The organism is Neoluteolibacter marinus, from assembly GCF_014904755.1.
GTDB lineage: Bacteria > Verrucomicrobiota > Verrucomicrobiia > Verrucomicrobiales > Akkermansiaceae > Haloferula > Haloferula marina.
Genome location: NZ_JACZFQ010000052.1, coordinates 1 through 55,098 on the forward strand (window position 1 = coordinate 1; position 55,098 = coordinate 55,098).

55 protein-coding genes (1 of these 55 only partly in view) are annotated in these 55,098 nt (G+C 65.7%); 30 read left to right on the forward strand and 25 right to left on the reverse strand.

The window, feature by feature from the left end:
- Positions 1–167: 167 nt before the first annotated feature.
- The 7 genes from atpF (at position 168) to atpC (ending at position 6,211) form a co-directional block, all read left to right on the forward strand.
- Positions 168–728: a F0F1 ATP synthase subunit B gene (atpF, locus tag IG178_RS11645; protein WP_193212724.1), complete on the forward strand. Its 561-nt coding sequence runs from the start codon at positions 168–170 to the stop codon at positions 726–728.
- Between the two features lie 20 nt (positions 729–748).
- Positions 749–1,141 carry a F0F1 ATP synthase subunit delta gene (locus tag IG178_RS11650; protein ID WP_193212725.1) on the forward strand — a complete coding sequence of 131 codons (393 nt, stop codon included), beginning with the start codon at positions 749–751 and terminating at the stop codon, positions 1,139–1,141.
- Positions 1,142–1,190: 49 nt separating this feature from the next.
- The gene (gene atpA, locus IG178_RS11655; protein WP_193212726.1) at positions 1,191–2,732 is read left to right on the forward strand and encodes a F0F1 ATP synthase subunit alpha; all 1,542 of its coding nucleotides are present in this window, start codon (positions 1,191–1,193) and stop codon (positions 2,730–2,732) included.
- Positions 2,733–2,781: 49 nt separating this feature from the next.
- Positions 2,782–3,681 (forward strand): ATP synthase F1 subunit gamma, encoded by a 900-nt coding sequence (atpG, locus tag IG178_RS11660; protein ID WP_193212727.1) that lies wholly within the window; start codon positions 2,782–2,784, stop codon positions 3,679–3,681.
- A 38-nt stretch (positions 3,682–3,719) separates the two neighbouring features.
- Complete coding sequence (locus IG178_RS11665) at positions 3,720–4,214, forward strand: hypothetical protein (protein WP_193212728.1); 495 nt, start codon at positions 3,720–3,722, stop codon at positions 4,212–4,214.
- A gap of 39 nt (positions 4,215–4,253) precedes the next feature.
- Positions 4,254–5,717, forward strand: a complete 1,464-nt coding sequence (atpD, locus tag IG178_RS11670) for a F0F1 ATP synthase subunit beta (RefSeq protein ID WP_193212729.1) — start codon at positions 4,254–4,256, stop codon at positions 5,715–5,717.
- A gap of 80 nt (positions 5,718–5,797) precedes the next feature.
- Positions 5,798–6,211, forward strand: coding sequence for an ATP synthase F1 subunit epsilon (gene atpC, locus IG178_RS11675; RefSeq protein ID WP_193212730.1), 414 nt, complete (start codon positions 5,798–5,800; stop codon positions 6,209–6,211).
- A 299-nt stretch (positions 6,212–6,510) separates the two neighbouring features.
- On the opposite strand, the gene IG178_RS11680 is transcribed toward atpC, so the two are convergent.
- Entirely contained in the window at positions 6,511–6,849 is a 339-nt protein-coding gene (locus IG178_RS11680) for a hypothetical protein (RefSeq protein WP_193212731.1), read from the reverse strand.
- A 138-nt stretch (positions 6,850–6,987) separates the two neighbouring features.
- Here IG178_RS11680 and IG178_RS11685 point away from each other — a divergent pair, with 138 nt between their 5' ends.
- A complete protein-coding gene (locus IG178_RS11685; protein WP_193212732.1) occupies positions 6,988–7,311 on the forward strand; it encodes a hypothetical protein in 324 nt (107 codons plus the stop codon).
- Positions 7,312–7,434: 123 nt separating this feature from the next.
- Positions 7,435–8,451, forward strand: coding sequence for a CAP domain-containing protein (locus IG178_RS11690; RefSeq protein WP_193212733.1), 1,017 nt, complete (start codon positions 7,435–7,437; stop codon positions 8,449–8,451).
- Between the two features lie 3 nt (positions 8,452–8,454).
- Here IG178_RS11690 and IG178_RS11695 read toward each other — a convergent pair whose 3' ends face one another.
- Both IG178_RS11695 and ribD read right to left on the reverse strand, forming a co-directional pair.
- Positions 8,455–8,688, reverse strand: a complete 234-nt coding sequence (locus tag IG178_RS11695) for a hypothetical protein (protein WP_193212734.1) — start codon at positions 8,686–8,688, stop codon at positions 8,455–8,457.
- Between the two features lie 78 nt (positions 8,689–8,766).
- Positions 8,767–9,804 (reverse strand): bifunctional diaminohydroxyphosphoribosylaminopyrimidine deaminase/5-amino-6-(5-phosphoribosylamino)uracil reductase RibD, encoded by a 1,038-nt coding sequence (gene ribD, locus IG178_RS11700; protein WP_193212735.1) that lies wholly within the window; start codon positions 9,802–9,804, stop codon positions 8,767–8,769.
- A 134-nt stretch (positions 9,805–9,938) separates the two neighbouring features.
- On the opposite strand from ribD, the gene IG178_RS11705 reads away from it, so the two are divergent.
- From IG178_RS11705 to IG178_RS11715, 3 genes are read left to right on the forward strand one after another with little or no spacing between them, the layout of a single operon-like run.
- The gene (locus IG178_RS11705; RefSeq protein WP_193212736.1) at positions 9,939–10,460 is read left to right on the forward strand and encodes an STN domain-containing protein; all 522 of its coding nucleotides are present in this window, start codon (positions 9,939–9,941) and stop codon (positions 10,458–10,460) included.
- Between the two features lie 58 nt (positions 10,461–10,518).
- Positions 10,519–11,166, forward strand: a complete 648-nt coding sequence (locus IG178_RS11710) for an SDR family NAD(P)-dependent oxidoreductase (protein ID WP_343225966.1) — start codon at positions 10,519–10,521, stop codon at positions 11,164–11,166.
- 59 nt (positions 11,167–11,225) lie between these two features.
- Entirely contained in the window at positions 11,226–11,363 is a 138-nt protein-coding gene (locus tag IG178_RS11715) for a hypothetical protein (RefSeq protein WP_193212737.1), read from the forward strand.
- On the opposite strand, the gene tsaE is transcribed toward IG178_RS11715, so the two are convergent.
- A complete protein-coding gene (tsaE, locus tag IG178_RS11720) occupies positions 11,350–11,760 on the reverse strand; it encodes a tRNA (adenosine(37)-N6)-threonylcarbamoyltransferase complex ATPase subunit type 1 TsaE (protein ID WP_193212738.1) in 411 nt (136 codons plus the stop codon). The two genes, IG178_RS11715 and tsaE, sit on opposite strands and share 14 nt — an antisense overlap.
- Positions 11,761–11,882: 122 nt before the next feature.
- Between tsaE and rplU the strand changes: the two genes are divergently transcribed.
- The 3 genes from rplU to pyrE all read left to right on the forward strand — a co-directional run bounded on the left by rplU (position 11,883) and on the right by pyrE (position 13,167).
- Positions 11,883–12,194, forward strand: coding sequence for a 50S ribosomal protein L21 (gene rplU / locus IG178_RS11725; protein ID WP_193212739.1), 312 nt, complete (start codon positions 11,883–11,885; stop codon positions 12,192–12,194).
- Between the two features lie 19 nt (positions 12,195–12,213).
- Positions 12,214–12,471, forward strand: a complete 258-nt coding sequence (gene rpmA, locus IG178_RS11730; protein ID WP_193212740.1) for a 50S ribosomal protein L27 — start codon at positions 12,214–12,216, stop codon at positions 12,469–12,471.
- A 129-nt stretch (positions 12,472–12,600) separates the two neighbouring features.
- Complete coding sequence (gene pyrE, locus IG178_RS11735) at positions 12,601–13,167, forward strand: orotate phosphoribosyltransferase (RefSeq protein WP_193212741.1); 567 nt, start codon at positions 12,601–12,603, stop codon at positions 13,165–13,167.
- Positions 13,168–13,184: 17 nt separating this feature from the next.
- On the opposite strand, the gene IG178_RS11740 is transcribed toward pyrE, so the two are convergent.
- The 4 genes from IG178_RS11740 to IG178_RS11755 all read right to left on the reverse strand — a co-directional run bounded on the left by IG178_RS11740 (position 13,185) and on the right by IG178_RS11755 (position 18,309).
- Entirely contained in the window at positions 13,185–13,730 is a 546-nt protein-coding gene (locus tag IG178_RS11740) for a hypothetical protein (RefSeq protein WP_193212742.1), read from the reverse strand.
- A gap of 8 nt (positions 13,731–13,738) precedes the next feature.
- A complete protein-coding gene (alaS, locus tag IG178_RS11745; protein WP_193212743.1) occupies positions 13,739–16,558 on the reverse strand; it encodes an alanine--tRNA ligase in 2,820 nt (939 codons plus the stop codon).
- Between the two features lie 114 nt (positions 16,559–16,672).
- Positions 16,673–17,494, reverse strand: a complete 822-nt coding sequence (locus IG178_RS11750; protein ID WP_193212744.1) for a sialate O-acetylesterase — start codon at positions 17,492–17,494, stop codon at positions 16,673–16,675.
- 20 nt (positions 17,495–17,514) lie between these two features.
- On the reverse strand, positions 17,515–18,309 hold the full coding sequence (locus IG178_RS11755) for a DUF1287 domain-containing protein (RefSeq protein ID WP_193212745.1): 795 nt from the start codon (positions 18,307–18,309) through the stop codon (positions 17,515–17,517).
- A gap of 257 nt (positions 18,310–18,566) precedes the next feature.
- Here IG178_RS11755 and IG178_RS11760 point away from each other — a divergent pair, with 257 nt between their 5' ends.
- Positions 18,567–19,022: a DOMON domain-containing protein gene (locus tag IG178_RS11760; protein ID WP_193212746.1), complete on the forward strand. Its 456-nt coding sequence runs from the start codon at positions 18,567–18,569 to the stop codon at positions 19,020–19,022.
- A gap of 237 nt (positions 19,023–19,259) precedes the next feature.
- Positions 19,260–20,210, forward strand: a complete 951-nt coding sequence (locus IG178_RS26195; RefSeq protein WP_193212747.1) for a glycosyltransferase family 9 protein — start codon at positions 19,260–19,262, stop codon at positions 20,208–20,210.
- Here the strand turns inward: IG178_RS26195 and IG178_RS11770 are convergent.
- From IG178_RS11770 to IG178_RS11790, 5 genes are all read right to left on the reverse strand, one after another.
- Positions 20,207–20,665 (reverse strand): DUF2017 family protein, encoded by a 459-nt coding sequence (locus tag IG178_RS11770; protein ID WP_193212748.1) that lies wholly within the window; start codon positions 20,663–20,665, stop codon positions 20,207–20,209. The genes IG178_RS26195 and IG178_RS11770 overlap by 4 nt on opposite strands.
- Entirely contained in the window at positions 20,662–20,937 is a 276-nt protein-coding gene (gene clpS, locus IG178_RS11775) for an ATP-dependent Clp protease adapter ClpS (protein ID WP_193212749.1), read from the reverse strand. Before clpS ends, IG178_RS11770 begins: the two co-directional genes overlap by 4 nt.
- Positions 20,938–20,940: 3 nt before the next feature.
- Positions 20,941–22,728, reverse strand: a complete 1,788-nt coding sequence (ispG, locus tag IG178_RS11780; RefSeq protein ID WP_193212750.1) for a (E)-4-hydroxy-3-methylbut-2-enyl-diphosphate synthase — start codon at positions 22,726–22,728, stop codon at positions 20,941–20,943.
- Between the two features lie 98 nt (positions 22,729–22,826).
- The gene (locus tag IG178_RS11785; protein ID WP_193212751.1) at positions 22,827–23,768 is read right to left on the reverse strand and encodes a LysR family transcriptional regulator; all 942 of its coding nucleotides are present in this window, start codon (positions 23,766–23,768) and stop codon (positions 22,827–22,829) included.
- The gene (locus IG178_RS11790; protein WP_193212752.1) at positions 23,758–24,654 is read right to left on the reverse strand and encodes a LysR family transcriptional regulator; all 897 of its coding nucleotides are present in this window, start codon (positions 24,652–24,654) and stop codon (positions 23,758–23,760) included. The genes IG178_RS11785 and IG178_RS11790 overlap by 11 nt, the downstream gene beginning before the upstream one ends.
- Positions 24,655–24,888: 234 nt before the next feature.
- Between IG178_RS11790 and IG178_RS11795 the strand changes: the two genes are divergently transcribed.
- Entirely contained in the window at positions 24,889–25,779 is an 891-nt protein-coding gene (locus IG178_RS11795; protein ID WP_193212753.1) for a hypothetical protein, read from the forward strand.
- Positions 25,780–25,903: 124 nt separating this feature from the next.
- Here IG178_RS11795 and IG178_RS11800 read toward each other — a convergent pair whose 3' ends face one another.
- The gene (locus tag IG178_RS11800) at positions 25,904–27,133 is read right to left on the reverse strand and encodes a hypothetical protein (protein ID WP_193212754.1); all 1,230 of its coding nucleotides are present in this window, start codon (positions 27,131–27,133) and stop codon (positions 25,904–25,906) included.
- Between the two features lie 237 nt (positions 27,134–27,370).
- Between IG178_RS11800 and lpdA the strand changes: the two genes are divergently transcribed.
- Positions 27,371–28,753, forward strand: coding sequence for a dihydrolipoyl dehydrogenase (gene lpdA, locus IG178_RS11805; RefSeq protein WP_193212755.1), 1,383 nt, complete (start codon positions 27,371–27,373; stop codon positions 28,751–28,753).
- Positions 28,754–29,001: 248 nt separating this feature from the next.
- Here the strand turns inward: lpdA and IG178_RS26025 are convergent, their stop codons facing one another.
- Entirely contained in the window at positions 29,002–29,745 is a 744-nt protein-coding gene (locus IG178_RS26025; RefSeq protein WP_305067826.1) for a LuxR C-terminal-related transcriptional regulator, read from the reverse strand.
- 308 nt (positions 29,746–30,053) lie between these two features.
- Between IG178_RS26025 and IG178_RS11815 the strand changes: the two genes are divergently transcribed.
- Genes IG178_RS11815 through IG178_RS11825 form a run of 3 tightly spaced genes read left to right on the forward strand, consistent with a single transcriptional unit; the run spans position 30,054 to position 33,744 of the window.
- Positions 30,054–32,270, forward strand: a complete 2,217-nt coding sequence (locus IG178_RS11815; protein ID WP_226895345.1) for a TonB-dependent receptor — start codon at positions 30,054–30,056, stop codon at positions 32,268–32,270.
- Between the two features lie 7 nt (positions 32,271–32,277).
- Positions 32,278–33,357: a PepSY domain-containing protein gene (locus tag IG178_RS11820; RefSeq protein ID WP_193212756.1), complete on the forward strand. Its 1,080-nt coding sequence runs from the start codon at positions 32,278–32,280 to the stop codon at positions 33,355–33,357.
- Positions 33,358–33,399: 42 nt separating this feature from the next.
- Complete coding sequence (locus tag IG178_RS11825) at positions 33,400–33,744, forward strand: hypothetical protein (RefSeq protein ID WP_193212757.1); 345 nt, start codon at positions 33,400–33,402, stop codon at positions 33,742–33,744.
- A 69-nt stretch (positions 33,745–33,813) separates the two neighbouring features.
- Here the strand turns inward: IG178_RS11825 and IG178_RS11830 are convergent, their stop codons facing one another.
- The 4 genes from IG178_RS11830 to IG178_RS11845 form a co-directional block, all read right to left on the reverse strand.
- Positions 33,814–34,659, reverse strand: a complete 846-nt coding sequence (locus tag IG178_RS11830) for a S1 family peptidase (protein WP_193212758.1) — start codon at positions 34,657–34,659, stop codon at positions 33,814–33,816.
- A 32-nt stretch (positions 34,660–34,691) separates the two neighbouring features.
- A complete protein-coding gene (locus IG178_RS11835) occupies positions 34,692–36,731 on the reverse strand; it encodes a PDZ domain-containing protein (protein ID WP_193212759.1) in 2,040 nt (679 codons plus the stop codon).
- 48 nt (positions 36,732–36,779) lie between these two features.
- Positions 36,780–37,982: a hypothetical protein gene (locus IG178_RS11840; RefSeq protein ID WP_193212760.1), complete on the reverse strand. Its 1,203-nt coding sequence runs from the start codon at positions 37,980–37,982 to the stop codon at positions 36,780–36,782.
- A 129-nt stretch (positions 37,983–38,111) separates the two neighbouring features.
- Positions 38,112–39,194 (reverse strand): substrate-binding domain-containing protein, encoded by a 1,083-nt coding sequence (locus IG178_RS11845; RefSeq protein ID WP_193212761.1) that lies wholly within the window; start codon positions 39,192–39,194, stop codon positions 38,112–38,114.
- Between the two features lie 202 nt (positions 39,195–39,396).
- Here IG178_RS11845 and IG178_RS11850 point away from each other — a divergent pair, with 202 nt between their 5' ends.
- Genes IG178_RS11850 through IG178_RS11860 form a run of 3 tightly spaced genes read left to right on the forward strand, consistent with a single transcriptional unit; the run spans position 39,397 to position 45,158 of the window.
- The gene (locus IG178_RS11850) at positions 39,397–40,833 is read left to right on the forward strand and encodes a hypothetical protein (protein WP_193212762.1); all 1,437 of its coding nucleotides are present in this window, start codon (positions 39,397–39,399) and stop codon (positions 40,831–40,833) included.
- Positions 40,834–40,875: 42 nt separating this feature from the next.
- Positions 40,876–44,394 carry a pilus assembly PilX family protein gene (locus tag IG178_RS11855; RefSeq protein WP_193212763.1) on the forward strand — a complete coding sequence of 1,173 codons (3,519 nt, stop codon included), beginning with the start codon at positions 40,876–40,878 and terminating at the stop codon, positions 44,392–44,394.
- Positions 44,391–45,158, forward strand: a complete 768-nt coding sequence (locus IG178_RS11860) for a hypothetical protein (RefSeq protein ID WP_193212764.1) — start codon at positions 44,391–44,393, stop codon at positions 45,156–45,158. The genes IG178_RS11855 and IG178_RS11860 overlap by 4 nt, the downstream gene beginning before the upstream one ends.
- Positions 45,159–45,306: 148 nt before the next feature.
- Here IG178_RS11860 and IG178_RS11865 read toward each other — a convergent pair whose 3' ends face one another.
- Both IG178_RS11865 and IG178_RS11870 read right to left on the reverse strand, forming a co-directional pair.
- Positions 45,307–47,334, reverse strand: coding sequence for a right-handed parallel beta-helix repeat-containing protein (locus tag IG178_RS11865; protein ID WP_193212765.1), 2,028 nt, complete (start codon positions 47,332–47,334; stop codon positions 45,307–45,309).
- A gap of 467 nt (positions 47,335–47,801) precedes the next feature.
- On the reverse strand, positions 47,802–48,425 hold the full coding sequence (locus IG178_RS11870; RefSeq protein ID WP_193212766.1) for a superoxide dismutase: 624 nt from the start codon (positions 48,423–48,425) through the stop codon (positions 47,802–47,804).
- A gap of 113 nt (positions 48,426–48,538) precedes the next feature.
- Between IG178_RS11870 and IG178_RS11875 the strand changes: the two genes are divergently transcribed.
- Positions 48,539–50,014 (forward strand): DNA recombination protein RmuC, encoded by a 1,476-nt coding sequence (locus tag IG178_RS11875; protein ID WP_193212767.1) that lies wholly within the window; start codon positions 48,539–48,541, stop codon positions 50,012–50,014.
- Positions 50,015–50,051: 37 nt separating this feature from the next.
- Here IG178_RS11875 and IG178_RS11880 read toward each other — a convergent pair whose 3' ends face one another.
- The gene (locus IG178_RS11880) at positions 50,052–50,501 is read right to left on the reverse strand and encodes a type II secretion system protein (RefSeq protein WP_193212768.1); all 450 of its coding nucleotides are present in this window, start codon (positions 50,499–50,501) and stop codon (positions 50,052–50,054) included.
- 180 nt (positions 50,502–50,681) lie between these two features.
- On the opposite strand from IG178_RS11880, the gene IG178_RS11885 reads away from it, so the two are divergent.
- Positions 50,682–51,245, forward strand: a complete 564-nt coding sequence (locus IG178_RS11885) for a hypothetical protein (RefSeq protein ID WP_193212769.1) — start codon at positions 50,682–50,684, stop codon at positions 51,243–51,245.
- A 15-nt stretch (positions 51,246–51,260) separates the two neighbouring features.
- On the opposite strand, the gene IG178_RS11890 is transcribed toward IG178_RS11885, so the two are convergent.
- Entirely contained in the window at positions 51,261–52,142 is an 882-nt protein-coding gene (locus IG178_RS11890; RefSeq protein ID WP_226895347.1) for an alpha/beta hydrolase, read from the reverse strand.
- A 98-nt stretch (positions 52,143–52,240) separates the two neighbouring features.
- Positions 52,241–52,573 carry a hypothetical protein gene (locus IG178_RS11895; RefSeq protein WP_193212771.1) on the reverse strand — a complete coding sequence of 111 codons (333 nt, stop codon included), beginning with the start codon at positions 52,571–52,573 and terminating at the stop codon, positions 52,241–52,243.
- A gap of 186 nt (positions 52,574–52,759) precedes the next feature.
- Here IG178_RS11895 and IG178_RS11900 point away from each other — a divergent pair, with 186 nt between their 5' ends.
- The gene (locus tag IG178_RS11900; RefSeq protein ID WP_193212772.1) at positions 52,760–53,488 is read left to right on the forward strand and encodes a glucosamine-6-phosphate deaminase; all 729 of its coding nucleotides are present in this window, start codon (positions 52,760–52,762) and stop codon (positions 53,486–53,488) included.
- A gap of 77 nt (positions 53,489–53,565) precedes the next feature.
- On the forward strand, positions 53,566–54,192 hold the full coding sequence (locus IG178_RS11905; protein WP_193212773.1) for a YceH family protein: 627 nt from the start codon (positions 53,566–53,568) through the stop codon (positions 54,190–54,192).
- A 27-nt stretch (positions 54,193–54,219) separates the two neighbouring features.
- Here IG178_RS11905 and IG178_RS11910 read toward each other — a convergent pair whose 3' ends face one another.
- Entirely contained in the window at positions 54,220–54,597 is a 378-nt protein-coding gene (locus tag IG178_RS11910) for a MotA/TolQ/ExbB proton channel family protein (RefSeq protein ID WP_193212774.1), read from the reverse strand.
- A 207-nt stretch (positions 54,598–54,804) separates the two neighbouring features.
- On the opposite strand from IG178_RS11910, the gene IG178_RS11915 reads away from it, so the two are divergent.
- Positions 54,805–55,098 carry the beginning of an Aq_097 family APC-type transporter gene (locus IG178_RS11915; RefSeq protein ID WP_193212775.1) on the forward strand. It continues 918 nt past the right edge of the window, so only the first 294 of its 1,212 coding nucleotides appear in the window; its start codon is at positions 54,805–54,807; its stop codon lies off the right edge, out of view.

Below are 55,098 nucleotides of genomic sequence, written 5' to 3' on the forward strand. Positions count from 1 at the left end.
GTAACATCCTGACGCTGTCGATCATTCTCGCGGCGCTCATCGAAGGTATCGTGTTCTTCGCGATCTTCCTCGCCAAGTAAGCCTTCCCGGCGCGGCGGTCCCCGGTGGGCCGCCGCGCCACCCCATTTTCCTTTCCGATTTCACCTGTCTTCCCAGCATTTCGTCCAATGACTCCGATTTTCGATCTCCTGGCCGCCACTCCTCCCGTCGAAGGCGACGGCGGTGTCGCGGGTGAAATCTTCCGCACCTTCAAGATCGACTGGCCCTTCTTCATCAGCCAGTGCGTCTCCTTCCTGATCGTCGCGCTCCTGCTCAAGAAGTTCGCGTTCGGCCCGATCCAGAACATGCTCGAGCAGCGCCGCAGCCGCATCGCCGAGGGCGAGGCCAAGCTGAAGGAGATCGAACAGCAGCTCGCCGAGTCCGAGCGCACCACCGCCGCGGCGATCGCCAAGGCCAACGAGGAAGCCACCCGCCTGATCGCCGAGGCCAAGACGAGCGCCGCTTCCCTTTCCGAGCAGAAGACCCAGGAAGCCATCGCCAGCGCCCAGCAAATCCTGGCCAAGGCCGAAGCCGCCGCCCAAGCCGAGCGCGCCGCCATCAAGGCCGAGCTCAAGCAGGAATTCGGCCGCCTGGTCACCGCCACCACCTCGCAGGTCACCGGCAAGGTGCTCACCGCCGACGACCAGACCCGCATCAACCAGGAAGCGCTCGCCAGCGTCGAAGCCTGAGCCTCCTTTCCCGCCTCGTCATGAAAATCTCCAAGGTCGCCACAGCCGACGCCCGCCGCATCTTCCGGCTTTGCCAGTCCGGAGGCCGGCTCGACGAGGCCAAGCTTTCCAAGGCCATCAAGGCCCTTGCCGAACAGAAGCCGCGCGACTACCGCGGGATCCTGTCCGCCCTCAAGCGGCTGGTCCGCATGGAGCTCGAACGCCGCCACGTGGTGATCGAGAGCGCCACCGAGCTCGACGAGACCAACCGCAACCGCGTGGTCTCCGGCCTCGCCGTCAAATACGGCACCGGCCTGAGCTTCGAGTTCCGCACCAATCCCGACCTCCTCGGAGGTCTCAAGATCCGCGTCGGCAACGACGTCTTCGACGGCTCCGTGAAAGGCCGCCTCGACCGCCTTGCCCAAGCCTTCTGACCCTTCAAAGCCGATAACCGTCCACTGACCACCAGCAACCTCTCTCACCATGAGCAGCATCCTCCAGGAACTTGAAAAGGAGATCGCCAACGCCACGGCCTCCGTCGAAAAGTCGAACGTCGGCATCGTCCGTGAAGTCGGCGACGGCGTGGCAAAAGTCGAAGGCCTCTCCGACGTCGCGCTCAACGAGATGATCTCGTTCCCGGGCGGAGTCACCGGCCTCGCGATGAACCTCGAAGAAGGTGAAGTCGGCGTCGTGCTCCTCGGCAGCTACGACAAGATCACCGCCGGCACCGAGTGCTCCACCACCGGCAAGTTGCTCTCCATCCCGGTCGGCCGCAACATGCTCGGCCGCGTGGTCGACGCCCTCGGCGCCCCGGTCGACGGCAAGGGCGAGATCGTCGCCGATGCCCAGTACCCGATGGAGAAGATCGCCCCGGGGATCATCAAGCGGAAGTCGGTGTCCGTGCCGGTGCAGACCGGCATCATGGCCATCGACGCGATGATCCCGATCGGCCGCGGCCAGCGCGAGTTGATCATCGGTGACCGCGCGACCGGCAAGACCACCATCGCCGTCGACACCATCATTTCCCAGGCCAAGCAGAACAAGGCGGCCGAGCAGGGCAAGCTGCAGAACCACAAGCCGCTCTACTGCATCTACGTCGCCATCGGCCAGAAGCTCTCGAACGTCGCCCGCATCCAGAAGACCCTGGAAGAGTCCGGCGCGATGGAATACACCACCATCGTTTCCGCCTCCGCCTCTGATGCCGCCGCGATGCAGTTCCTCGCCCCGTACGCCGGCTGCGCCATCGCCGAGTACCTGATGGACCAGGGCGAAGAGTGCCTGATCGTCTTCGACGACCTTTCCAAGCACGCCGTCGCCTACCGTCAGGTGTCGCTGATCCTCAAGCGTCCCTCCGGTCGCGAGGCCTACCCTGGTGACGTGTTCTACCTCCACTCCCGCCTCCTCGAGCGCTCGGCGCGCCTTTCGGAGCAGGCCGGCGGCGGCTCGCTCACCGCGCTGCCGATCATCGAGACCCAGGCCGGCGACGTGTCCGCCTACATTCCGACCAACGTGATTTCGATCACCGACGGCCAGATCTACCTCGAAACCGACCTCTTCTACCAGGGCATCCGCCCCGCCATCTCGGTGGGTCTGTCGGTGTCCCGCGTGGGTTCCGCCGCCCAGACCAAGACCATCAAGTCGGTCGCCGGCACCACCAAGCTCGACCTCGCCCAGTTCCGCGAGCTGCAGGCCTTCGCCCAGTTCGGTTCCGACCTCGACGCCGGCACCAAGAAGAAACTCGATCGCGGCGCCCGCATCGTCGAGCTCTTCAAGCAGAACCAGTACTCGCCGATCTCGATGGAGCTCGAGTCGATCTACCTGTTCGCCATGCAGAACGGCTTCTTCGACGACGTGGCCATCGACCGCGTGCAGGAATGCCAGTCCGCCATGGGCGAGTTCTTCAACACCCGCAAGGCCGAGCTCCTCGACAAGATCCGCAACGAAAAGCCGGATCTCAAGAAGGACGCCACCGCCGTCGAGGCGGTCAAGCAGGCGCTCGCCGACTTCAAGGGCACCTGGAAATAATCCGCCCTTCTCCCTGCTCTCCGCCCACTGCCCTTAGCACTCCTCAACCATGGCCAATCTCCGCGACATCCGCCGGCGCATCAAGTCGGTCAAGAACACCGCCCAGATCACCCGGGCGATGCAGCTTGTCGCCGCCGCCAAGATGAAGAAGGCGCAGGACCAGGCGCTGGCAGGCCGCGACTACGCGGACCTGCTCAACCAGGTTCTCGTCAACCTCAAGGAAAACGTCGGTGAGGAAGCCCACGCCCTGCTCGAGCAGCGCGAGGGTGGCAAGGAGCTGATGCTCGTCATCTCCACGGACAAGGGCCTTTGCGGCGGTCTCAACACCAACCTCGGCAAGAAGGTCCGTGCCGAAGCCGCGGCCGACACCGAATTCGTCACCGTCGGCCGCAAGCTGCGCGGCCAGCTGTCCAAGGCCGGCCGCGAGCTGGTCGCCGACTTCGAGGTCAAGGACCCGGTTCCCTTCGCCGAGGCCCGCCCGATCGCCAAGTTCGTCACCAAGGCCTTCCTCGAGGGCGGCTACAGCAAGGTCAGCGTGGCCTTCTCGAACTACGTCACGGTCATGCGCCAGGAGCCGACCGTGGTCCAGCTGCTGCCGATCAGCACCGACAAGCTCGGCGAGAAGCGCAGCTACGAGGGCATGGGCAAGGACGTCGTCGTCGGCGAGACCGACCATGGCAAGGCGCTCGCCAAGGATTACCTCTTCGAGCCCTCCGGCAAGGACGTGCTCGACACCCTGCTGCCGCTCTACATCAACTTCCAGGTCTATCAGATGCTGGTCGAGAGCCGCGCCTCCGAGCACTCCGCCCGGATGGTCGCGATGAAGGGCGCCACTGACAACGCCAAGAAGTTCATCAAGGAGCTCACGCTCGAATACAACAAGCTCCGCCAGGCCGCGATCACCGCGGAACTGCTGGAAATCACCACCGCCATGAAGGCGATGGAATGATCCCGCTGCCGGTGACCCTCCTTTCCCGAATTCACACGATGTCGATTCCCGCCAAAATCCTCGCCGCCGGCGTTGCCTCCTGTTCCGTGCTGCTTTCCAGCTGCGCGACCATCATCACCCAGGCCAGCCGCGACGTGTCGATCCAGTCCAACCCGTCCGGCCTTTCGTTCACGGTGGTGAACTCGGACGGCGAGACGGTCGGCGCCGGTATGACGCCTCAAACCGTGCGCCTGTCCGCCCGGGGCGGCTACTTCAAGCCGGCCAAGTACACCGTGCAAGTGAAGCGCTCCGGCAAGGTGCTGGGCACCCATCAGGTGTCCGCCGGCATCAACGGCTGGTATTTCGGCAATATCCTCATCGGCGGTCTGGTCGGAATGCTCATCGTCGATCCGCTCACCGGCGCGATGTACCGCATGCCCAAGACCATCACCGTCGATGCCACGTCGCTCGCCGGCGAGGGCCCGCGTTCGCTGACCATTGCCAGCATCGAGACGCTTTCGCCCGAGCAGCGCGCGACCCTGGTGCGCCTTTAAGACCTGAAAACTGAACACTGATAACTAGCACCTTCTGCCATGAGCAACCAAGGAACCATCGTCCAGGTCATCGGCGCCGTCGTTGACGCCGATTTCTCGAAAGCCACCGCGCTTCCGGGGATCTACAACGCCCTCGAAGTCACCTACAACCTGAACGGCGTCGACACCAAGCTCGTGCTCGAAGTGCAGCAGCACCTCGGTGACGGCTGGGTGCGCGCGGTCGCCATGTCGGCATCCGACGGCCTCAAGCGCGGCATGACCCTGGTGGACACCGGCAAGCCGATTGCGGTGCCGGTCGGCAAGCAGGTCCTCGGCCGCATCTTCAACGTCACCGGCGACCTGGTGGACGAAAACGTCCCGCTCGCCGATGCCAACCTCCGCTCTCCCATCCACCGCGCCGCCCCGGTCCTGACCGAGCAGTCGGCGAATACCGAAATCCTGCCCACCGGCATCAAGGTCATCGACCTGATCTGCCCGCTGCTCAAGGGCGGCAAGGGCGGCATGTTCGGGGGTGCCGGCGTCGGCAAGACCGTCGTCATCATGGAGCTCATCAACAACATCGCCAAGGCGCACGGGGGCTTCTCCGTCTTCGCCGGCGTCGGTGAGCGCACCCGTGAGGGCAACGACCTCTACTGGGAAATGATCGAGTCCGGCGTTATCGCCACCGAGAAGGACGAGAAGGGCCATCCGAAGCTCGACGACAAGGGCAACCCTGTCCTCGCCGAAGGTTCCAAGGTCGCCCTTTGCTACGGCCAGATGAACGAGCCTCCGGGCGCCCGTCTCCGCGTCGCGCTGTCCGCGCTGACCATGGCCGAGCACTTCCGTGACGAGGACAACCAGGACGTGCTCCTCTTCGTCGACAACATCTTCCGTTTCTCCCAGGCCGGTTCCGAGGTGTCCGCGCTTCTCGGCCGCACGCCGTCGGCGGTGGGTTACCAGCCCACCCTGTCCGAGGAAATGGCCGGTCTCCAGGAGCGGATCACCTCGACCAACAAGGGATCGATCACCTCCATTCAGGCCGTTTACGTGCCCGCGGACGACTTGACCGACCCCGCTCCCGCTAACACTTTCGCCCACCTTGACGCGACCGTGGTGCTCGAGCGCTCCCTTGCGGAACAGGCGCTCTTCCCGGCCGTGGACCCGCTGGCCTCGACCTCCAAGGCACTCGCCCCGGAAGTCGTCGGCGAGGAACACTACCGCGTCGCCCGTGGCGTCCAGCTGGTGCTCCAGCGCTACAAGGACCTGCAGGACATCATCGCGATCCTTGGCATGGACGAGCTTTCGGACGAGGACAAGATGACCGTCTTCCGCGCCCGCAAGATCCAGCGCTTCCTCACGCAGCCCTTCCACGTCGCGGAAATCTTCACCAACGTCCCGGGCGCGCTCGTGTCGATGGATGACACCGTCAAGGGCTTCGCCGAGATCCTCGACGGCAAGTGGGACGACGTGCCGGAAGGCAACTTCTACATGAAGGCTGGCATCGACACCGTTGCCCGCGACTGATCCGTGGTTTCAGGTTTCGGGTGCCAGGCCCCGCGCCCCGTCGCCCGGAACTGAAAACGTGAAACAGAGAACTTAGAATCATGGCTCTCCACCTCAAGATCGTCACCCCGGAGAAGACAATCTTCTCCGACACGGTCGGCAATGCCTACCTGCCCGGCGCCGACGGCGAGTTGGGCGTGCTCGACGGCCACGCCGCCTTGGTGACCGCCCTGCAACCGGGCGAGCTCCGCTACGAGAAGGATGGTACCACCACCGTGCTGGCGGTCGGCAGCGGCTTTGCCGAAGTGACCCAGCACCAGGTCAACGTCCTCACCGACATGGCGATGGGCGAGGACCAGATCGACGAAGCGAAGGTCGAGGAAGCCATGAAGCGTGCCGAAGAGCAGCTCAAGGGCATCAGCCACGACCACGACGCCGAGGAGGTGGCCCACCTCCAGGCAATGATCGCGAAGTCGCTCGCCCAGCTCAAGGTCAAGCGCCGCCACCACCACTGATCGGCCAACGCCCGAATTTCAAGAGCCCGCCCCGGACACCCCGCGGCGGGCTTTTTTGCTTCGACTGCAGGCGTAAGAACGGGGCACTCCGGTCGGACCGTCGTGGATGATGAGTTCTTTGTGCCGAATTGAATTGCCACGTTGTTGTTTCGGACAGGGCGACCTGGTCTGGATCACCCGGCCGATCCCGGGGTTCACCGGGCGTGACCTGAAGCGCTGATACCGGGAGCTTGCCTCTTGTGAACACAGCAAAGGCCCGCTCCAGGTTGCCGGAGCGGGCTTGCACATCGGGTGAGGGATCACCCGTGGGCCGGCAGGGAGACCTTGAAGGAAGGTTCCGCACCGTCGTTTTCCGCGGCCTCACGGCCGGCCTTGGCACCGCGCCGGAGCGATTCGCGCAGGCCTTCGGGAATGATTTCCTTGGCGAAGGCCGCCGCGAAGCATGCGCCGAAGGCCGCCCCGTAAGCCACGTCATGAGCAGCTCCGGAAAGGGCTTGCTTCAGCTTGGGGGCCGCCTCCCGCGCCCTGGATTCGGCATCCCTGCGGGCGGTGTCGAAGGCTTCGGAAAAACTGCTGTAGCGCGGTGCGTCGGTCGTGGACTCCGCGTTCGGGTCGGTGGAATCGTTGGTGGCATTCATGGTTGTTCTGGATCAATCAGGGTGGAGTATCCGCCGGAAACCCGTTCCGCGCGATGGGAAAGCCGCAGGCAGATTGGAATTCGATTTGAATAGCCGCGGCAGCGCCGCGTCGAAGCCGGTGAATCGAAAGATCATCTCATGAAGAAACTGGTTCCAATCCTCGCTGTCGCCTTCGCCGCCCTGTTCACCACCCCCGCAGCCGATGCGCGGGGCTATCATTCGCGCAGCTATGTCACCTTTCATCGTTCCTGTGGCGGCCCCGCCTGGATCGAGACATATGTCGCTTACTATGACTCCTGTGGTCATCCGGTGTTCCGCAAGCGGATCGTCCCGGTGCATCGCCACGCATGTCCGCCGCGTCCCGCCTATCGTCCGGTCCGCCGGCATGTGCCCGTCTGTCGGGTGGCGCCTCCCGTGCATCACCACGCGGAGGTTGCGGTGAGAATTGGCGGGCGGCGTTGAGTCGCCATTCGCCGGGGGCCGTAACCGGCCCGGTCCCGCGCAAGCCGTGGGCCGGGTCATTTTCTTGTGTGAAGGACAAATCCCGGCTGGGATGGCGCTACAAGTTGCGCCCCTACCTCCAGCATGAACTCCTATCGCAGCCTCCTTATCGCCGCTTTCCTCGCGATCCCGCCCACGTCCAACGGCCAGGTCGTGGTGAACGAGTTGCTTGCGACTTTCCAATCGCGGCTCGAGAAGAACGAGGAGATCGACGACCTCTGCGATTCCCTCGAGGAATTCGAATCGGCCGATCTGAAAGCCCTGATCGCCCAACTGGAGAAGACCTGGCCGCGGGTTCGCGACGGCTATTTGACCGCTTTCGCCTCCGCCGCAAAGAAGGGCTCCACCGGTTCGCGGAATAATGACCAGAAGCGGATCCGCGAGTTGCGCGGAGAATTCATGCGGGTCTACGCGATGGCCGAGGGCCCGATGAAGGAGGCGCTCAAGAAGACCAGCAAGCCGGCGGTCGATGAGCTTAGGAAACTGCTCGCGCCGACACCCGACGAACTGCTGGCGATGGCCCCTCCCACCTTGAAGGGCCAGTGCGAGGCGGCGCGCAAGCTCGCCCGTTTCCGCGACGAGGCCCTCAAGGCCGACATTTCGATCATCTCCGCCGATGCCGAGGAAACACTCGCCGCAGCCGAGGAGAAGATCGCGGCTGATGCCGGCGGCTTGCCACGGGAAGGCCTGAAGATCCTCGAAAAGAACCGCAAGATCGCCGAGAAGGACGAGATTCCGGCCGAGGAAGCGAGGGGGATCGAGCACTGCAACCTGCTGCGCATGTATGTCGGGCTGAACGCCCTGTTGCTCGACCCGAAGTTGTGTGAAGCGGCACGCGGGCATTCCAAGGACATGGCGGATGAGGGCTTCTTTGCCCACGAGTCGCCGGTACCCGGGAAGAAGACCCCTTGGGACCGTGCGGCGAAGGCGGGCACTACGGCGTCCGGGGAGAACATTTACATGGGATCGACCGACTCCCACGCCGCGAACATGGGGTGGTTTTATTCGCCGGGGCACCACAAGAATATGTTCGGGGCCGGTCAGCGGCGCATCGGCCTGGGGCAGTTCGGACGGCATTGGACGCAGTTGTTCGGCGGCTGACGTTCAGCGGCCCTCGCGCCGGCCCAGCGACCACAGCAGGCCCAGTCCGCCGCATGCGGTCAGCATTGCGCCGCCTAACAGGCCGAGACCGCCGAGCACCGGGCTTTCAGCGATGTAGCCTATGACAAGGGCGGCAAGCATCAGCGCCGGGCCCGAGAAGGCGAGCAGCAGGGCGGCAAGGTGGCGGATGGCGGGCAGGATCCAGGCGGGAGGACTCTTTGCTTCGGAAGGAATCATGGTGATGGGCTTCGGGGTTGCCCGAATGCTTTCCCACCGGCATGTGAAGCCATGATGACCGCACGATGAAAACCGCTGCTAACGGCGCACGACACTTGCCCGCAGCATCACATCCGGACCGAAGCGGCTGAACTGAACCTCCTCCAGCCCCATCGCTTCGGGGAGCCCTTCTCCGGCCACTGCCGGCACCCCGCCCCCGCCCAGGATCGGGGCCAGGAACGCCACCCATTCGTCGACGAGTCCTTCTTCTAACAGAGTTGCCGCGAGCCGGCCGCCGCATTCGACCAGCGCGGCCGAAACATCCCGCTTTTCGGCCAGCTCCCGCAACGCGTCCCCGGGATGGTCGCGGGGGAGCACGAGGGTGCGGTCCTTGTGGCCGTCGGTGAACAGCGGGGCGTCTGCAGGCAGGCTGGCAGGATCGCGGGTGAGCACGATGCGCCACGGCTGGGGCCGGCCTTCCGCCAGCGATGGGTCGCGCAAGTCGAGGCGCGGCCGGTCCTTGCGCACGGTCTCGCCGGAGGTGAGGATCGCATCGACCTCGGCTCGCAGTCGCTGGACTTCGGCGCGTGCCTCCGGTCCGGTCAGCCACATCCCCTCGCCCGGCGGCCGGGTGATGCGGCCGTCGAGGCTCATGGCGGTCTTCAGCACCACCCACGGCAAGCCGCATCGCTGGACCTTGGCAAAGGGGCGGATCAATCGGCCGGCAGGCTCGGCAAGGATGCCGCGCGTCACCTGGATCCCGGCCTGCTCCAACAGCGCGTCGGCCCTGCCAACATGCGCGGGATTCGGGTCCTCCGCCGCGTAGACCACGCGGGCGACCCCGGCTTCGATCAAGCCATCCGTGCAGGGCGGGGTGCGGCCGTGGGTCGAACAGGGCTCAAGGGTGACATAGACGGTGCTGCCGCGCAGGGCATCCGCACCGTGATGATTCCTCACGGCGGCCATGGCTTCCCGCTCGGCATGCGGCTGGCCCGCCCCGCGATGCCAGCCGGCACCGAGCTCGACGCCGTCTCGCACCACCACGGCGCCAACGGGAGGATTGGGCGAGGTCCGCCCGACTCCCTTGCGGGCCTCGTCGATCGCCCGCTGCATCCACCGTTCGTCTTCACCTTGCATGGACAATGAGAGGCCATTTTCTGGAAATCTGAGCAAGTCCGCTGAATCCATGTTGATTGAGATGCATCACACGACCATGTTTTTCATAAGTGGTGGAATCCGATGTCCACCTGAATCCAACCTGCAACCATGCCATGAAAAAACTCATCCTCGCGCTCGCCATGATCGGCCTTCTCCCGGCATCCGCCGACGAGGCCGCCGAAATCTACAAGCAAGGCCTGATCGCCGTGAAGGAAGGAAATGTGACCGCCGCGGATCGTGCGTTCCGCGAAGTCCTGCGCCTCCAGCCGGGCAATGCCAACGCCCGCTACCAACTCGCCGAGCTCAAGGCCAATCAGGGATCCATCGCCGCGCGTGCCCGCTCCAACAAACTGGGTGAGTACGTGATCGAGCAGATCGACTTCGACGACTCCGAGTTCTCCGAAGCAATCGCGGCGCTCGGCGTGATGGTGGAGGAGAAGTCCAAGGGTGAATTCGCACCCAACTTCATGATCCAGGATCCGTCGAAGAAGCTGGCGGATGTCACGGTAAGCCTCCAGGTCAAGAATGTCCCCGCCAAGGCGATCCTTGAGATGATCCTCAAGCAGGGCGGCGCCGTCGCCAAATACGAGGAGCACGCCATCGTGATCCGCCCGACGGCCCGCACCAGCGAGTAAGGCGCCGCGGACAATCGATACCCTTGCGGTCGCTTCGAGGTCCGCTCACGCTTGGGGCGTGAGCGGACTTGTCGTGATCACCGGCGGCGAAGGCGGCCTCGCGAGGGCGATGGCAGCCGCCTTCACGGCGGCGGGCCACCCGGTGCTGTCTCCGGGGCGCGGCGAGCTCGACGTGACCGACCGGCGGGCAGTGGACGCCTTTTTCCGTGTCCATGCCCCGGACCTCTTGATCTGCAATGCGGGCCTGACCCGCGATGCTCCCCTCGCCCGCCTCGGTGCGGAGGAATGGGACGCGGTGATCGCCGCGAATCTCACGGGTGCCGCCCACTGTTCCGCGGCGGCGTCGCGCGCGATGATCCGTGCGCGCCGGGGGCACATCGTTTTCATCTCCAGCTTTTCCGCCCTCCATCCGCCGCCGGGCCAGGCTGCCTATGCAGCGGCCAAGGCCGGATTGATCGGTCTGGGAAAGTCGCTGGCCAAGGAGCTGGGGCCCGCAGGCATCCGGGTGAACACGGTTCTTCCCGGCTTTCTCGAGACCCCGATGACTGCCGCGGTCACCGCCGGGCGCCGCGACCAGGTGATCCGCGAGCATGCCCTGGGACGCTTGAACACGCCCGATGCCGTGGCGGCATTCGTCGTTCATTTGCACGACCACCTGCCGCACACCTCCGGCCAGGTGTTCCAGCTGGACAGCCGGATCTCCTGAGAAGTCGCCGTAATCTGCTGGATTGACCGCCGTGGCGATGCGGCTAGCCTCGTCGCCTGATGAAAGTGCGCCTGTTCCATATTGTGCTCGCGGCCGTGGCTGCGACGGCATTCTCGTCGTGCGGCGCGGCGAACAGTATTTACCAGACCACCGATCGCGCCGTGCAGGCCTTGGGCCGGACGGTCACCTCGCAGTGACCCGTCGCCCGCCGTCCGGTAGCACCTCGAAATCCAGCCAGCGGGTCTCCGGAGGCAGCAGGTCGGGGAAAAGATCGGCCCACTCGACGATCACGATTCCTTGGTCATCCAGGATTTCGTCCCAACCGATCGACAGCAGCTCGTCGGACTCCTTGAGGCGGTAGAGATCGAAGTGGAATACCGGCAGGCTGCCGCCGCGGTATTCGTGCAACAAGGAGAAGGTCGGGCTGGTCACCTCGCCCCCGAAGCCTGCGGCCCGGGCCAGTCCCTTGACCATCCGCGTCTTCCCGGCACCGAGCCCGCCGACCAGGGCCAGCACGCTGCCGGCCCCGAGATCCGCTGCCAGCGTCGCTCCCAGCGCTTCCATTTCCGCCTCATTCCGGACCACCCGTTCCATGCTTCGCAAAAACCCGATCCGGCCGAGTACGTCGATTTCAAAAAATTCCCTTGCCCGAACCGCTTGGCCGTGGTGATCTCCCCGCCCGCCCGGCTTCCGGGCATCACGAATCCCTTTCTGTCATGGCGTACGCAGTCATCAAAACCGGCGGTAAACAATACCGCGTCCAACAAGGCGACAAAATCGACGTCGAGAAGCTCGATGTGAATGTCGACGACGAACTCGAGTTCCCGGCCCTCCTTGTCGGCGAAGGTGACAGCATCAAGATCGGCGCGCCGGTCGTCGATGGCGCCAGCGTCAAGGTCAAGGTGGTCCAGCAGTTCCGCGGCCCCAAGGGCATTGCCTTCAAGTTCAAGCGCCGCAAGGGCTTCCACAAGACCAAGGGCTTCCGCCGCTCCCTCACCAAGCTGGAGGTCACCTCCATCGCCGGATAATCCCCAACCACTTCGACTCATGGCTCACAAGAAAGGTCAAGGCTCCGTCAAAAACGGTCGCGACTCCCGCTCCAAGCGCCTCGGCGTGAAGAAGTTCGGCGGTCAGGCTGTGATCCCGGGCAACATCATCATCCGCCAGCGCGGCACCAAATGGCAGCCCGGCCAAGGGGTTGGCATTGGCAAGGACCACACCATCTTCTCGCTGGTCGACGGCCGCGTGTTCTTCGACAAGGACGGCCGCCGCGTCAACGTCAGCGCCGAAGCGTCCGCCAACTGAGCGCCGCTCCGATTTTCAAAACCGCCGTCCCGCAAGGGCCGGCGGTTTTTTTGTTTCCTCACGCAACATTCCAGTTCCCCCCGAAACTTGGCACTTGGCACTTCCCACTTGGCACTTTCCTCTCCCTCCATGTCCGACACCGCCGCCGCGCTGAAAGCCCTGCTCCTCGAAAAGTCCGTCCGCACCGGCACCTTCACCCTCGCCTCCGGCAAGGAGAGCGACCTCTACATCGATTGCCGCGTCACCGCGCTCGATCCCTTCGGCGCCAACCTGATCGGCAAGCTCGGCTGGGCTGCGGTGCGGGAGCGGATTCAAAAAGAAGGCCTCGAGATCGACGCCATCGGCGGCATGACGCTCGGCGCCGACCCGATCTCCCTGGCCGTGGGCATGACCAGCGCGATCGAAAATCCGGATGAGGCGCTGCAGGTCTTCACCGTCCGCAAGGAGCCCAAGGGTCACGGCCGCGGCAAGCAGATCGAGGGCAACTTCAAGGAAGGCGCCACGGTGATCGTGGTCGATGACGTGATCACCACCGGCGGCTCGACCATCAAGGCGATCGACGTGATCGAGCGCGAGGGCGGCAAGGTCGCCTTCGCCCTGGTGCTGGTCGACCGCGAGGAGGGCGGCAAGCAGGCCATCGAGGCCCGCGGCATCCCGGTGCTGGCGCTCTATTCGCGCAGCACGCTGCTGGGATAAGCAGGCGTTTCTCCCGGTCAGTCGCGGTCCATCAGACGGAAGCACGAGTCGCCTCCGATGTCGGCCGACTGGTGGACTTTCGCGGGGGCCCGGGGCAGGGCCACGACCACCGGAATGTCCGCGACCGACCATCGCATCCCGGGCAGCGAGAACTCGCCATTGTACATTACGAGGTAAACCGACAGGTCCCGGGTCGCATTCTGGAACCGGACCTTCCCCCCGAGCGCTCCGTACCCGCGGCCGCGAACCAGATAGACCTGGTGGCCTTCCGGAATCTCCAGCGGCCGGGAGGGAAAGATCGTGTCGGCCGGGCTCAGCAGCGACTCATAGCGCGGGCGGTCGATTCGCATCCAGTCCCTGTCGCCGAGAAGCTCGAGCGCGTCTTGCTGAAGGTCGTAGCGGGGAATCTGCCACGAGCGGGTGGAAATCCGCTGCCAGGTCTCCGTGTCGGCCGGAACGGGCTTGGCGGCCTGCGGCGGAAGATCGTAGGCAACGCAACCCGTCCAGAGAAAGCCGACCGCCACCACGGCGAGCAGCCGGGTCCATGCCCAGGAGCTTTGCATCGGCGGTTTCAACCTTCCAGCTTCGCCTTGGCGGCGGCTTCGATCTCCGCAAGCTTCCCGCGCTCGGGTGCAGCACCGCGGGCCTGATCCGGCTTGCCGCCGCCCTTGCCGCCGGCGAGGGCGGCCAGTTCGCGCAGGAGGTCCCCTGCCTTGAAGCCCTGGGCGACGGCATCGCCGCCGCAGTAGGCACCGAGGTGGAGCTTGTCGCCGTCGTCGACGATCACGAAACCCGCGCCGGCGAAGCCCTGCTTCTTGAAACCGTTCAGCAGCTCCTGCAGCAGCGAGGCGTCGGCCTCGAAGCTCGCGACAATGGGACCGCCGGAGGCGATCAGCTCGGTCAAGGCGGCGTCGGCCTGTTTGGCGGCGGCCCCGGCTTGCAGCTTCTTGACCCGCTTCTCGGCTTCGATGGCAGCTTCCTTGGTCTCGTCCAGCGTCCGCTGGCCGTGGGCGAAGGTCGCGTTGAGTTCGCCGATGTCGGCGCGCTCGGCGAGCATCGCGCCCATGATGTGCGGGAATTCATTCACCACCATCGGTTCCTCGCCGAGTTCGGCGAGCTTCTCGTTGGCGGCCTTGAGCTTGGCGCTGGCGGCCTTGAGGTCGCCGTCCCATTTCTCGACGACCTCGTTGAGGTACGCCCAAGCGCTTTCGCCGCAGACCGCCTCGATGCGGCGCAAGCCGGAGGCGATGGCGCCTTCGCTCTTGATCTTGAACAAGCCGATCTCGCCGGTGCGGCGGACGTGGGTGCCGCCGCAGAGTTCCATCGACGGGCCGTTCAGCTCGCCGGGCTGGCCGCCGATCTGCACCACGCGGACGAGGTCGCCGTACTTGTCGCCGAAGAACTGCATGATGTCCTCGCGGCCCTTGATCGAGGCGTGCGGGACTTCCTTCCAGGACACCGCGAGGTCCTGCTTGATGGCGCCGTTGACCATCTCCTCCATCTCGGCGACCTGCTCCGGCGTGACCGGGGCGCTGTTGAAGTCGAAGCGCAGGCGGAACTCGTCGACCGACGATCCCTGCTGGGCGGCGTCCTTGGACACCACCTCGTGGAGCGCCCAGTGCAGCAAGTGGGTGGCGCTGTGGTTGGCCTCGATCGGTCGGCGGCGGGTGGGGTCGAGCTTGAGCGTAATCTTGTCGCCGGTTTTGACGGTCGCTTCACCACTGACGACGTGCGCGCGGGCCTTGCCGATTTGCTGGACGCCGTTGACCGGAATTTCGGCACCGGAAAGTACGAGAGTTCCCGTATCCCCTGCCTGGCCGCCCATCTCGGCGTAGAAGACGGTCTTGTCAGTGATGATGAAAAGCGCGTCTTCCTGAGGATGGACTTCAAGCACGGTGGCTTCGACCTCATCGGTGTCAAAGCCGCCAAACTCGGTCACCGCCTCGGTGGAGATGTCGAGTGCGCGGACGACGGTGGACTTCTGGGCGGCGCGGGCACGTTCGCGCTGTTGTTCCATCAGCTCCTCGAAACGTGGCATGTCGATTGAAAGGCCACGCTCGGCGCAGAGCAACTCGGTCAGGTCGACCGGGAAGCCGTAGGTATCATAGAGTTCGAAGGCGACTTCACCCGAAACAACGCCATTCCGGACTTCCGGTTGCGCGTCTTCGAAGCGCTTCAGACCACGGTCCAGCGTCTGGTTAAAGCTCGCCTCTTCCTGCTCAAGGGTCTGACGAACGACTTCTTCGCGGGACTTCAACTCCGGGAAAACCCCGCCCATCTGCTCGACCAGCGTGGCCACCAGCGAACCGAAGAAGGGCTTGTCGCCGGAGAAGCCGAGCTGGCGGCCGTAGCGGACGGCGCGGCGCAAGATACGACGCAAGACGTAGTTGCGGCCGTTGTTGCCGGGCAGGATGCCGTCGGCGATCGAGAACGACAGGGTGCGCAGGTGGTCGGCGATCACGCGGAAGGCGATCGCGTCCTTCATCTCCTCGCTGAAGGCGGAGCGGTCGGCTCCGATCTCCGGGTAGATGTTGACGTAGGTCTTGCCGCTGAGCTCCTCGAGCTTGCGGAAGATCGGCTGGAAGACGTCGGTGGCGTAGTTGCTCGGCTTGTTCGAGAAATCGGTAAAGCCCTTGGTGTTCTGGATGATCGAGCAGGCGCGCTCGAAGCCCATCCCGGTGTCGACGTGCTTGGCCGGCAGCTCACGGAAAGTGCCGTCGGCCTCGGCGTTGTACTGGATGAAGACCAGGTTCCAGATCTCGATGCAGAGGTCGGAGTCGCCGTTGACCAGCTTGCCCTGCGAGTCGCCGTTAGGCGTGAGATCGACGTGGAGTTCGGAGCAAGGACCGCAGGGGCCGGTCTCGCCCATCATCCAGAAGTTGTCCTTCACGTTGCCGTTGACGATCTGCACGGCGGGATCGCAGCCGGCGGCGCGGAACAGCTCGGCCCAGATGTCCCAGGCTTCCTGGTCGAACTCGCCCGGGTCGCCTTCCTTCGGTGCGTAGACCGAGGCGTAGAGGCGGTTCGCCGGGAGACCCCAGCGGCCGACGACCAGTTCCCAGGCCCACTGGATGGCTTCCTTCTTGAAGTAGTTGCCGAAGGACCAGTTCCCCAGCATCTCGAAGAAGGTGTGGTGGTAGGTGTCGTAGCCGACGTCCTCGAGGTCGTTGTGCTTGCCGCCGGCGCGGATGCATTTCTGGGTGTCGGCCGCGCGCGGCGGGTCGTAGGGAGCCTTTTCGACGCCGAGGAAGTAGGGGACGAAGGGATTCATCCCGGCATTCGTGAACAGCAGGCCGGGCGACTGCGGCAGCAGCGAGGCGGAGGGCACGATGCTGTGTTGCTTCTCCTTGAAGAAGTCGAGGAACGAGGCGCGGATCTCGGCGGCGGTCATGGGTCGTTGAGGCGGAAAGGGCGGCGACGGTGGGCCAAAGCATCGGGCGAGTAAAGCCCGGGAGTGGGGCACGAAGCACGCAGAGCAGACGGCTGCGCCCCGTCTCCGGGCGGCTCAGTGCAGCCCGAAATAAGCCTCCGCGTAGCGCTCGCCGAAGCGGACGAGGGACTCGCGGTTGAAATGGACGCCATCGACGCCGGCAAGTCCCTCGCTTTCCACGAAGGCCGCACGGGGATCCCCGGCGGCGACCTGGCGCAGGCCGTTGCGGACCAGGGCGCGAAGCTCCACGGCGGCGGCGTCGCGGCGATCGTCGCCGAAGTTCGCCAGGTCGCCGATCAAGAATGGCAGGTCGGGGTGAGCCAGGTCGCGGCGGAGCTGCTGGATGAAGTGGGTCAGTTTGCCGGCGTGAGCGAGAGCCAGCGTTCCGGTCGCCGCGTCGGTTTCCCCCTGATGCCACAGCACGCCGGCCAAGGTGCCGGTGTTCGCGGCCAGCCGGGCGCGGCGGGTGGCATTTTGATACAGCGGACTGCCGGGCCCCAGGGAATCGATCCCCGCTCCGCCCCACGCGCAGGGAATCAGGCCGATGGTGGCGGTGCCAGGGTCCTGGAGCAGGCGGGTGGCAAATGGCAGCCCCAGCCCGAAGCCCGCACTCGCTTGGTTGAGGTGCAGCGGATGGGCGGCCGGCCGCCAGTGCGTCCAACCGCGGGGGCGGGACGATTTGACCCCGCACTGACCTCCCAGGACGAGCACGCGCGGGACGGGTGTGAAATCACCGGGCTGCCACGGATCGTTCGACCGAATGCTGCCGAAACCCGCCATGTTCGACTGGCCCATCAGCAGGAACACCCGGAATTCCCGGCGATCGCCGGGGATGGACCATGCGCCGCGCAGGGGCGGTCGTAGCCAGCGGCGGAGAAATCGGCGCAGGCCGCTCATCGGGCGTGCGGCCGCGGCGCTCAGTTGCCGGCCACCTCGGCCTGGGGCCCGGCGTAGCGGTAGTGACCGTGGATCTGGTAGTCGGTCAGGATGTTCTCCCACTTGGGACCGGAGCCGAGATCATGGACGACCCAGGCTTCATTGCGGCGCTCGCTGGGACCGGGAACCACGATCCCGGTGTGAAGGTCGCCTTGGGCCAGCATCCAGACCACGACGTCGCCCGGCTGGTAGTCGCCGGAGTTGCGGGTCACGGCCAGTTCGGCGCCCTGATGCTTGAAGTAGCGCTGCAGGTTCTGGATCCGGCGGTGATCGATGTTCGGATCCGGTTCGCGCAGCGACCAGAGCTGCGGGTAGACGGCGAAGTTTTTCAGCATGTCCTCGTGGACCAGTTCCTGAAGGTCGACGCCGAGGTTGCGGTAGCTGCGGATGATCAGGTCCTCGGCCTTGCCCTTGGGCTTGCCGTCGGCGGTGGGAGGAACGTCGCCGCCGGGGTAGGAAATCTGATAGTAAGAGGTGTCGTAGACGCTGGGCATCTTGGTGCGCTGCAGCGCGGCGGCGGCGAGGCGTTCGCCGAAGCTGGCCGACGGGGCGAGTTCGCCGATCAGGGCGTCCGCGCTTTCCACCGAGGCGACCGACTGCTGGGCGCGGAGGAGGGGAACCAGCGGTTTGCCGAAGTACCAGACGGCGCCGGCAGCAATGAGGAGGACGACCCAACCGCCGAGGAAATTGGCCGGCCGGCGCTGCGGCTTCTGCTGCGGGCGTGGTCCGATGTACTCGATGGTTCCCAGATGATGAGATTTTTGGCGCTTCGCCATGGTTCGTTTAAGAAAAGTAAAGCAAATCCGCGATGGGAATGCGACATTTTTCCCGGTTTCGCAGTAACATTTTCGGAAAATCAACTTCTCGACCGTCGGGCGGCGGGCTCGTAGGGGTTTTCGCCATGACGGTGATTCGCAGCGCGAAGCCCTTGGTCTGGGGTGAAATCGATGTGCCGCTTTTTGGTATTTCAAAGGATTGGTATGGTCAGGAGATCGCACCGCAAGCCGCATTTTGCGCTGCCGTAGATCCCCGCATGCTGTGGTTCATCGCGACCCACGGCCGGCCGGCAAATCTCCTGCCGGGCTCGCGTCCGGGACGCTTCATGGCGGGACTCTGGAAGCATGACCTTGCTGAACTATTTCTCGGTGACCCGGCCAGCGGTCGCTATCTTGAGTTCAATCTCGCGCCCAACGGTGCTTGGTGGAGCGGTGAGTTCTCGGCGCCGCGGGTCCCGGCAGGGGACGAGGCGTTCCCCGGGGTGGCCACCTTCGCCGAGCTCGCGCCGGACGGCGGGTGGGTCGCCGCGATGGCCATTCCGCTCCCCACCCTCGAGGAGAAGATCTCGTTCGGCGCCACCACCCGGCTCAATGTCAGCTTCATCCTCGGATCGCCCGACCAGCGCTTCCTCAGCGCGGCGGACCTCGGGGATGGGGAGCCCGATTTCCACCGGCCAGAGCGCTTCCGGCCCGTCGACTTCCGCGACGCCTGACTGCCATGATCGCGTAATGGTGGCGGGGGCAAAATCGGACATTGTGGGTCCGCAGGCCGTGCCATCCCCCCAAACGGCCGGGCCTGTCCATCCCCCCGACCCCCGTCCCCCCGCGGAAAAAACCTCGCCGTCTTCGTTCCCCCCGACGAAGCCGGCGTTTCTTTTCAACGCACGCCGTCGATGGGCCCGAAATCACCATGACTTGCCGGCGCCGGCTGCAGCCATCTAACTTCCCGCGTGCCCGAATCCCCGAAGCTATCCTCCGGCGAAACCCTCCTGATGGTGAGTCCCGCCGACTGGCGCGGAGCCTGCCTGTCGGTGCCCGCCTTGCGCGCCCTGAAGCGGATGGGGATCGAGCTGCGGTTGCTGTGTCCCGACCGCCAATCGACATTCTGGGAAGCGAGCCAGTTGGGGAAAATCATCCCTTATCCCGACCAAGCACCTGCGAAGGAGATCGCGGGACGGGTGCAGGGGGAATCGACCTCGCTCGCCTGGGAAGCCGGTGCCGCGGCGGATGCCTGTGCCAAGGCGAAGATTCCGCGGCGGCTCGGGCCTCCGGCGAAGGGTCTGGTCAAGCGCCTGACCGAGCCGGTGGAGGTCATCGAGCGGGCCGGGCCGGTCAAACACCGGGTGCAGTTCTTCCTGGGAATTGCGGCCAAGCTCGGGGCCGAGACGATGGTCCGTCAGAATTTCATGCCGGTGAAGCTCGGGGTTCCCCAGGCCACGGACCGGGTGCTGCTGGTGCCGGATTCCGACCTGGGAAGCCACCACGAGTGGCCGCTGGATCGCTGGGAAGAGGTCGCCCGTTCGCTGCTGGAACGGGGCCTGAAGCTCCGGGTCGGAATCGCGGGGCCGCTGGGCGGTGCGCTGGCGGAGGCTCTGCCGGAAGCCGACTCCGTGAAACTGGAGCTTCCCGCCCTGGAGGACCTCTCGGCATGCGCGCTCTGCGTCGCCGCGGATGGCAGTGTCCCCCACCTGGCCGCCCACGTTGGTACGAGATGTCTCGTACTGTTCGGGCCGGGGGAGCCGGAGTGGATGCGTCCGCTGGGGAAGCAGCACGTGATCGTCCGCCGGAAGGTGGAGTGCTCGCCGTGCCACGCCGCCAAGTGCGCGATGGACTTGCGGTGCCAGCAGGACCTCGACACCGCCGAGGTTCTGCGCGGGCTGGGACGAATGATCCGCGGCTAGTGCATCACGTGTTCCAGCAGGACGCTCTGCACGTGGAGGTAGAATTGCGACCGGAACCATGCCGAGCGCATGCCAGGGGTCATCTCGAGCGGGTTCGCATTGGAGAAATCGTAGCGTTCCTCGAGGGCCAGCCGTGCCTGGTTGAGCCCGCCATACCAGAGCTCCGCGTCCTCGCGGGCGATGTGGACCTCGCCGCTTTGCTCCTCGTCGGTGGCCTCCGCGAGGGCATCCTCGATCGTTGAAAGCTGGGAATTGAAAGTGTCCCGCAGGTCGGGAAGGACGAATTCCCGCCAGTCTTCTTCCCCCTCGTCGCCGGCCATCGGTGCGGCCACCCGTTCGGCAAGGTCGAGGTCGCCGCCGCGGGCGTCGTAGGGAATGCAGCGCAGCACCATCCAGTCGACGGGAGATTCGACGTCGATCCGGAGGCCTCCCTGCAGTGTCGGCGCGACCTTCATTCCGTCTTCTCGATCGAGGTCTTCAACTGGTGGGACTGGAGCTGCTGGGCATAAAACTCCGCCTTCTCGCGTTCTCCGCTCCAGACGATCGATTGGCCTTGTTTGTGGACCTCCATCATCATCGCCGCCGCCTTGTTCTCGGGGTAGCCGAAGATCTTCATCAAAACCCAGGTGACGTAGCCCATCAGGTTCACCGGATCGTCATGGACGATCACGTTCCACGGGCAATCGAGCGCGACGTCCTCGCGGGTCTCGGTGAGGGTTCCGGCCATGGCTCAGACTTCCGCGGGCTCCCCGGCGGGCGCGTCGATCCACTTGCCGTGCTCACGGATCAGGTCGATCAGCCGCTCGACGGCCTCCGCCTCGGGGATGTTGAATTTCACCGGCTGCTTGCCGACGTAGAGGTTGATCTTGCCCGGGGCGCCGCCGACGTAGCCGAAGTCGGCGTCGGCCATTTCGCCGGGGCCGTTGACGATGCAGCCCATCACCGCGATCCGAACCCCCTTGAGGTGACCGGTCGAGGCGCGGATCTTCTGGGTCGTGTGCTGGAGGTTGAAGAGCGTCCGCCCGCAGCTAGGGCAGGCGACGTAGTCGGTCTTGAAGATGCGGGTGCCGGCGGCTTGCAGGATGTTGTAGGAAAGGCGCAGCGATTGACCCGGCGCCGGCTCGCCCTGGACCAGGATCGCGTCGCCGATGCCGTCGCACAGGAGCGAGCCGATGTGGCGGGCCGCGACCAGCAAGGTGTCGACAAAATCGCCGCTCTCGGTGGCGGGATGGAGCGTGTCCTTGAGCAGGATGGGATGGCGGGCATCGAGGCGGAAAGCCAGCATGCGGAAGGCCGGGATCACCTCGAGGTCGAGGCCGTCCTTGACGGTGACCAGCTTGGCCTCCGCGGAATGGTTGAGCGCCGTGAACGCCTCCTCATCACGGGGATCGATGGCGACGACTCCGGATTTCTCGACGACGATCTCGGGCTTGAAGTCGCCCAGCTTGGCGATCTTGTGTGCCACGGCGTTCCATTTCTCCTGCGAGGTGAAGACCCTCACCGGCTGTTCGCCGCCGAGCGGATGTCCGGACACCTCCAGGGTCCCGGTCTTGCGGCGTTCGTAGGAAAACGGATCGTAGCATGCGACCAGCGCCGGGGCGGGGGAGCCCGGGGGCTTCGTTTGGAAGGGGCCGGCAAGCGCCCGGGCGACGGGGACCTCGTGGATGGCATCCTCGGTCAGCGAGACGCGGATGGTGTCGCCGATGCCGTCGGCAAGCAGCGAGCCGATGCCGATGGCGCTCTTGATCCGGCCGTCCTCGCCGTCGCCGGCTTCGGTCACGCCGAGGTGGATCGGGTAGTTCCAGTCGGCACCTTCTTGCTCGAGGCGGGCGACCAGCAGGCGATAGGCCTCGATCATCACCTTCGGGTTCGACGCCTTCATCGAGAAGACGAAGTTGTGGTAATCCAGGTCGCGCGCGATCCGGGCAAACTCGAGCGCGCTCTCGCACATGCCGAGCGGCGTGTCGCCGTAGCGGTTCATGATCCGGTCGGAGAGCGAGCCGTGGTTGGTGCCGATCCGCATCGCCCGGCCGAGCGACTTGCAGAGCTCGACCAGCGGCGAGAATTCCTCGCGGATGCGGCCGAGCTCCTCTTCGTACTGCGCGTCGCTGTATTCGCGGATTTCGAACTTCTTCTTGTCGGCGTAGTTCCCGGGGTTGACGCGGACTTTCTCGACCCACTTGGCGGCCTCGAGCGCGGCGTCCGGCTTGAAATGGATGTCGGCAACCAGCGGCACCCCGCAGCCCGCGGCTCGCACCTCGCGGGCGATGTTTTCCAGATTCGCGGCGTAGACCTTGGTCTGGGCGGTGATGCGGACGATCTCGCAGCCGGCTTCCGCGAGCTGCAGCACCTCGGCGACACAGGCGGGGGTGTCGCGGGTGTCGGAGGTGATCATCGACTGGACCCGGATCGGGTTGCCACCGCCGATGCCGACCTTGCCGACCATCACTTCACGGGTCTCCCGCCGGGTGTAGGCCAGCAGGTCGGGGCAATATCGCAGCAGCGCGTGGTCGCTCATTTCCCGGGAGATACACGATGATCCCGGAATCGGCAACGGTCGCGCAAGCGGTGACGGGCTTCGGCCGGATCGCCCGTCGCCCGAGGCGGCGGGTCGCCTCAGCAGCGACGGTCCATGCCGTCCAGCGAGGGGTAGATTTCGGCGATCTTGATCGCGGTTTTCAGGACCGAGGCGTGTTTCTCCCCCGCACGGACGAAGATCGAGTAGCTGTAGGCGTCCGGAAGCAGGAACTCGAAGGTCTTCACGACGCCCAGCCCGGTGGCCTCGAGCGACATCCGGCGCTCGGCGTCGCCGGGGAAAATCATGACCCCCAGTCCGACGCAGCAACTTTCCAGGGCGGCGGCCTCGTCGTCGAAAACCAGGACGTCCGGTGGCAACGCCCCGTAGGAGTCGAGGCACCAGCGCTCGAGGAAGGGCTGATAGCCCGGGACCAGGCGTTCGCCGGGGATGAGGATGGTAGAGCGGAGGGCCTCCGGGAACCGGAAGTTCCGGGTGTCGAAATCGAAGTAGGCCGGGTTCCACGCGAGGGTGGTGCCCTTCTGGTGCTCAAGGTCGTAGCGCTGCAGCTGCGGCTGATCCCCGGCGTGCAGGAAGGTTCCGGTGATGACCAGGTCCACCTCGTCCTGGCGCAGGGCTTCGTCCCACGTGCGTCCGGTGCCGGGCCCGACGATCTCCAGCGGTGCGAGCTGGTTGGCCGGCTGGCGGAGGTAGTCCCGGATCCGCCCGCCGGCGATCGAGGTGTCGATCATCACCTTCACCGCGCCGCTGGATTCGCGGTGGAGCCTTTCCATCCTGACTCCGAGGCGGCGGTGCTCGACGAGGATCCGGCGCGCTTGTTCGAGGAGGCCCGCCCCGTCGCGGGTCAACTGGAGCCCGTCGGGATGGCGGGAGAACAGGCGCAAACCGATCGAGTTCTCCAGTTTGGCGACCCGCAGGCTTGCCGCGGGCTGGGAGATTTTCTGGGCGCGGGCGACTTCGGAAAAGCTGCCGCAGTCGGCCAACCTCACGAAGGTTTCCAGGCTGGGGAGGTCAAATTCCACGGGCGGGTGGGTTGAGGGCCCGGTGCATCTGGTCGACCGTCGAAGGCAGGAATTCGTAGGGATGTTGTTTCAAGTACGAGACGTTGAGGGGAAAGCCGACCTCGGAGTCCAGGCGCACGAAGTTCACCTGGGGCAAGCGTCGGAAGGACACCGGGCGCACGCAGACGACCGCGTCGGTCCCGGGTGAGCGCGAGTCTTCGGCCCAATCGATGAACTGGTTCTGGGAGCACAAGCGGCCTTCACCCGCGCCGTGATCCTGGATCTGTCGGAGCGTCTCCAGGGAGCGCTTGGGGCCGGCGAAGGTCGCCAGCGACCAGCTTCGTTCCGACAGTTGGCATGGTTGGATGGCCTCGGTTTCGGGCGGCTCCTTCAGGCAGGCCACGGCGAGGGAGATCGGCGGCAACTCGCGGGTTTCGAGCCGCCGGCCGGCGACCCCGTCGACCGAGAACACCAGATCGCAGCTTCCCGACTCCAGAGCGGCCCGGCCTTCGTCCACCTTGACCTCGACGAAGGAAACCCGGAACTGCGGGTTGTCCCGCACCGAGTTGAAAAGATGGCCGAAATGGCGGGTGTTGAAGATGCTCCGGTCGGCCCCCAGGCGCAGGACCCGGCCGGTTTGGTGGATCTTCCGGACGGCGGCCTCGAAGCCCCGGATCTCGTCGAGCAGCGACGACATCTCCCGCTCGAAATGCAGCGCGGTGGTCGTCGGCTTGAGCTCACCCCGGTCGCGGACTTCGAAAAGCTTCTCGCCCAATTCCTCTTCCATCAGCTGCCAAACCCGGCGGACGTTCGACCGGCTGGTGCGAAGTTCCAACGAAGCACGGCAGGCCGAGCCCTCTGCCATGAGCGCGGTGAAAAATCGTATCTGCTGGAAATCAATCTCCATCAAGCGGGGGAATACGGGCAGGGCATATAATTATATTCATCTTAATTGTCAATAAACTGACGAATCTGGCGTTAACAGGTGACAGGACTCCCGGGTCGCAGCGGGAAAGGAGGAGACCGTGTGCGACCTGCCAAATCGGTTTGCCGAAGCGGACGGACTTATGGCCCGAACTTTCGGACGGCTGACGGATCCGTGCTTTTCGTTGAACTGGTCCGCGGTAAGGTTTCCGTCACGATGAGATGGCTCGCATGGATATTCTATCTTGGGGTGGTGACCTGCCTGCGGGCCGAGCAGGAAACGGTGGTGGAGGCCGAGCCGTCGCCCGGATTCATTCGTGTGGCGGAGGCGGACGACGCGACGCGGCTGCAGACCGCGGTGGTCAAGTTCACCAAGGGTGAGGCGAGCGTCGAGTTGGTGGGGGCGGTCCACATCGCGGACCGCAAGTACTACCAAGCCCTCAACAAGCGCTTCGAAGCGTACGACGCGCTGTTGTTTGAAGGCATCGGCGGCGGCAAGCCGGCTGCCGGCATCGCCGCGGAAAAAGAAGCCCCTGTGGCCCCGGACGTGGACCCCGGGGTCCCGCGCCGGAAGGGCAAGCTCGACGGATTGCACACCGCGTATGAGTCCGGGGCCAGATGGCTCGGGCTTTCGTACCAGATGAAGGAGATCGACTATGGGAAGGCCAACTTTGTCCATGCCGACCTCAGCATGGACGAGTTCATCGCCCTGCAAGCCGAGCGCGGGGAGTCATTGATCGGCTTCGCCCTCAAGGCGGGGCTCAAGAAGCCGGAAGGAGAACCGGTCAAGGAGCCCAACTCCTTCAAGATGCTCACTTCGCTGGTCCGCGGCGACAAGGATGGCTTGAAGCGGGAGCTGGTTCACAGCCTCGGTGCCGGCGACGATCAGGTGGCGGCGCTGGCCGGCGATAACGTCATCATCGGCGACCGCAACGCAAAGTGCCTGCAGGTGCTGGATCGCGAGGTGCTGGCCGGCCGGAAGAAGCTGGGGATCTTCTACGGGGCCGCCCATTTCCCGGACATGACCCGGCGCCTGCGCGAGAGCGGGTGGGCCGAGGGGGAACTCGAGTGGCTGACCGCCTGGGAAATCGGCAAGCCGGAGGAATGACGGGGGCCTAGGGTGGTGGCGGTGCCGGCTGAACCGACACCGCCACTCCTGCTGTTCCATGCAGCCCCTGATGGGGAGTGTTTTCAAAGGTCGGGGGCCCCAGGTGGACGTCCCGACCGGCGCCTCAGTCGACCCGGACGCGGAGGAAAGCCCGGGGCGTGTCGGTGGTTTGGCCGGGAACGCGGAACGAACGGTATTCCCAGCCTTCCGGCAGTTCAGGCAAGCCAACCTGGAAGAAGTTGTTGGGGGAGACCTCTGTTACCGCGGCTTCCCAGGTGAGGAGTTCGAAGGAACCCTCGACCCGATAATTCGCACCGTCCTGCGTCGCGATCTGGTCGCCTCCGTCCGGGGAGAACTCCGCCCCGCTGCGGACCGGGGTGGTCATGACGAACACGGACTCCGGCGGCCCCCCGGCATTGGTGTTGCCCACGGCGGAATAGACCACCGGCACGTCGCTCACTTCGGGATCGGTGGCGAGGGCGAACTCCTCGATGTTGTTGCGGCCGTCGCCGTCCGGGTCGGCGTCGGGAAGGCGGTCTTCCTCGTCGGTCAAGCCGGTGTCCTCGATCCACAAGGTGTAGGGATCGATGTAGGTCACCTCGAGGTTCGAGACGGTGGCGAAGTCGGTACCGATGCCGAGCACGGTCGAGGGGAGTGCGGCGCTTGCGGTGAAACGCACCTTGCCGGCGCCCGCCGGAACCGTTTCTCCGGTCTGGAACTGCACCGTGGCCGTACCCGAGCCGGCCGGAGCACCGATGATTTCAATCAGCTCGATGCCGAGGATGTTCGCCACCGTGCCGCCTCCGGAGTAGCCGATCGACGCGCCTGAGCCGTCGAGGAGTTCGATGCCGAAGGACGGGGCGATGCCCAGGGTTGAATTCAGCAGGTTGCCTCCGCCATCGACGTCGAAGCTCACGCGGTAAACCGAATTCGGCTGCAAGGTCAGCTCGTTGCCCGAATCATCGAAGGTCGCGGTGGCGGACCAGGACAGGTCAAGCGCGGTGCCAACGCCCAGCGCTCCCAGCAAGCTGCTCGACGGGGCATTGCTGAGGCGGAATTCCAGCTCGTCGCCCGTCAGGGCCACCTGGGCACCGGTCTGGGTGACAGTGACACCCAGGGCACTCAAGCGGGCGCCGCCGGCCGCGGTGGCGTCCCAGTGGTCGCCGAGCGTTCCGGTGGCCGTGCCGCCGAGGGTGAGATCGAGGATGCCCGGGGGCGGGGGAGTGACGGTCACGTCGCCGGCAGGTCCGAAAAGGTCCGGATAACTGGTCCCGTCGACGAGCGGGAGTGTGGCGTGTGCTGTGCCGAGGAGGGCTGCAGTTGAAAACAGGGTGAGGGAAGGACAGATTTTCATGCAACGCCACCCATCTCCCGGTCGCGCTTCAGTCGCAACGCGCTGCTGGTACTTTTTGTTTATAGTCAGATAACGCGAACTGAAGTTTTGAGACTTTCCATGGGTCCACGCGAGCATCGCCGGTGCTCCTTCCGGCGGGGATTTCCGGGGGCCGGGAGATCCCAACCCCTTCCCCTTTGACATTCCGGGAGGCGGGAACCACGCTCCGCGCGAACTCCCAACAGCATCCCTAAAATCATGGCCTACGATCTCATCGTCATCGGCGGCGGCCCGGCCGGCTACGTCGCCGCCATCCGCGCCGCCCAACTCGGTAAAAAAGTCGCCTGCGTCGAGGCGGACCGTGCCGGCGGCACCTGCCTGAACTGGGGCTGCATCCCGACCAAGGCGCTGCTCAAGAACGCCGAGCTGTACCACACGCTCACCCACAAGGCCAAGGAGTTCGGCCTGTCCTTCGACAATCTCCAGTTCGACTGGTCCGCCGTGGTCGGCCGCTCGCGCAAGGTCTCCGACCGCCTCGCCGGCGGCATCGAGTTCCTCTTCAAGAAGAACAAGGTCGACTACGTCCGTGGCCACGGCGCGCTGCTCGGCAACGGCAAGGTGGAAGTCACCGCCGCCGACGGCTCGAAGCAGACCGCCGAAGCCAAGCAGATCATCATCGCCACCGGTGCCAAGTCCCGCCCGCTGCCGCCGCTGCCCTTCAACGGCACCACGGTCATCGGATCCAAGGAGGCGATGACCCTCGAGAAGCAGCCGAAGAGCATGATCATCATCGGCGCCGGCGCGATCGGGGCCGAGTTCGCCTACATCTACAACGCCTACGGCACCAAGGTGACTGTCGTCGAAATGCTGGCGCGCATGCTGCCGGTGGAGGACGACGAGATCGGCGACGCCCTGGAAAAATCCTTCACCAAGCAGGGCATCCGCTGCCTGGTGAACACCAAGATCACCAAGACCGAGGTCAAGGGCAGCCAGGTCGAGGTCACCGTCGAAGGTCCGAAGGAGAACGGCGTGCTCACCGCCGACGTGGTGCTGGTCGCCATCGGCGTGCAGCCCGTCTTGCCCGGCGGCCAGCAGCCGGAACTCACCGACCGCGGCTTCGTCAAGGTCGGCGACCGCTACGAGACCTCGATCCCGAACGTCTATGCGATCGGCGACGTCAGCGGCCCGCCGCTGCTTGCCCATACGGCGTCCTTCGAGGCGCTGCAGTGCGTCGACGGCCTCTATGTCGAGGGTCACAAGGTCCGCAAGGTGACCAATTTCCCCGGCTGCACCTACTGCCACCCGCAGGTCGCCTCGGTCGGCAAGACCGAGCGCGCGCTCAAGGAGGAAGGCGTCGAGTACAAGGTCGGCAAGATCCCGTTCATGGCCATCGGCAAGGCGATCGCCGCCGGCGAGCCGGACGGTTTCGCCAAGCTGATCTACGGCAAGAAGCACGGGGAGCTGCTCGGTGCCCACATCATCGGTGACAATGCCACCGAGCTGATCGCCGAGATGGGCCTGGCACTCGACCAGGAACTGACCGCCGACGAGATCCACGCCACCATCCACGCCCACCCGACGATGAGCGAGGTGATCCACGAGGCGACCCTCGCCGCCGACGGCCACGCGATCCACTTCTGAGCGGAACCGCTTTCACGACCAGGCCGCCCCGGGAAACCGCGGGCGGCTTTTTTGTCATCCGGGAAAACAAGCGCGCCGCCCCCGTGGTGAGGGCGACGCGTGTCAATGAGCTCGAGTTGTTTGCTCCGGTCGACCGGTGAAGGATCTGAATGGGGGGGGAGGGCGAGCCGTCTGCCGGTGGTCGGGAACGCTGGCAGCTTCCCTGAATCCGGCATGCGTGAGAATACGCAGGATCGCGTACGCCACGCTCAGGAGCCCGGATCGCTCCGCACGGCCGCGGTGCGGGTTTCGGCACCGGTCTTGCGGAGGATGTTCTCGACGTGCTTGTCGACAGTGCGGGGCGAGCAGCCGAGGATGACGCCGATCTCCGCGTTGCGCTTGCCCTCCCGCAGCCAGCGGAAGACCTCGCCTTCACGCGGCGTCAACGGCTCGCCGCCAGCGGCTGCGACCAGACGGTCGATCCGGTCGATCCGGCACATGTTGCGATGGGCCAGCGCGATGTGGCGCGCGGCCAGCCCCAGCAAGGTCTTGGCCCGCTCCGGGATGGCGAGGTCGCGGTTGATGGTGAGATTGGAAATCCAGCCCGGCCGGGACAGGATCACCTGCACCTGGTGCCTGATCTCGAAGGGACGGTGGATGTCCTGATAGAAGTCGGTGCGATGGAACTCCCGCCTCGGCATCAGGTCGGCGATGTCCACCACCGGTCCGGTGCCGCCGTTCTGGATGTAGTTGTAGATGGGGTTCTGGCGGTAGACTTCCATCAGGCGCGCGACCATCTTGCCGACCCCGGCCGTGTCCGCGGGCAGGTTGTGGTCGAAGGCATAGTGGCCGCTGCTTTCTTCGATCTGGTCGAAAGTGACGATTGCTCCGGGAAGCAACTCCTCGGTGACCCGCACCAGTTGTTTGCCGAACTCCCCCGCGGCCACCGGTTCCTGCAACCCGGCAATGAAGTCGAGCAGGCGCTGGTAGTCCGAATGGCCGAGCCGTTCCATGCGAATCCCGATTCTAACCGTTCCAGAGGACGGTTCAAGCGGCCTGTCGCCATGGGCGGCCTCACTTTGGAACCGTTCGATTTGAAGGAATCGCGCGGCAGCTCGGGTAGGGCGCGACCGCCCCCGGTCGGCCGCGAGGCGGGAGAAGGGCCAGCCGTCGGGGGCGCCCGACCCTACCGCTTGCAGCCCTCCAAGATGAGATAGCCCTGGGGTGGCACATGCCCGGAAATCTTTGCGAATTGACAGCCCACGAACAAAATGGCCCTCTCGCTCTATTGCGAACGCGTCGCAACAGCAATTGGAGCACCATGAACCGATCCATCCCACGCCATCCGCTGAATTCGACCACCCGCGATCTGATCCGGGCCTCCGCCTTCGGGTGCACCCTGCTCTCGGGTACATGGCTGTTTGCCCAGGACGAAATCGCCGGGAGCGGTGAGGCCGACGCCATGGAAGACTTGGCCCCGCTGATCGTGGAAGCCAGCGCCGATGCCAGCGAGCAGGGCTTGATCGAGGCGTTTGCCGGCGGCCAGGTCGCGCGCGGCGGGCGGGTGGGGGTGCTCGGGGCGCTCGACTACATGGAGACGCCTTTCAGCCTGACCAGCTACACCGAGGAGCTGATCGAGAATCAACAGGCGCAGAGTGTCGGCGACGTCCTCCTCAACGACCCGGCGGTGCGGGTGGCGCGCGGTTTCGGCAATTTCCAGCAGACCTACCTGGTGCGCGGTCTGCCGGTCTATTCGGACGACATGACCTACAACGGCCTCCACGGGCTGTTGCCGCGCCAGTATCTGGCGGCCGAGCTGGTCGAGCGGGTCGAGGTGTTCCGCGGAGCCAGCGCGTTTCTCAATGGTGCCGCTCCCGGTGGCAGCAGTCTCGGCGGCACGGTGAATGTACTGCCGAAGCGGGCGGCCAGCGACCCGCGCTACGAATTCACTACTGGCATCCAGACCGGCGGCCAAGGCTATGCGGCGCTCGATCTCGGCCAGCGTTTCTTTGACGGCCAGCTTGGCGTGCGGGTAAACGGTGCACTGCGCGATGGCGAAACCGCCGTCGATGGCGAGTCGGTCGGTCTCGGCATGCTGGCGCTCGGCCTCGACTGGCGCGGTGATCGTTTCCGCCTCTCCGCCGACCTCGGCTACCAGGACCTGCAGCGCGACGCCACCCAACCGAGCATCACCTTCGCCCCCGGCGTGCCGATCCTGCCGGCACCGGACGCTTCGACCAGCGTGGCGCAGCCGTGGACCTACTCGGACGAGCGCGACTACTTCGGTGTCTTGCGCGGCGAGTTCGACCTCAACGACTGCTGGACCCTGTGGGCCGCGGTCGGTGGCCGGGAGGGCGACGAGGACAATTCCTTCGCCAACCCGACGGTCATCGCCGCCGACGGAACCACCAGTGCCTACCGCTTCGACAACGTTCGCGAGGATTCGATCTGGACCGGCGAGATCGGTTTGCGCGGTGACGTGACGACCGGCCCGCTGCGCCACCGGCCGACGCTTTCCTTCACCGCCTACGAGTTGGAGTCGAAGAATGCCTACGCCTTCTCCGACTTTGCCGGTTTCCCGGGAAATCTCTACCTGCCGTCGCCGGTCGCCCCGCCGGCGGCCGACTTCTTCACCGGTGGCAACTTCGCCAATCCGCTGGTCACCGAGGAGACCGAAACCTCCAGCTTCGCGGCGGCGGACATCATCTCGCTGTTCGATGACAAGCTGATCCTGATGGGCGGCTTGCGCTACCAGACGATCGAGAGCCGCAGCTTCGACTACAACACGGGAGTGCAGACCGCCGGCTACGACGAAAGCGAGATCACCCCGATGGGCGGTATTCTCTACCGCTTCACCCCGCAGGTCGCCGGCTACGTGAACTACATCGAGGGCCTGACCAAGGGCGACATCGCTCCCGCGACCTCCGGCGGAGTGCCGGTGGCCAACGCCGGCCAGGCGCTCGCGCCCTACGTGACGGAACAGTTCGAGGCCGGGGTGAAGTTCGACTTCGACGGCGTCGGCGCCACCCTCGGGCTCTTCCAGAGCGAAAAGCCGGTCACCGGGCTGAACAGTGCGGGCTACTTCGACCAGCTCCACGACCAGCGCTACCGCGGGATCGAGCTCAGCGTCTTCGGCGAGCCGGCCGAGGGCGTGCGGCTGCTCGGCGGCGCGAGCTTCCTCGACACCGAACGGGCCGGCCTCGACCAGATCGGTTCGCCGCACGCCCAGTTCAACCTCGGCGGCGAGTGGGACTTGCCCTTCCTGCCGTGCCTCACCCTGGACGGGCGGGTGCTCCACACCACCTCCCAGTATGCCGATGCCGCCAACACCCAGAAGGTCCCGTCGTGGACCCGCTTCGATGTCGGCCTGCGCTACACCACCGAGCTGTCCAGCGGCCAGGAGCTGACCTTCCGCGCCCGGGTGGAAAACGTCACCAACGACGACTACTGGGCCTCGGCCGGTGGCTTTCCCGGCGCCGGTTACCTGACCGTCGGCGCCCCGCGGACCCTGGTCCTGTCGGCAAGCTACGCGTTCTAACAGAATCGTGCGCAAGTACTTCTGGCGTCTGCATTCGATCGTCGGCCTCGCGGCCGGCGTCGGGCTGCTGGTGATCGGTCTCAGCGGCAGCCTGCTGGTTTTCCACGAGGAAATCGACGCGCTGCGGCTGCCGGAGCAGACCCGCGTCGAGCCGACTGCCGCCGGCCGGCTGCCGCTCGACGAGCTGGTGGCCGCGGTGGAGAAGGCCGCGCCCGGCCACGCCGTCACCGGCTGGCGGATCGACCGCGACAACCCACATGTCGCCGACGGGGTTTTCGTGATGCCTTTCGGCACCCGCGAGTGGCATTATTTGACCATCGATTCCTATCGGGCGGATGTCTTGAGCCGGCCGACCGACCATGAGTCGACGCTCAAGCACTGGCTGCTCGACCTGCACACCGAGTTCTTCGTTCACGACATCGGCATGGCCGTGGCCGGATTGCTCGGGGTGGCGCTGTGCTTTCTCGGGCTGTCCGGGCTGTGGCTCTACCGGCGCTTCTGGAAATCGCTATTGCGGCTGCGCTGGAAATCGAGCCTGCGGATGCTGGCCGGGGATTTCCACCGGATGGTCGGCATCTTTTCGGTCGGCTTCAACCTGCTGCTCGGCTTCACCGGCGCCTGGTGGAACCTGTCGCACGTGGTCGAGGATCTCACCGGGCAGCCGGCCGACCCGGCCGACGAGGTGCTGTTCCACGAAAAGCTCTTCCCCGCCAGCCTCCAGCTCGCGGCCTTGCCGGAAAAGGCGCGCCAACATATCGAGGGCTTCGAGACCCGTTATATCTCCTTTCCGTGGGCGCCCGGCGGGCCTTTCACGCTGTGGGGCAGCCACGAGGATGCGGCGTGGTTCCGCAGCGACTATGGTTCACAAGTCGCCTTCGATTCGCAAAGCGGCGACTTCCTCTCCGCCCATGACCTCACCCGGGACGGGACGTGGAAGCAGATCGAGGACGCCTTCGAGCCGCTCCACTTTGGCAACTTCGGCGGGCTCGTCTCGAAGTCCCTCTGGGCCGCTGCCGGCTTTGCTCCGGCCTTGCTTTGCCTGAGCGGCATGGCCATCTGGTGGCAGCGCCGTCGCCGCACCGGATGAATTGGGGCTCCCAATTCCGCGGGGACGCTCCAAGGTCGCGGAATGTTCTACGACCCGCCCAATGCCCCGACCGTCCCGGAGCCGGTTCCCGAGGTGCCGCGGCGCAAGTTGTGGACTTCGCTGATGGTGCCGCCGCTGGTCACCGCCATCGCAACGCTGGTCTTGAGCGGTGTTGCCAACGCCGGGCGCAACTACGGGGCGGAGCTGTTGTTCGTCCTGCCTCTCGGGCTGGTGACGATCCTGATCTGCATGGTCCCCTTCACGCAGGCCCTGAAGGTGCGCTACCGCGGTCGGGGGCTGGTGCTGACTTCGATCGGCTACCTGCTGGGCCAGATCATCGTTTGTCTGTGCCTGTGGTTCGGATGTTGCGTGCTGGTCCTGGGATAGGCCGCGCCGGCGTACAAGGAGAACGCCGCACCCGGTATTCCGGGGCGGCGTGAAAGGAGACCGGGCGGTTCACTCGCCGGAGTCGTCGGATCCTTCGGCAGGCTTCGCGTCCTTGGCTTGCTCGGCGATCTTCGCCACGTCCGCGGCCGGGAGCACCACCGGCGAGACCTGGATCTGGCCGCCGCGGCTGGAAGCACCGCTCTTGCCGCGGCGCAGCACCGACATGCCCAGCAGCTTGCCATCGGCGAGATAGACCGGGCAGCCGACGGCGTCGCTGGCGACGCGGTAGAAGGCCCGCGGGCGGACCGTGAGGCCGGAGATCTCGCTGGTCAGCAAGCTGGGCTCGCGGTTGAAGGCCTCGTCGAGGCGACCGAGCACGATGCACTCGTCGAGCAGCTCGCCCTTGGCGGAATCGGCCAGATCGATGGCGCTGAACTCAACTCCCTTTGCTTCGTCGCTGTCCATGCGGACCTTGATGAAGGCGAGGCCGAGGTCCTCGTCCTTGAGCACCAGGTCGGCGGGGACTTCCGAGCCGTCGGCCGTGATCACCTTGATCTCCTTGAACTCGGAAGTGGCGGACAGCTTGATCTCGCCGGCCGGGGTGTTGACCGTCTGGCCGTCGACCATCGACGACTTGTCGAGCGCACCGAGGGCGGTGACGATCATGCCGGACGGATCGATCACGGTGCCGGTGACCTCGCTCTTCTCTTCCTTTTCCTGGGCGGCGAGGGCGGCCTTCATTTGGGCCGGGATGTCACCCTCGGCACTCATCGAGGTCTTCGAAAGCACCGACAGCCAGACCACGGCGTCCTTGTGGGCGTCGGAGAGCTTTTTGGCGGTGTCGCGCAACTCGGCGGTGGATGCGGTGGCGAGGGCGGTGGTCGCCACGAGGGCGAGGGTGGCAATGCGGATCATGGGACGTTTGGTTGGAATGGACTCGGTTGAAATCACCAGCGGGGTTCGATCTCGAGGAACTGGGTGCGCGGGCCGCGGCGGATGCCGAAGACAATGCTGCGCGGCTTGGCCTCGCCGAGGTCCTTGAGGGTTTTTTCCAGGACGTCGATCTCGTTGGTGGGCTGGCCGTCGATGGTCAGGATGATGTCGTCCGGCGCGAGCCCGCCGAGGGCGGCCCAGCCGCTGGGCTCGACCTTCAACACCGAGATGCCGGCGGGTTCTTCGCCTTGTTCCTCCTTCGCCTGGTCGCGCTGGGCGGACGAAAGCTGGCGGGCCGTGAACTCGAACTGGTCGTCCTTGTACTCCAGCAGCTCGCTGTCATCGACCGGCCGCGGCGCGAGGTCGACCGACCAGCTTTGCGCTTCACCGTCGCGGAGGCCGCTGAGTTCCACGGTGGCGTCGACCGGGTAGGCGAGGATCAGTTCGGGGAAGACGTCGGAGTCCTCTGGCCGGCGCGCGTTGATCACCTTGCCGTCGAACTTGAGGAGCAGGTCGCCTTCCTTGAGGCCTGCTTTCTTCGCCGGAGAGTCCGGGGCCAGCGCGGTGACCCGCACGCCCTTCTTGCCGGGGATGCCGAGGGCGGCCGCGAGCTCGTCGGTGATCACCTGGGTGGCAGCCCCCATCCACGCCTTTTCGGCGAGCCGGGGGCGCACCGGATCCTTCAGCGGGCCGACCTTGACGACGGTGGCGAGTTGCTGGTGGTTGCGCTCGAACTCGACCAGCAGCGGTTTCGGTTCGTCGAGGTCCTTGGTGAATGCGGCGGTGAATTTTTCCAGGTCGGCGCGGGTGGCGACCGGTTGGCCGCCGACGCGGATGATCACGTCCGCGCCGCGCAGCGGCGGCTTCGCCTGTGCGGACGGGCCTCCGGTGCGGACGGTGTCGACCAGCACGCCGTCCTCGTTGTCGCGGTACTTCTCGAGTGCCGAGACCTTGGTGAAATCGCGGGCGGTCAGGCCCCATTCGCGCAGCTCGCTCTCCTTCCCCATGTTCGGTTCGCGCACGATGGTGGTCATTTTCCAGGTCTGCGGCTGGCCGTCACGGGTGCCGGCGAGGGTCACTTCGGTGCCCGGCACGGTGTCGAGCACCATGGCGTTGAAGACCGGCAGGTCCTCATCGGCATGACAGTCGGGCAGGTCGGTTCCCCGGTAGTTGGTGATGAAGTCCCCGGGCTTGATGCCGGCGGCGGCGGCCGGGCTGTCCTTCCAGACCGAGGCCACCAGCGCGCCTTTCTCGTTGGCCATGCTGCGCAGCAGCGGCTGCACCTCGAGCCCGATCCAGCTGCGGGTGACGCTGCCCTTTTCGATCAGCTCCGCGGCGACCTTCTTGGCGAGATTGGCCGGGATCGCACCGCCGAGACTGGCGATGCCGACCTCGTTGACGCCGACGATCTCGCCGGCGGGATTCACCAAGGGGCCGCCGCTGTTGCCGCCGAAGATCACCGCGTCGTGGCCGATCCAGCGCACCAGCTCGCCGACCTTTTCGCCGTCGAGCGTCATCGAGATCTGGTGGCGCGGGACGATCATCTCGGTGTTGGCGACGATGCCGCGGGTGACCGATTGCGACAGGCCGCCCGGGCTGCCCATCGCGAACACGACATCGCCGACCTTCAGTTGGTCGGAGTCTCCGAAAGTCGCGACCGCGAGCGGCTGGTCCTTGAAGCGCCGGGTCGAGAGGTCGAGCTTGAGCACCGCGAGGTCGGACAAGGCGTCGGTGCCCACCAAGGTCGCGTCCACCTCCTCGCGGTTCGAGAGCGTGCAGACGAAGCGGGTGCCGCGACCGGCGACGTGGTGGTTGGTCAGCACGTAGCCGTCGGATGAAATGATGGCGCCGCTGCCGCTGCCCTGCATTTTCCGCATCCGGCCGTCGGAGCCTTCTTCCATGACCACGTAGATGCGGACAAGGGCAGGGAAGACCTTGCGGATCGCGTCGCTGACCTCGGCCGCCGGCGGCGGCGATGCCACTTCGGCGAGCAGCGGCGATGCGGGCAGGAGCGCGAGCAGAAGGGCGGCGGAGATGCGGGATTTTCGGATCATGTCGACGTAACGGACGCGCCATCAAGCGTGCGCGTCGGGTCGGCTTGTTCAAGTTTTCGAAGCCGCCGCCCGCCGGTGCCACCAGCGGCAGGTCCCGGTTACCAGCAGGGCACCGAGGGCGAGGCCGGTGAGATTGGCAACCAGGTCGGCGGCGTCATCGGCCATGAACTCCCGCCGCAGCAGGTTCGGCACGACCTCCGAGAGCACCGCGAGGCCGGTGGCGAGCGGCCATGCGTCGCGAACTCCTGCCACGGCGAAAACCGCCAGGCCGACCGCGAAAAACGCGGCGACATGGGCAAAGGGAAAGTCCTGGTCGATCTTCCGGATGGCGCCCGCAGCTACATTATCGGCCCGGTCGTCGTGGATGACGGGCGGCGCGGGGTTGGAGGGCTTGGGCAATGCCGGCGCGGGCGCGGGAGCAGTCATCGGAGAAGTCGACGAGTTGGGCTGCGGTGGGACGACGGCAAGCGCCGGTACGGGCTTCGGCGGCGCGGGGGTCGGTGCTGCCGCGATCTCTTTTCCGAGCAGGAACCCGCCGGGAAGCGGCCGGGCGTGGAAGTTCGGCTGCGGGAAGACCAGGAACCAGCCGGCCGCCACCAAGCCCAGTGAAGCCGCCGCCTGTCGCAGCCGGCCCTTGCGGTGGCCGAGAACCGCGGCGGCCCAGCCCGTCCAACCCGCCAGCAACGCCACTGTCGCCGCGACGATCCACCCTCGTTGTTTCACCGGGGTGACGGTCAAGTCCCGCACTTTCAGAGTCCCGGTCGCCGCGAGGTTGTTGAAGAACAGGTGGGGCTCGCCCATGTCCGGCGGCAGGTCCAGCACACACTCGACGGTGTGCCATCCGCGCGAACCCGAAGCATTGATCAGGTCACCGTCCGCCGGCCAATGGAAGCGACCCGTGGGGTCCTTGCCTGCTAGCGAAACCCGGGCGCTCCACCACGATCTGCCGTCCTTGTGTTCGACGTCCTCCCAGGCCGCGTCGAGCCGCACCCGGACAAAACGCAAGTCCTCCAGGCCGGGCAGCACGCACTCGGCGCTGGCCCGCGCCTCGCCGTCAGGCGGCAGCAAGGTCCAGGTGCCGTTCTCGAGCTCGAACCGCTCCCCGGCCTTCACCGTCCAGCCGCTGAAGTCCGGCCCGAGCCGGATGTCCGGATCCGGTCCGGTACGCTCGAAGCGGAGCTGCCACACCGCACCGCTCAGAAAAGTCAGCATGATCCCGCAGAAGGCGATCAGGAGGCGGCGGCGCGTCACGCGCGGATTCCACTGGAATCCGCCGGCGGGTGCGATGCTAAACGGCGGGCGGACGTTGCAGTCCGTCGAAGCCCGGCTGCACCGGACTGGTCATGCGCCGTGGAACCCTTGCCAGGCCGGACGACCGGGTCAGCGGTTTCTCGACAGGGGACAGCGGGCAGTGGTTTCGCCCTCGATCCACTGCAGATCGAAGAATTTCATCCCGAGCGGAACGCAACCGCGCTGCCGCCAGCGGCGCAGGTGCTTGGCAACCATGCCGGTGGGGTAGCCGAAACGGGACGGGACCGGGTCGGTCCACTCGATCTGGTCGGTATGCTCAAGGCAAACCAGCGAGAGGTCCCTGGGGATGGAGATCCCTCTTCTCCTGCAGTAGCCGTACAAGGAGTGGACGTGCAGGTCCTTGCCGACGATGACCGCGGTCGGGTCGTTGATCCGGAAATGCCGCTCCCAGTAGCTCTTCCAGACCGCGGAGATGGGTTCGGCGAAGATCGGTGTGAGCGCCTCGATGTCGACCCGCGAGGCGGCCTCGCCGAGTCCTTCGGCCAGGCTTTGACGGACCGCGACGGTGATCTCGATGCCCATCGGCTCGACCGGGATCAGGATCCGTTCGTGGCCCAGTTCGTGCAGTTTGCGGACCGCACTTTCGACCACCGTGCCGATCTTGAAGCCGAGGCCGCTGAGGTTGGTCGCCGCCCGCCAGGCGCCGCCCACCAGGAAGGTCGGCAGCAGGCGGACTGCCGCCTGGACCCACTCGGTGGTGGCCACGCTCAGCAGCAGGGCGCGCGGGCTGTAGCGCTCGATCGCGCCCTTCAGGACCTCTTCCGGGTGCTTGAAGCGGGAGAAGTCCAAACTGATCACGTGCGACTGTCCGCCTTCGTTCTCCCAAGCCAGCCGGTACGCCTGACGCTCGATTTCCTCGCTGCGGGACACCGCGCCATCGCCCCGGATGATCAGCAGGGTCTGGCTGGATGAGGGCTCGGCTGCCGGCGATAACCGGATGACCCGCCGTTTCCCCTGCCGGGCCGGGCCGATGCTGCCGCGGCTTTCGAGAACCTGAAGTGCACCGATGCAGGTGCGTGCGCTGGTGAGGTAGCGCTTCATCAGCGTCCGGTGTCCCGGCAGGTGCCGTTCCCAAGTGCCGGCCCTGATGTCGCGCTCGATCAGCAAGGCGAGCTTCTGCGGCAACCGCTCACGGCACAAGTGTGACTCCATGGGCCGCTTTCCTACAACGCGAGTGTTTGTGGGACCAGTCCCGAAGCGGCAACTGCTGCCGAAATGAGTACAGCCAAATGGCGGTCAAACGGGCAGCGTGGAAAGGCCCCGGGCACCTCTGCTGCTGGTTTGAGGGTTGCGCCGCGCGTTCCGCTGGCGCCGGCGTGATGCCACCTCCTCAAACGCAAAACCAGTATCCCTCATGATCAAATCACTCCTCCTGTTGGCGGCCCTGCCGCTGATCTCGACCTCCATGGTCCATGCCGGGACCCTTGCCCGCTGGACGCCGGTCGCCGACGGCGACCCGCTGCGGGGCAATGCCTACTCCGAGTCCGGCACGGTTCCCGGGGCGGACGAACTGGCCGCGGGCTTCCGCGAAGGCCTGCTTTCCCGCTCTGCCGCCCTTCCCGGATTCGCCAATTCCGGGGCGTCCTGGACCGGGGCCTCCGACTCGAGCGCCTTCAATCCCGACCAGTACACCGCCATCCGCCTGCTTGCGGCCGGACCGCTCGAATACCGCATCGATGCCCTAAGCTACGAGATCTTCTCGTTCGGCACCTCGGTGGAGGATGTCGAGGGTGAAGCGGTCATGAGCGACGTGAAGTTCGTGCTGCGGTCCAGCCTCGACGGCTTCACCACCGACCTCGCCTCGCTGACCGCGAACTACGACGGGGGCCATGTGGCAAGTTTCGACCTCACCGGGGTTACGGAGCTCCAGAGTGTCACCGGCGACATCGAGCTCCGCCTCTACATCTGGGAAGACGGAGCGGCCGACCCGCTGCTGTTCCTCGATTTGACCGGCGACCTGATGGTCGAGGGCGAGGTGCTCAGCACCGAGCCCGACGTCGTGCTGGCCCGCTGGATCCCGAGGTCGAACCCCCTGGGCAACAGCACCGAAGTCGAGCCCTTCACGAAAGATGCGGCGATCGGGATGTCTCCCGTCGCACGACGCGTGTCGCAGGGCGGGGGAACCAACGGGAGCGCCGCCTGGCCCGGCTACATCGAGAGCGCCGAACTACTGGAAACATCGTATCTGGAGATCGAGCTCTTGCCGTCCGCGGGAGCCGACTACTCGGTGACCCGTGTCGGCCTGACCATCCAGACCTACGGGACGGAAAGCGCGAGTGGCTGGGGCGCGGCGATCCGCTCGAGCCTCGACGGCTTCACCGCCGACCTGGCCACGACCGCCGGCACCGATGACATCGCCGATCTCGTCTTCGATCTGAGCGGTCATCCGGAGCTCGGGTCGCTCACGCAGCCGCTGACGCTGCGCATTTACATTTGGGACGTGGATCCGCTGGACGGCGGAAGCCACGATCCCTTCATGTGGGCCGATATCCGCGGCGACGACTATTCCAAGCACCGCGGGGTCTACGTGCTGGGTGCGATTGATGCACCGCCGCTCGATCCGGCCGTCATGTCCGCCGTCTACGACGAGGAACTGGGCTTCCGGATCATCGTCGCCAACCTCACCCCGGGCGTCGAGTACGACATTTACTCGACCACCGACCTGTCCGAGCCCTTCACCCGCCTGTACCTCAACAGGGTCGCGACCAGCTCCACGGAGGAGTTCATCGACGCTCTCGCCGATCCGGGTTTCGAACCACGCCGCTTCTACCGGCTCGAAACCCTCGAGTGATCCCGAACCGGCCGCGACGGCCTCCGTCCGACACGAATCACGATGAAAACGAAGCAGGCATACAAACCGGGAATCAGGCGGGGATTCGCGCTGGTGGTGACGATGTCCCTGATGGTGCTGCTTACGATGCTGGTCATGGCACTGGTGCAGCTGGGCAGCATCGCCATCCGATCCTCGTCCCGCCTCGACGCGATGACGGCGGCGCGAGCCAACGCGATGGTATCCCTCAACCTCGCGATCGGCCAGCTCCAGCGGACGCTGGGGCCGGACCAGCGCATCACGGCGCCGGCCAGCCTGGCTCCCGGCCGGAGTTCCAGTGAGTGGTGCGGCGTCTGGTCGCCCGGCGACCTGGATGACTCCGGCCTGAGCCCCGCCGTCGGCTGGGGTGCCAGCTACGGGAGTCCTCTCTATCTGACCGACCGGCGCACGAAGCGCAGCGGCTGGAAGGACGAGTGGTTCATCGAGGAACTGGTGACCACCGGGACGGCCGCGGACGCCGGCCGGATCACGGTCGGGATGACCGGGGACGGCGACGAGGTGGAGGTCCCGGAGTTGCGCTCCGATGACAACGGCGGGCTGGCGTGGTGGATCGAGGATCTTTCCCAGCGGGCCAGCGTGGGCAGTGGCGTGAGCCCGGCCGATGCCGGTGGCGTCGGCCTGGCGTCGGCACCCCGCGTGGACGCCTCGCCACTGTCGCCGGAGGGAGCCTCCTGGGACAGCGATCCCTTCGCCTCCGATCGCGAGCGCGAAAACACGATCACGATGCAGACCCTCGAGCTCGCCGCGTGGGCGGACATCGGCGGGCTCGACTCGCCGGTCGGGACCCGCTCCTTCGGGCTCTTCACCGACCCGGTGAACGGCGGGCTGAAGGGCGACCTGACCCGTTTCGTGGAGTCGGAAGACGAAGCCGCCGGGGTCCTGCCACAATTCGCCCTCGATGGCATCCGCGGCGAGGCGTCGATCCTTCCCGAGCCTTTCCACACGGTGACCGGTCCCCGCTGGGACCGGCTGCGCCGCTGGTTCCGTGCCGGGCAGGAGAGCACTCCGGGCAGTGCCGTCGCGGCCACGGTGCCGGAGTCGATCCGCGCCGCCAAGGTGTACGGTGGCGAGGGCTATGCCGTGGATGCCATCAAATCGAGCGAGCTGCCGCTGCACCCGGTGGTCGTCGATGCCGGCTTCCACTGGGACTACACCCCGGAGACCGACACCGCGCAAAACATCCTCTGCCATGTCTATCCCCGGCTCACCCTTTGGAATCCCTACAATGTCGAGATGGATGCCGGCCGCTATGTGATTGCGATGCCGAAGCACATCGACAGCGGTGGCGGGCTGTCGGTGGAGGTGGCGGACCAAAACGGGGCCGTGACCCGGATTCCAACCGTGGTCGCCGGTTGGGGTGCGCAATTCCGGGCCAGCGGGGAGGCTTCCGATCACTACTTCCTGTTCACGGTGGAGGCCACCACCTTCGGTCCCGGCGAATGCCTGGTCTTCACCCCGCGGACCGGGGGCGGTGCCCGCAGCGCGCAGCCCTACGATGCCGCCCGGCCGTCCTCGAACATCCTGACCGCGGCCCAGCCGGTCGGCTCCAACAATTTCTACATCCGCCATTTTTCCACCAAGCCGGACTTGGCCCGGATGCTGGCGCGCGGCATGCGGGTGAAGCGCTACATCACGACGCCGCTCGATTCCCCGGACTACGCCGAGGCCCTCCACTGGAATCCCAAGCCCTTCCTGCTCAAGGCCTGTCCCGGCAGCAGCTTCTCGTCGGCCGAAGTGCTCACCGGCAAGGGCTTCCCGACCTTGCAACGGCTCTACGTGAACGACGGCGGCGGCGGCAAGGACTACTTCGCTTCCGCCGGCCAGCGCGCGGCCTACATCCGCTACAGCCCCGGCTGGAACGACGACCCGTCGAACAACGGCTCCGAATGGGCGACCTTCAAGGACAACCCGAATCGCAACCCGCCGCGCAACTGGTACTACCGGGTGCACCAGTCGTGGATCGACGACGAGAAGGAACTCGCCGCGGTCGGCCGGCTCGGCTCGCCCCAGCCGCCCTATGCCTCGGCGGTGATGGCCGACTGGAACCCGATGGCATCGGTGGTCTTCCGGACGCCCTCGACCTATCTGCTCGAACATTTCGACCTGCATGTCGGCTGCTGGTACCGCTGCAAGGCACCCCACGATGCCCTTGGGCCCGATCAGGACTGGGGAATCTTCGCGGACGGGCTCGCGAGGGGCTGCCCCTTCGGTGATCCGCGCGAGTATGCCTCACAGCTGTCGTTCCCGCTGATCGATCTTCCGGAAGCGGGCCAGCCGCTCCAGTCGATCGGTGCCCTGAGGAACGCGCCCCTTTCCCCCTGGCTCTGGCACCCGGCGCGGATCGTCGGCACGTCCCGTCCTTCCCTGCACGCGGACCGCGATGCCGGGGCAATCCCGACGCTCGCGACCGGGGCAAACCCGTGGAAAAACATCATCGTCCAGACCGATGCGGTGTTCGGCGACCTGATCCAGGAAAACGACCACCGGCGCGAGACGCTGCTCTACGACATCGCCTACTCGGTGAACCGCCGGTTGTGGGACAGCTTCTTCGCCTCGTCCTGGTCGGTGGATTCCGGCTGGAACGGCCACGAGCGGCTGCCCAACCGGCAGCTCGTCGCCCATCCGCTGCTGGGCGGCGCGGAGCAGGCGCGGAAAGCCTCGGTCGACGATGCCGGCGGCCTGGGGCTCTGGTTGTCCGCCTATCTGCTCGTCAATGGCGGCGCCTTCAACGTCAACTCGACCTCGGTGGAAGCCTGGGCCGCGGTGCTCGGCGGGCTCAAGGGGCTGACGCGGACCACGGCGGGCGACGGTTCGCTCGATGGCGATCATCCTTTCGCGCGATTCCGCCAGCCGGTCACCGCCGACCCGCTGTGGGGCGGGTCGCTGGCGCTCAGTGACGATCAGGTGCAAGAGCTTGCCGGCGAGATCGTCGAAATCGTCAGGGAACGCGGTCCCTTCCTGGGGGTCGCGGATTTCGTCAACCGCCGCCTTGCCACCGGTGACTCGGCGGAAGCCGGGGTCATCGACGAGGCCCTCTTGCGGGCGAACCTGGTGTCCGGCGACCTGCTCAAGTTCCCCGCGACGGGCAACGATAACGACAGCAAGGTCCGGCAGAACCTGCGCAGCCGCGAGGAGAACGCCTCGCAATGGAAGCTGGCGGGAAGCGCGGGCTTCATCGAGCAGGGCGACATCCTGGAGCCGGTCGGCGGCGCCCTGTGCGCGCGCGGTGACACCTTCCGGATCCGCGCCACCGGGGTCGCCTACGGCGAGCGGGGCGAGGTCCTCAGCCGGGCCACCTGCGAGGCGGTGGTCGTGCGTTCGCCGGACTACCTGCTGAAGCGCCCCTTCGACGACCCCGGCGATGCGAACTCCGGCAATTCAGCGCTGGTAGCGCCGATGACCCGCGGGATCCGCGACAGCAAACTCGTCAACAACCCCCAGCTCCATCCCCTCAACCAGCGCTTCGGGCGCCGTTTCGAGGTGCTCGGCATCAAATGGCTCAAGACCCCATCCGAATCATGAGAAACCTGCTCCTGTTCATCCTCGCGTTCCTGCCCGGCCTGCATGCGGACGAGGAACGCCAACTCCTGGTGGCGGCTGTCGGCGATCTGCCGGTGCCGCGTCTCCACGCGGTCGAGGAACACGGCTTCCGTGGCTACAAGCGGGACGAGACATCCTCGCCGCTGGTCTTCCCGGGAACCTGGAGCGTCCGCCATGCCGGCGGCGCCGGGGAGATCGAACTACGGCTTAACCAGGAACCACGACGTTTGTCCTATTCGGCTGGTGAGGTCGGGCTGGAGCTCCTGCCGCAAGGGGACGGCGGCGATTCCCGTCCGCTGCGGATTGCCCCGGAAAGCGCCAACCCCCTGGTGATCCTGTTCAACCGACGGCCGGACCAGCCGTGGCTGGAAGGTCATGACCGCAAGCTGGTGGATTGTCAGCCGCAGGTGTCGTCCCGGCCGACGGCAACCCTCCTCAACCTCAGCGGAGCCATCCTGCACTACCGCGGTCCGGACGGCAGCGGTCAGCAGTTGTCACCGGGGAAATCCGCCACCGCCGCCATCATGGTGAGCCGCGGCGCGGACCTCAAGCTGCTGCCCCTTGCGGCGAGCGCCGGGGGCCGACGCTTCACGCTCGACGTCTGCCCCATCGAGGTCAGCGGCCGGCTGGCCCCGGTGGTGGTCGTCCACACCGCGATCGGTGCCGCCACCAGCAAGCGGCCCTTCAAGGTGACCGTGATCCAGCCGTCGCGGGCGGCGGGCGGCGCCGCGACCAAGAAGGACTGAGGCGGCCATCCCTCGGCCGGGCAGGACCCGGTGGAAGTTGCGTGTGGCATCCTTCGGGTCCCTGCCGATCACCCCTTCCTCCCCCGGCGATTCTTCCTGGTCGGGAAAGGTTCCGATCTTGTGCGGCTTGTTCGCGGCGGACCCGGATTCACTCGACCTGCTTCACCCGGTAGTAACGCCTCGTCGGAGGAGCGGGATCGGGGTCGTTCCAAACCGTGTGGCACGATTCGGCTCCGAGTTCCGGGCCGGCTGGCCGCCAGTGGATCATGTCTTCGGAAACCTCCACCTGATAGTCGCGGCCCGGTTCGGTGCGAAGTTCGAGACGGCGGCCACCGTCGGGTGTCGCGGTCAGGGCAAGTTCCGGTCTCGCGTCAATGGCCGGTTCCGGGAAAACCGAGTCGGGGCTGACCTGGAGCGAGAGGTTCGGATTGAGCCACAGGTCCGGGCGCGAGGCGGCGTATTGCAGCATGACGACGCGGTAGTCGCCGGCCGGGATTGGACCTGTGACGTCGATGAAACCATCGCCCGAGGCATTGTAGAGGTAGGCGTCCCCGGGCAGGCCGGAGACCGCGAGGCGGAAGCCGGAAATCGGCCACGGGGTGGTGTTGTGGACCACCACGAACTGGAAGTAGATGCCGGCGATCGGGTCGTAGGAGACCCCGGTGGCCAGCCCGACGGCGACGTCGTCCGGATTGAACTGCAACTCGTATGCCCCGGCATCGGCAGCGGGACCAACTTGCCGTTGGAAGCCCTCGCCCCGCTGGTCGAATTCGGGAGCGGCTGCGATCGGAATCCCGAGGTCGAGGGCCGGGCTGTGGGCGAGGATGGGTATCGTCCGCGTGAATCCGCCGTGGAATCCGAACTCGCCCAGCCCGGCGTCCGCCACGGAAACACTTGTGCTTGAGGGATTGCTGGGAAAACGGGTTTCGACGGCATCGAAGAGATTGCCGCCTTGGTCGAACGTGTAGGCCGCGCGAGCACTGAGCTTTACGGAGTTGCCCAGAAACAGGCTGTTGCTGGACGTCGCGCCAAGCCCCAGGATCAGAGGGGAGGAATTCGAAATGAACGAACAATGAGTCAGCCGGACTTCCCCGACGATCACCGAATCAGTCCCTTGGCTCCGGGTGAAGGTACAGTTTTCGACTTCGATCGGCAGTCCGTAGGTGTAGGAAATCGATCGTCCCCTGTTTCCTTCGAAGAGGCATCGTCGGATTACCGCGGGATACTTGAGGGTGTAGGGATTGAGTGCACTCCCGTTGTCGAGGAACTCGCAGTCCTCGACGAGGATGGTGCCTTGGTAGCGGCTGGAGGATACAACGTTGGAGCTTCCGCGGATCACCAGCCGGCGCAAGGTGAAGGCTTGGCCGGAAGCAACGAACAGCGTGCCTCCGTCGCCTTGGATTGTCACCCTGCCTGGCGAAGGCGGGCCTTCAAGAACCACTTCTCCCCGATACGCGCCGGACACGGAAATCGTCACGGGAGCAGTCGTGAATGGAACTCCTTCGGCTTCCGAAAACCGGACGGTGTCCACGCCCGGAAACAGGTCGGCATTGCTGAATGCCTGGAACAGGGAGCCTTCTCCAGAAGCTGCTGTCCGCGTCACCACCGTGTCGTTGCGCCCGATCACAAGGCGGATGGATTCCTGCCGCAAGGGATCGGTGGTTAGTTCGACGGTCTCCTGGGCCTCCGCGTGATCGTCGTCGATGGTTTCGAATTCGATCAGGGCACTTTCTTCTCCGGTGGCAAAGCGGACATCGAAGTAGCTTCCCGACGAACTCGGGATCAGCGGTAGCTCCATACCATCCCGCCGGATCCGGAAGTCCGACTCGACCCCTTCAGTGGCGAGATGGACGAGGGTGTGATTGCTTGTCGGGGTTTGACGGAACACCCGAAGTGACAGGACTTCCCCGGATTCGGTTCGACGGGTCCGGCGGGGATCCACTCCGACGGCCGACGCGGACTGATCCGTCGGGGTCCCGTGGAGCACCGGAACCAGCAATTTGCCGTCGGTGTGAATGGCGAGCAGGTTTCCCGTCGCTCGAAGTAGGTGGATCCAGTTCGAAAGGTCGTAGTCGCGGAAGCCGTCGCCTCCTGCCGGGGGAAGCCGGGTACCATCATCCGATGCGACGAGTTGGCCGTTCAGGTAGACCGCAAAAGCCGCGACCTCCTGTTTCAATGAAAGTGTCAGGGCATCCGGCAGCGCTGTGAGTTTAAAGCGTTGTCGGGTCGAAATGCGGTTGACGGAGGAAAAGGTTGTCGAGACTTCCTCGAAGCGACTCCGGCCGCCGAACCCTGCCGGCGCAACGTTCCATGTCAGTGCAACCTCGGGATCAAACCAGTTGCTCGGAGGGGTTGAAGTTGAGAATTCCGCCGGATCGCCGTCCGCGACATAAATGAGGGTGGGCTTTGTCGGAGGTTCCTGAGCTTGAAGGGAAGTTGTGGCGAAGCAAAAGAAAAGCAGGGGGAGTTGGGCTTTCATGCTTAGCGATTACGTCCAAAGAATTGTCTTTGTAAATACAAATAGTATACTCGGGATATAAAATGTTAGGATGTTTGAGCTGCGCCGCGAGATCTTATTCGACATCAGGGCACGAAAAAGCCGCCGGCGTTTCCGCAGGCGGCTTCGGGCAGATAGTGGTCGGTTCAGCCCGCGAATTTCGCGGCGACGACGTCCCAGTTCACGACGTTCCAGAAAGCGCCGATGTAGTCCGGGCGGCGGTTCTGGTAGTTGAGATAATAGGCGTGCTCCCAGACATCGAGGCCGAGGATCGGGGTGCCTTCGCAGCCGGCGATCGCTTTGCCCATGATCGGGTTGTCCTGGTTCGGGGTCGAGCAGACGGCGACGCTGCCGTCGGCGTTCTTCACCAGCCAGGCCCAGCCGGAGCCGAAGCGGGTGGCACCGGCCTTGGCGAAGGCTTCCTTGAAGGCGTCGAAGGAGCCGAAGGCCTTGTCGATGGCCGCGGCGAGATCGCCGGACGGGGCCGAGGCACCGCCGGGGGCGATGACTTGCCAGAAGAAGCTGTGGTTGACGTGACCGCCGCCGTTGTTGCGGACCGCACCGCGGATGTCTTCCGGCACCGCGGCGAGGTCGGCGATGAGTTCCTCGGGGCTCTTGGCCTCGAGGTCGGCCTTGCCGGCGATGGCAGCGTTGACGTTGGTGACGTACGCGTTGTGGTGCTTGTCGTGGTGGATCTCCATGGTGCGCGCGTCGATGTGGGGTTCGAGCGCGTCGAAGGCGTATCCGAGGGCGGGAAGAGTGTAGGCCATGATCGTAGGTCGGTTTGATTTGCGTTCGCGGGGCAGCGCCGGTACTCCGGCAGGGCGCGCGCGACCCGCCCACGATGCCGCGCCTCCCGTCATCCGCAAGGAACAATCCCATCATGCCTCCCGCTCTCATCGCTGCCCTTCCTTGGATCATCTGTGCATTTGCCGGCGTCTTTTTCGGCTGGCTGGTCACCCTGCTCGCCCTGTCCGGCCGCCGCGCCCGGCTCGAGGAGCGGGTGCGGGCGGAAGAGCGCCGGGTCACCGAGTGGGAAGCCCGCCACGCCGCCGCCACCGCCGAGACCTCGGAGCTCGAGGTGAACTGCCAGGCCTTCCGCACCCAGCTGGCCGAACTGAAGACCCGGCTCGAGGAAGAAACCAAAGCGGCGAAGGAGAAGCAGGGTTTGCTGGACCGCGCCGAGCAGCGGCTATCCGACACCTTCAAGGCACTGTCCGCCGACGCCTTGAAGTCATCGGCCGAGCAATTCCTCCAGCTCGCCCAGACGTCGATGAAATCCCACACCGAGGAGGCAAAAGGTGAGCTCGAGAAGCGGCGGACCGCGATCGAGAACCTCGTCAAGCCGGTGGCCGAATCGCTGGGAAAATTCGAGAGCCGGATCGGCGACATCGAGAAGGCCCGCGAGGGTGCCTATGCCGAGCTGAAGTCCCAGGTGAAGGCCCTGGCCGAAGGCCAGCTCGGCCTGCAGCGCGAGACCGGCCAGCTGGTGAAGGCGCTGCGCCAGCCGACCGGCCGCGGCCAGTGGGGGGAAATCCAGCTCCGCCGGGTGGTCGAGCTCGCAGGGATGCAGGAGCATTGCGACTTCGACCTGCAGACGACCACCACCACCGACGAAGGCAAGCGCCTGCGCCCCGACCTGATCGTCCACCTGCCCGGCGGCAAGACGATCGTGGTGGATTCCAAGACCCCGATGGACGCCTACCTCGACGCGCTGGAGGCGACCGAAGACAGCGTCCGCGAGGAGGCGCTGCATCGCCATGCCCGGCAGGTCCGGACCCACATCAGCCAGCTTTCGTCCAAGAACTACGCCGCGCAGTTCGACCACGCGCCGGAGTTCACGGTGCTTTTCCTGCCGAGCGAGTCGTTCTTCTCGGCGGCGCTGCAGAGCGATCCCGGCTTGATCGAGCGCGGGGTCGACCACGGCGTGATCCTCGCCACGCCGACCACGCTGATCGCCTTGCTCCGCGCCGTTTCCTACGGCTGGCGCCAGGAAGCGCTGGCCGAGAACGCGCGCGAGATCTCAAGCCTCGGCCGCACCCTGCACGAGCGGTTGGGAACGCTGGCGGGACACTTCGCCAAGCTCGGCAAGTCCCTCGAAAGCGCGGTCGGCCACTATAACTCGGCGGTCGGGTCCTACGAGACCCGCGTGCTCGCGACCGCCCGCAAGTTCGAGGACCTGCAGGCGGCCGCCGAGAACACCACGCTGCAAGCGGTCGACCAGGTCGAACGCTCGCCGCGTTTGCCCTCGGGGGGAGCGCTTCCCGTGGAAGCGGGCGAGGATTTCTCCTTCGTGCCCGATCCCAAGGAGAAGGCGGTGTCGGCGGCAACCGACCTCAGGTCGGCGCTGGATCCTTGAGCCGCGGCGGCCGGGACGATGGTGGCCGGGAAAAGGCTCACCATTCGAGGCCCTCGTCGGGCACGTGGTCCTTGGTCGACGCCAAGGAGCAGCCAATGTAGAGGCGGCCCACCGTCGGGAAGACATCGACGTGCTCCCGTTCGTAGGTGCCGCCCCCGGGGCAAGTCTTGGAACCTTCGATGGCGGCGAACTGCTCGTCGGTGATGTAGCCCTTGTTGCACATGTGGATGGCGATGTCCTGGGTGCCGTTTTCGGCGTAAGGCATGCCGCCCGGGCTGTAGCCGTACAGGTTTTGGTAGGAACGGACGGAGACCTGCACATTGCGGATGGCAAGGATGCAGCCGGTTCGGTCCGCGCCGGACTTCCAGGCACGGGCTCCGAAGAACAAGACGGTGGTCAACGAAAGGAGAACGGCAATCACCACTGTCAGTTCCAACAGGGTGAAGCCTCTCCGTGACGCGGACCGCAGGGGGGATGCGGTATTCATGGTTTGGGGGGAGGGGCGCAATATAGCAGCTGGTGATTCCTCTGTTATTACGTGATCACGTCAGGATCGGTTACGGGGGAACCTGCGCCGCCGGGGAGGTTTTTGATGTCGCGAATCGCACGGTGGGATCGTGCATCTATCCAATGGCGGGCTTCGGAAAGTCGCGGGAGTTTGGGCGCGATGAAAACCAAACAAGGAATCCAACGGATCGGCCTGATGATACTTTCGCTGACGCTCACGGTCGCTGTGTCAGACGCCAAACCCGACAAGGGGAAGGGGAACGGAAAGCACGCAAACAAAGCGGAGACGAGGCACGGGAAGCCGGACAAGGGAAAGGCGTCCGGCAAAGTCGACAAGCGCGGCGGCAAGCCGTCGGTCAAGCTCAACCGCGATGGCGGGAGGCAGGCGATCGCGCGCTTCCGTCCGACGGATCGCGAGGTCGTGCTCGGCTACTTCTCCGGCTATCGCGACCGCGAGCACGGGCTGCCGCCGGGTCTCGCGAAGAACCTGCGCCGGGGCAAGGCCCTGCCTTCGGGATGGAGGAACAAGCTTGAGGCCGGTTACGTGATCGATGACGGATGGTGGCCGTCGTTCTCGCCCGTTTCGTACGAGTTGTTCCCCGGGATCCCGGTGCGTGAGGATGTGGGGCTCTACTGGTACGGGGACCGGATCGTGCGCGTCTATGAGCCGAGGCGGGAAGTCATCGAAGTGATCGTGGTGCCGACCATCCACATCGACTTCTAAGCCCGGGGCGGAGAGCTACCGGGCCTGGCTGGCGTCGCTCGCGGGGATCACCTTGCGGGCCGCCAGCCAGTCCAGCGCGGCAGCTTGCCAGGCATCCCACATCGGGCCCTTGTAGCCGTTCAAGCCATGTCCGCCGGATGGCAGTTCGAGGTATTCGGCCGGAACCTTGTGGGCGAGGAGCGCCTCGTGGAGCAGCTTGCAGTGCCGGCAGGGAACGACCTGGTCGTCCTCGGCATGGGTCAGGAAGACCGGCGGGGTTTTGGCGGTAACCTGCTTCTCCGCCGAGTAAAGGGTCACGAGTTCCGGGGCGGGATTTTCCCCGAGCAGGTTGTTCCTCGAGCCGCCGTGGGTCCCTTCGCCCATGGTGATCACCGGATAGACCAGCACCGCGAAATCCGGCCGGCATCCGGTCCGGTCCACCGGATCTTCCGCGTCCGGGTCCCCGTCGTCAAAACGGGTCGCTGCGGTTGCCGCCAGATGACCTCCGGCGGAGAAGCCGATGATGCCGATCCGGCCGGGGTCGCAGCCCCACTCGCGCGCCTTCGATCGAGCCAGGCGGATCGCCCGCTGCGCGTCCCGCAGCGGTACGTCCGGTCGACCGTGGGGGAGCCGGTACTCCAACACGAAGCCGGTGATGTGGTGCTTGTTGAGCCACGATGCGATGCCGCTGCCTTCGCCGCCGGTGACGAGCCCGCCGTAGCCGCCGCCCGGACAGATCACCATGGCGGCACCATTCGGTGCTTCGGGGCGGTAGAGGGTCATGAACACCTCGACGTTCTCGGAATTGCCCGAGGCCAGCGGGGCCGGTCCCTGCCAAAGCGGGATCTTTTCAGGTGCCGCGGCCGCCGCGACGATGGTGAGCAAGGTGGTCGTGGCAAAGGTGCAGAGGGCTTTCATCATGTTGGTGGAGGCGGATCGACCGGCGTGGGAACGGATCCCCGGACTCTAACCGATTGATCGCGGGCCACAAGACCGCGCCGCGGCCGGACGCCGCCTCATGCTCCCCTCGGGAACCAGGACGTGTTGAGGTAACGGGGCTCCGCCTTCTTGGGCAGGAGGTACGATTTGACCGTGGTTTTCGGTTCCCGTCCCGAGCCGTAGTAGGGGTTGATGTAGTCGACCGTCAGGATCGGTCGTCCGCGTCGGGTTTCATCGATGAACACGGTGACCCTCTGTCCGGGAAACAGCCAGGTGACGACCAGCTTTTCCCGTCGGTGCTTGATCCGGACAAATCGCACGAAGGGTTGATCATTGTAGAGTGTGATCTCGCCGGCGTCTGCAAATCCACCAAAGGTGACGGCGATCAAGAAGCATCGGAGCGCTTTCATGGTCTCATGGCAGGAAGCGATCTCAACACGGCCCGGCAGGCTCTGGAAGGATCATTCCGATCAGTTAGGGGCCTGCTTCCGGTCGACCGCGACATCCCCGGCTTGTCGAACGGGCTTCAAAATAGTGGAATATCCTCATCTTGGAATCATCCGGGAACGCGCCGATCCGGTCCAGGCACCACGACGATGAAAGGAGCACGATTTCCGATCGACATTCTCGCCACCCGGGAAGCCGCCTGTGTGGCCGTCGCCGACGACGCCGAGCCGCATATCCGGGCGGGCGGCGTGCTCGGCCTGGCGACCGGCGGGATGCCATTGCTCCTTTACCGCGAGTGGGTTCGTCGTCACCGCGAGACCGGGCTTTCGTTTCGGAGTGTGACCGGCATCGTCACCGATGAGTTCGAGGGGCTGGGCCGTGGCCACGACGGCAGCCGGGTTGGCTTGGTCAACAAGGCCCTGTTCTCGGAAGTGCGGCTCGGGCGCACTTTGTTTCCGTCGGGTTTGTATCGCAGTGCCGATGAAGAGGTCTCGTCCTTCGAGCGCCAGATCAGGTCCGCCCGGGGAATCGACTGGATGGTGATGGACATCGGCCCCGGTGGGCGCCTCGGTTTCAACGAACCGGGGTCGGCCCGCGACTCGCGGGCGCGCCGGGTCGAGCTGTCGGCGGCCTCCCGCGAAGAGCTGGCGGAGGAGTTCGGCAGTCTCGACCGGGTTCCCGGCCACGCCTTGACCATGGGTGTTGGCACGCTGCTCGAGGCGCGACGCATCGTCCTCGTCGGCTGGGGTTCGGAAAGTGGAGAGCGCGTGAAGCAGGCCTTGCAAGGGCCCGTGACCGAGGCGTTCCCCGCCAGTTTCCTCCAGCTCCACGACAACGTCCGGGTGATCCTGGCGGAGGCGCAGTTCGTGTGGTCCTGAGGGCCTGCCGGCCTGTCCGTCCGGGCCGCGCACTTTCGGTTTCTCATTTCCGGTGCCCGGGGGCGAAGCTGGCGCCGATGAAACACTTTCCGGAGCTGCAATTGACCCCGGCGGGGGCACGGGTGCTGGGCTGCCTGTTGGAAAAAGAGACCCTTACCCCCGACCAGTACCCGCTCACGTTGAACGCCCTGGTCGCGGCCTGCAACCAGGCGACGTCGCGGTTTCCGGTCACGAACCACACGGCCGGCGAGGTGGAGGAGGCCCTGCGCCAGCTTTCCGACGACTATCTGGTGACGCGGGTGCTGGGCGGGCGCGCCGCGAAGTTCGAGCACAACCTTCCCGACGTGTTGTCGCTGACGCCGGCCGAGCGGGCGGTGTTCACCGTGCTGTTGCTGCGCGGCACGCAGACGGCGGGCGAACTCAAGCAGCGGACCGAGCGGCTCCACGCCTTCGGCGATCTCGGCGAGGTCGAGGAGATCCTCACGGGCTTCATTGAATACCCGCACGGACCCTTGGTGGAACGGCTCCCGTCCGGCGGCGGGCGACGGGTCGAGACCTTCCGGCACCTTCTTTGCCCCGTCGACGGGGATGAGGCCGCGGCGGATGCATTCGATGCGGGTGCCGATTGGCGGCAATGGGTCGAGCAACGGTTCGCCGCGCTTGAGGCCGAGGTGGCGGAGCTGAAGGCGAGGCTCGGGGAATGATGCGTCGCGAGCAGGGGTGCCTTTCGTTCATCCCCCGTGGCCGGTCCGGTCCCGTCCTGGGATTTCGGGTCTGGCCATACCGGGCTTCGGGAGGCGGAAGAAACGGATCAGTGCCACGATCAGGAAAACCAGGGCGATGAATGAGACCCCGAGCCCCAGGAGCGTCGCGAGCAGGGACGTGGAAACGTCACGCGCCACGGCCTCCGGATCGGCGATTCCGTCGCGTGAGAGCCCGGTGAAAGCGCTCACCATTCCCATCACGGTTCCGGCGAGACCGAAGAGCGGGGGAACGATGATCCCCGCGACCGAGATCCAGATGGCGCGGAGCCAGAAGCGCCTCTTCTTCAATTCCGCCGGTGCAGGTGCATCGGCCACGGAATCGGGGATCGCGTAGGGGTCGGTCATCGGGAATATCGGGATGGCGGCGGTGCGCGGGGTCTCTCCTGGATACGTCGTCGATGCTTGCGGCTTCCAGGGGTCCTGCCAAGTCGCCGGTCGAAGGCGGGGCCAGTCGGGAGGCAATTCCTTTGCGTGTCGGGAGATCGGTGGTTGGGTCAAGCGCTCCACCTGCCGGCCCGCCGAGGCCTTTTCCCATCCCGAGTTCCCTGCCGCATGCTTGACCTGATCATTGTCGCGATCGCGCTGTCGCTCGGCGGCTACCTGGCGTTCGCCCCGCGGCTCGGCAAGTCCTCGAAGTGGAAGGCCACGGTGACTCCCCTGGCCTCCATCATGGGCAGCGGCTTCCTGGTGTGCGCGCCGTTGCTCGGCGGCACGGTCGGCAACCTCGCGCTCGCCTGCATCGCCGTGCTTCTCGTGATCGCCTACGGGGTCGGTGCCGCGATCCGGTTCAACATCCGCCATTTCGAGCCGATCGAGAACGATGGCCATCATCCCGCGCAGTCGATC

Bases quoted from the DNA above. Each gene is read 5' to 3' on its own strand.
- atpF (WP_193212724.1), top strand. From the start codon at position 168: ATGACTCCGATTTTCGATCTCCTGGCCGCCACTCCTCCCGTCGAAGGC.
- IG178_RS11650 (WP_193212725.1), top strand. From the start codon at position 749: ATGAAAATCTCCAAGGTCGCCACAGCCGACGCCCGCCGCATCTTCCGG.
- atpA (WP_193212726.1), top strand. From the start codon at position 1,191: ATGAGCAGCATCCTCCAGGAACTTGAAAAGGAGATCGCCAACGCCACG.
- atpG (WP_193212727.1), top strand. From the start codon at position 2,782: ATGGCCAATCTCCGCGACATCCGCCGGCGCATCAAGTCGGTCAAGAAC.
- IG178_RS11665 (WP_193212728.1), top strand. From the start codon at position 3,720: ATGTCGATTCCCGCCAAAATCCTCGCCGCCGGCGTTGCCTCCTGTTCC.
- atpD (WP_193212729.1), top strand. From the start codon at position 4,254: ATGAGCAACCAAGGAACCATCGTCCAGGTCATCGGCGCCGTCGTTGAC.
- atpC (WP_193212730.1), top strand. From the start codon at position 5,798: ATGGCTCTCCACCTCAAGATCGTCACCCCGGAGAAGACAATCTTCTCC.
- IG178_RS11680 (WP_193212731.1), bottom strand. From the start codon at position 6,849: ATGAATGCCACCAACGATTCCACCGACCCGAACGCGGAGTCCACGACC.
- IG178_RS11685 (WP_193212732.1), top strand. From the start codon at position 6,988: ATGAAGAAACTGGTTCCAATCCTCGCTGTCGCCTTCGCCGCCCTGTTC.
- IG178_RS11690 (WP_193212733.1), top strand. From the start codon at position 7,435: ATGAACTCCTATCGCAGCCTCCTTATCGCCGCTTTCCTCGCGATCCCG.
- IG178_RS11695 (WP_193212734.1), bottom strand. From the start codon at position 8,688: ATGATTCCTTCCGAAGCAAAGAGTCCTCCCGCCTGGATCCTGCCCGCC.
- ribD (WP_193212735.1), bottom strand. From the start codon at position 9,804: ATGCAAGGTGAAGACGAACGGTGGATGCAGCGGGCGATCGACGAGGCC.
- IG178_RS11705 (WP_193212736.1), top strand. From the start codon at position 9,939: ATGAAAAAACTCATCCTCGCGCTCGCCATGATCGGCCTTCTCCCGGCA.
- IG178_RS11715 (WP_193212737.1), top strand. From the start codon at position 11,226: ATGAAAGTGCGCCTGTTCCATATTGTGCTCGCGGCCGTGGCTGCGACG.
- tsaE (WP_193212738.1), bottom strand. From the start codon at position 11,760: ATGGAACGGGTGGTCCGGAATGAGGCGGAAATGGAAGCGCTGGGAGCG.
- rplU (WP_193212739.1), top strand. From the start codon at position 11,883: ATGGCGTACGCAGTCATCAAAACCGGCGGTAAACAATACCGCGTCCAA.
- rpmA (WP_193212740.1), top strand. From the start codon at position 12,214: ATGGCTCACAAGAAAGGTCAAGGCTCCGTCAAAAACGGTCGCGACTCC.
- pyrE (WP_193212741.1), top strand. From the start codon at position 12,601: ATGTCCGACACCGCCGCCGCGCTGAAAGCCCTGCTCCTCGAAAAGTCC.
- IG178_RS11740 (WP_193212742.1), bottom strand. From the start codon at position 13,730: ATGCAAAGCTCCTGGGCATGGACCCGGCTGCTCGCCGTGGTGGCGGTC.
- alaS (WP_193212743.1), bottom strand. From the start codon at position 16,558: ATGACCGCCGCCGAGATCCGCGCCTCGTTCCTCGACTTCTTCAAGGAG.
- IG178_RS11750 (WP_193212744.1), bottom strand. From the start codon at position 17,494: ATGAGCGGCCTGCGCCGATTTCTCCGCCGCTGGCTACGACCGCCCCTG.
- IG178_RS11755 (WP_193212745.1), bottom strand. From the start codon at position 18,309: ATGGCGAAGCGCCAAAAATCTCATCATCTGGGAACCATCGAGTACATC.
- IG178_RS11760 (WP_193212746.1), top strand. From the start codon at position 18,567: ATGCTGTGGTTCATCGCGACCCACGGCCGGCCGGCAAATCTCCTGCCG.
- IG178_RS11770 (WP_193212748.1), bottom strand. From the start codon at position 20,665: ATGAAGGTCGCGCCGACACTGCAGGGAGGCCTCCGGATCGACGTCGAA.
- clpS (WP_193212749.1), bottom strand. From the start codon at position 20,937: ATGGCCGGAACCCTCACCGAGACCCGCGAGGACGTCGCGCTCGATTGC.
- ispG (WP_193212750.1), bottom strand. From the start codon at position 22,728: ATGAGCGACCACGCGCTGCTGCGATATTGCCCCGACCTGCTGGCCTAC.
- IG178_RS11790 (WP_193212752.1), bottom strand. From the start codon at position 24,654: ATGGAGATTGATTTCCAGCAGATACGATTTTTCACCGCGCTCATGGCA.
- IG178_RS11795 (WP_193212753.1), top strand. From the start codon at position 24,889: ATGAGATGGCTCGCATGGATATTCTATCTTGGGGTGGTGACCTGCCTG.
- IG178_RS11800 (WP_193212754.1), bottom strand. From the start codon at position 27,133: ATGAAAATCTGTCCTTCCCTCACCCTGTTTTCAACTGCAGCCCTCCTC.
- lpdA (WP_193212755.1), top strand. From the start codon at position 27,371: ATGGCCTACGATCTCATCGTCATCGGCGGCGGCCCGGCCGGCTACGTC.
- IG178_RS26025 (WP_305067826.1), bottom strand. From the start codon at position 29,745: ATGGAACGGCTCGGCCATTCGGACTACCAGCGCCTGCTCGACTTCATT.
- IG178_RS11815 (WP_226895345.1), top strand. From the start codon at position 30,054: ATGAACCGATCCATCCCACGCCATCCGCTGAATTCGACCACCCGCGAT.
- IG178_RS11825 (WP_193212757.1), top strand. From the start codon at position 33,400: ATGTTCTACGACCCGCCCAATGCCCCGACCGTCCCGGAGCCGGTTCCC.
- IG178_RS11830 (WP_193212758.1), bottom strand. From the start codon at position 34,659: ATGATCCGCATTGCCACCCTCGCCCTCGTGGCGACCACCGCCCTCGCC.
- IG178_RS11835 (WP_193212759.1), bottom strand. From the start codon at position 36,731: ATGATCCGAAAATCCCGCATCTCCGCCGCCCTTCTGCTCGCGCTCCTG.
- IG178_RS11845 (WP_193212761.1), bottom strand. From the start codon at position 39,194: ATGGAGTCACACTTGTGCCGTGAGCGGTTGCCGCAGAAGCTCGCCTTG.
- IG178_RS11850 (WP_193212762.1), top strand. From the start codon at position 39,397: ATGATCAAATCACTCCTCCTGTTGGCGGCCCTGCCGCTGATCTCGACC.
- IG178_RS11855 (WP_193212763.1), top strand. From the start codon at position 40,876: ATGAAAACGAAGCAGGCATACAAACCGGGAATCAGGCGGGGATTCGCG.
- IG178_RS11860 (WP_193212764.1), top strand. From the start codon at position 44,391: ATGAGAAACCTGCTCCTGTTCATCCTCGCGTTCCTGCCCGGCCTGCAT.
- IG178_RS11870 (WP_193212766.1), bottom strand. From the start codon at position 48,425: ATGGCCTACACTCTTCCCGCCCTCGGATACGCCTTCGACGCGCTCGAA.
- IG178_RS11875 (WP_193212767.1), top strand. From the start codon at position 48,539: ATGCCTCCCGCTCTCATCGCTGCCCTTCCTTGGATCATCTGTGCATTT.
- IG178_RS11880 (WP_193212768.1), bottom strand. From the start codon at position 50,501: ATGAATACCGCATCCCCCCTGCGGTCCGCGTCACGGAGAGGCTTCACC.
- IG178_RS11885 (WP_193212769.1), top strand. From the start codon at position 50,682: ATGAAAACCAAACAAGGAATCCAACGGATCGGCCTGATGATACTTTCG.
- IG178_RS11890 (WP_226895347.1), bottom strand. From the start codon at position 52,142: ATGAAAGCCCTCTGCACCTTTGCCACGACCACCTTGCTCACCATCGTC.
- IG178_RS11895 (WP_193212771.1), bottom strand. From the start codon at position 52,573: ATGAAAGCGCTCCGATGCTTCTTGATCGCCGTCACCTTTGGTGGATTT.
- IG178_RS11900 (WP_193212772.1), top strand. From the start codon at position 52,760: ATGAAAGGAGCACGATTTCCGATCGACATTCTCGCCACCCGGGAAGCC.
- IG178_RS11905 (WP_193212773.1), top strand. From the start codon at position 53,566: ATGAAACACTTTCCGGAGCTGCAATTGACCCCGGCGGGGGCACGGGTG.
- IG178_RS11910 (WP_193212774.1), bottom strand. From the start codon at position 54,597: ATGACCGACCCCTACGCGATCCCCGATTCCGTGGCCGATGCACCTGCA.